At 56.8% G+C, this 56889-nt stretch carries 54 protein-coding genes and 1 tRNA gene (2 of these 55 running past the window's edge); 25 read left to right on the plus strand and 30 right to left on the minus strand.

What is annotated here, in order from left to right; translation table 11 throughout:
• A protein-coding gene (locus HK22_RS01305) for an FGGY-family carbohydrate kinase (protein WP_086648061.1) crosses the window boundary here: on the minus strand, window positions 1-304 show its 5' end (the start). 1316 nt of this gene lie to the left of the window's left edge; the window shows 304 of its 1620 coding nt (coding positions 1-304); the start codon lies at window positions 302-304; the stop codon falls past the left edge of the window.
• Between the two features lie 344 nt (window positions 305-648).
• Between HK22_RS01305 and HK22_RS01310 the strand changes: the two genes are divergently transcribed.
• Window positions 649-2100, plus strand: a complete 1452-nt coding sequence (locus HK22_RS01310) for a phosphomannomutase (RefSeq protein WP_198945458.1) — start codon at window positions 649-651, stop codon at window positions 2098-2100.
• Between the two features lie 47 nt (window positions 2101-2147).
• Here the strand turns inward: HK22_RS01310 and HK22_RS01315 are convergent, their stop codons facing one another.
• From HK22_RS01315 to wbaP, 7 genes are all read right to left on the minus strand, one after another.
• Window positions 2148-3104: a hypothetical protein gene (locus tag HK22_RS01315; protein ID WP_086648063.1), complete on the minus strand. Its 957-nt coding sequence runs from the start codon at window positions 3102-3104 to the stop codon at window positions 2148-2150.
• A gap of 34 nt (window positions 3105-3138) precedes the next feature.
• Complete coding sequence (locus HK22_RS01320; protein WP_062030997.1) at window positions 3139-4014, minus strand: glycosyltransferase family 2 protein; 876 nt, start codon at window positions 4012-4014, stop codon at window positions 3139-3141.
• A 1-nt stretch (window position 4015) separates the two neighbouring features.
• A complete protein-coding gene (locus tag HK22_RS01325) occupies window positions 4016-4933 on the minus strand; it encodes a glycosyltransferase family 2 protein (protein WP_233142323.1) in 918 nt (305 codons plus the stop codon).
• Window positions 4934-5044: 111 nt separating this feature from the next.
• Window positions 5045-5416 (minus strand): hypothetical protein, encoded by a 372-nt coding sequence (locus HK22_RS01330; RefSeq protein WP_062031000.1) that lies wholly within the window; start codon window positions 5414-5416, stop codon window positions 5045-5047.
• Window positions 5410-6492, minus strand: coding sequence for a glycosyltransferase family 1 protein (locus HK22_RS01335; protein ID WP_086648065.1), 1083 nt, complete (start codon window positions 6490-6492; stop codon window positions 5410-5412). The genes HK22_RS01330 and HK22_RS01335 overlap by 7 nt, the downstream gene beginning before the upstream one ends.
• A gap of 14 nt (window positions 6493-6506) precedes the next feature.
• Window positions 6507-8684: a polysaccharide biosynthesis tyrosine autokinase gene (locus HK22_RS01340; protein WP_062031004.1), complete on the minus strand. Its 2178-nt coding sequence runs from the start codon at window positions 8682-8684 to the stop codon at window positions 6507-6509.
• A 16-nt stretch (window positions 8685-8700) separates the two neighbouring features.
• Window positions 8701-10188, minus strand: coding sequence for an undecaprenyl-phosphate galactose phosphotransferase WbaP (gene wbaP / locus HK22_RS01345; protein ID WP_086648066.1), 1488 nt, complete (start codon window positions 10186-10188; stop codon window positions 8701-8703).
• A 201-nt stretch (window positions 10189-10389) separates the two neighbouring features.
• Here wbaP and HK22_RS01350 point away from each other — a divergent pair, with 201 nt between their 5' ends.
• Entirely contained in the window at window positions 10390-11775 is a 1386-nt protein-coding gene (locus HK22_RS01350) for an outer membrane beta-barrel protein (protein ID WP_086648067.1), read from the plus strand.
• Window positions 11776-11788: 13 nt separating this feature from the next.
• Window positions 11789-12379 (plus strand): polysaccharide biosynthesis/export family protein, encoded by a 591-nt coding sequence (locus HK22_RS01355; protein WP_231865381.1) that lies wholly within the window; start codon window positions 11789-11791, stop codon window positions 12377-12379.
• A gap of 51 nt (window positions 12380-12430) precedes the next feature.
• Here HK22_RS01355 and HK22_RS01360 read toward each other — a convergent pair whose 3' ends face one another.
• Window positions 12431-12610: a hypothetical protein gene (locus HK22_RS01360; RefSeq protein ID WP_062031013.1), complete on the minus strand. Its 180-nt coding sequence runs from the start codon at window positions 12608-12610 to the stop codon at window positions 12431-12433.
• Here HK22_RS01360 and HK22_RS01365 point away from each other — a divergent pair.
• The 4 genes from HK22_RS01365 to HK22_RS01380 all read left to right on the plus strand — a co-directional run bounded on the left by HK22_RS01365 (window position 12609) and on the right by HK22_RS01380 (window position 16880).
• A complete protein-coding gene (locus HK22_RS01365) occupies window positions 12609-13757 on the plus strand; it encodes a glycosyltransferase (protein ID WP_086648068.1) in 1149 nt (382 codons plus the stop codon). The genes HK22_RS01360 and HK22_RS01365 overlap by 2 nt on opposite strands.
• A gap of 1 nt (window position 13758) precedes the next feature.
• Window positions 13759-15162 (plus strand): O-antigen ligase family protein, encoded by a 1404-nt coding sequence (locus HK22_RS01370; protein WP_082790752.1) that lies wholly within the window; start codon window positions 13759-13761, stop codon window positions 15160-15162.
• A 70-nt stretch (window positions 15163-15232) separates the two neighbouring features.
• Window positions 15233-15781, plus strand: coding sequence for a phosphatase PAP2 family protein (locus HK22_RS01375; RefSeq protein WP_158093526.1), 549 nt, complete (start codon window positions 15233-15235; stop codon window positions 15779-15781).
• Window positions 15782-15812: 31 nt separating this feature from the next.
• Complete coding sequence (locus HK22_RS01380) at window positions 15813-16880, plus strand: tetratricopeptide repeat protein (protein ID WP_086648070.1); 1068 nt, start codon at window positions 15813-15815, stop codon at window positions 16878-16880.
• Between the two features lie 46 nt (window positions 16881-16926).
• On the opposite strand, the gene HK22_RS01385 is transcribed toward HK22_RS01380, so the two are convergent.
• Complete coding sequence (locus HK22_RS01385) at window positions 16927-18462, minus strand: lipopolysaccharide biosynthesis protein (RefSeq protein ID WP_086648071.1); 1536 nt, start codon at window positions 18460-18462, stop codon at window positions 16927-16929.
• Window positions 18463-18619: 157 nt separating this feature from the next.
• A complete protein-coding gene (locus HK22_RS01390; RefSeq protein WP_086648072.1) occupies window positions 18620-19684 on the minus strand; it encodes a glycosyltransferase family 4 protein in 1065 nt (354 codons plus the stop codon).
• 427 nt (window positions 19685-20111) lie between these two features.
• Between HK22_RS01390 and HK22_RS01395 the strand changes: the two genes are divergently transcribed.
• Together HK22_RS01395 and HK22_RS01400 are read left to right on the plus strand one after the other, a co-directional pair.
• Entirely contained in the window at window positions 20112-21398 is a 1287-nt protein-coding gene (locus tag HK22_RS01395; protein ID WP_086648073.1) for a hypothetical protein, read from the plus strand.
• 119 nt (window positions 21399-21517) lie between these two features.
• Window positions 21518-22663, plus strand: a complete 1146-nt coding sequence (locus HK22_RS01400) for an acyltransferase (protein ID WP_086648074.1) — start codon at window positions 21518-21520, stop codon at window positions 22661-22663.
• Between the two features lie 61 nt (window positions 22664-22724).
• Here the strand turns inward: HK22_RS01400 and ppk2 are convergent, their stop codons facing one another.
• Both ppk2 and HK22_RS01410 read right to left on the minus strand, forming a co-directional pair.
• A complete protein-coding gene (ppk2, locus tag HK22_RS01405) occupies window positions 22725-23642 on the minus strand; it encodes a polyphosphate kinase 2 (RefSeq protein ID WP_062108582.1) in 918 nt (305 codons plus the stop codon).
• Window positions 23643-23743: 101 nt separating this feature from the next.
• On the minus strand, window positions 23744-25201 hold the full coding sequence (locus tag HK22_RS01410; RefSeq protein WP_233142325.1) for a carbohydrate porin: 1458 nt from the start codon (window positions 25199-25201) through the stop codon (window positions 23744-23746).
• A 20-nt stretch (window positions 25202-25221) separates the two neighbouring features.
• Here HK22_RS01410 and HK22_RS15055 point away from each other — a divergent pair, with 20 nt between their 5' ends.
• The gene (locus HK22_RS15055; protein ID WP_158093527.1) at window positions 25222-25389 is read left to right on the plus strand and encodes a hypothetical protein; all 168 of its coding nucleotides are present in this window, start codon (window positions 25222-25224) and stop codon (window positions 25387-25389) included.
• 22 nt (window positions 25390-25411) lie between these two features.
• Here the strand turns inward: HK22_RS15055 and pstS are convergent, their stop codons facing one another.
• Both pstS and HK22_RS01420 read right to left on the minus strand, forming a co-directional pair.
• Complete coding sequence (pstS, locus tag HK22_RS01415) at window positions 25412-26401, minus strand: phosphate ABC transporter substrate-binding protein PstS (protein ID WP_086648075.1); 990 nt, start codon at window positions 26399-26401, stop codon at window positions 25412-25414.
• Between the two features lie 76 nt (window positions 26402-26477).
• A complete protein-coding gene (locus tag HK22_RS01420) occupies window positions 26478-27407 on the minus strand; it encodes a Dyp-type peroxidase (protein WP_086648076.1) in 930 nt (309 codons plus the stop codon).
• Between the two features lie 151 nt (window positions 27408-27558).
• Between HK22_RS01420 and HK22_RS01425 the strand changes: the two genes are divergently transcribed.
• Entirely contained in the window at window positions 27559-27909 is a 351-nt protein-coding gene (locus tag HK22_RS01425; RefSeq protein ID WP_062108574.1) for a zinc ribbon domain-containing protein YjdM, read from the plus strand.
• Here HK22_RS01425 and HK22_RS01430 read toward each other — a convergent pair.
• Entirely contained in the window at window positions 27896-29575 is a 1680-nt protein-coding gene (locus HK22_RS01430; RefSeq protein WP_086648077.1) for a SulP family inorganic anion transporter, read from the minus strand. The genes HK22_RS01425 and HK22_RS01430 overlap by 14 nt on opposite strands.
• Window positions 29576-29710: 135 nt before the next feature.
• Here HK22_RS01430 and HK22_RS01435 point away from each other — a divergent pair, with 135 nt between their 5' ends.
• Both HK22_RS01435 and HK22_RS01440 read left to right on the plus strand, forming a co-directional pair.
• Window positions 29711-30442 carry an SDR family NAD(P)-dependent oxidoreductase gene (locus HK22_RS01435; RefSeq protein WP_086648078.1) on the plus strand — a complete coding sequence of 244 codons (732 nt, stop codon included), beginning with the start codon at window positions 29711-29713 and terminating at the stop codon, window positions 30440-30442.
• Between the two features lie 17 nt (window positions 30443-30459).
• Window positions 30460-30840 carry an ArsC family reductase gene (locus tag HK22_RS01440; RefSeq protein ID WP_086648079.1) on the plus strand — a complete coding sequence of 127 codons (381 nt, stop codon included), beginning with the start codon at window positions 30460-30462 and terminating at the stop codon, window positions 30838-30840.
• On the opposite strand, the gene HK22_RS01445 is transcribed toward HK22_RS01440, so the two are convergent.
• Window positions 30815-31720 carry a helix-turn-helix domain-containing protein gene (locus HK22_RS01445; protein WP_086648080.1) on the minus strand — a complete coding sequence of 302 codons (906 nt, stop codon included), beginning with the start codon at window positions 31718-31720 and terminating at the stop codon, window positions 30815-30817. The genes HK22_RS01440 and HK22_RS01445 overlap by 26 nt on opposite strands.
• Window positions 31721-32149: 429 nt before the next feature.
• Here HK22_RS01445 and HK22_RS01450 point away from each other — a divergent pair, with 429 nt between their 5' ends.
• On the plus strand, window positions 32150-34621 hold the full coding sequence (locus tag HK22_RS01450) for a membrane-bound PQQ-dependent dehydrogenase, glucose/quinate/shikimate family (RefSeq protein ID WP_062108561.1): 2472 nt from the start codon (window positions 32150-32152) through the stop codon (window positions 34619-34621).
• A gap of 78 nt (window positions 34622-34699) precedes the next feature.
• Window positions 34700-35590, plus strand: coding sequence for a transporter (locus tag HK22_RS01455; RefSeq protein ID WP_062031076.1), 891 nt, complete (start codon window positions 34700-34702; stop codon window positions 35588-35590).
• Between the two features lie 2 nt (window positions 35591-35592).
• Here HK22_RS01455 and HK22_RS01460 read toward each other — a convergent pair whose 3' ends face one another.
• Window positions 35593-36339, minus strand: coding sequence for a hypothetical protein (locus tag HK22_RS01460; protein ID WP_143412359.1), 747 nt, complete (start codon window positions 36337-36339; stop codon window positions 35593-35595).
• Window positions 36340-36407: 68 nt separating this feature from the next.
• Window positions 36408-37883: an aminotransferase class V-fold PLP-dependent enzyme gene (locus HK22_RS01465; protein ID WP_086648083.1), complete on the minus strand. Its 1476-nt coding sequence runs from the start codon at window positions 37881-37883 to the stop codon at window positions 36408-36410.
• Between the two features lie 123 nt (window positions 37884-38006).
• Between HK22_RS01465 and HK22_RS01470 the strand changes: the two genes are divergently transcribed.
• Window positions 38007-38468, plus strand: a complete 462-nt coding sequence (locus HK22_RS01470) for an Lrp/AsnC family transcriptional regulator (protein WP_062031049.1) — start codon at window positions 38007-38009, stop codon at window positions 38466-38468.
• Between the two features lie 37 nt (window positions 38469-38505).
• Window positions 38506-39804: an amino acid permease gene (locus tag HK22_RS01475; RefSeq protein WP_062108557.1), complete on the plus strand. Its 1299-nt coding sequence runs from the start codon at window positions 38506-38508 to the stop codon at window positions 39802-39804.
• 4 nt (window positions 39805-39808) lie between these two features.
• Here the strand turns inward: HK22_RS01475 and HK22_RS01480 are convergent, their stop codons facing one another.
• Window positions 39809-40912 (minus strand): linear amide C-N hydrolase, encoded by a 1104-nt coding sequence (locus HK22_RS01480; RefSeq protein ID WP_086648084.1) that lies wholly within the window; start codon window positions 40910-40912, stop codon window positions 39809-39811.
• A 137-nt stretch (window positions 40913-41049) separates the two neighbouring features.
• Window positions 41050-41448 (minus strand): DUF4186 domain-containing protein, encoded by a 399-nt coding sequence (locus tag HK22_RS01485; RefSeq protein ID WP_086648085.1) that lies wholly within the window; start codon window positions 41446-41448, stop codon window positions 41050-41052.
• A gap of 93 nt (window positions 41449-41541) precedes the next feature.
• On the opposite strand from HK22_RS01485, the gene HK22_RS01490 reads away from it, so the two are divergent.
• Entirely contained in the window at window positions 41542-42576 is a 1035-nt protein-coding gene (locus tag HK22_RS01490; protein ID WP_086648086.1) for an exodeoxyribonuclease VII large subunit, read from the plus strand.
• Window positions 42577-42588: 12 nt separating this feature from the next.
• On the opposite strand, the gene HK22_RS01495 is transcribed toward HK22_RS01490, so the two are convergent.
• Together HK22_RS01495 and HK22_RS01500 are read right to left on the minus strand one after the other, a co-directional pair.
• A complete protein-coding gene (locus HK22_RS01495; RefSeq protein WP_086648087.1) occupies window positions 42589-42888 on the minus strand; it encodes a hypothetical protein in 300 nt (99 codons plus the stop codon).
• Between the two features lie 129 nt (window positions 42889-43017).
• Complete coding sequence (locus HK22_RS01500; protein ID WP_231878089.1) at window positions 43018-43551, minus strand: hypothetical protein; 534 nt, start codon at window positions 43549-43551, stop codon at window positions 43018-43020.
• 106 nt (window positions 43552-43657) lie between these two features.
• On the opposite strand from HK22_RS01500, the gene gap reads away from it, so the two are divergent.
• Together gap and HK22_RS01510 are read left to right on the plus strand one after the other, a co-directional pair.
• Window positions 43658-44680: a type I glyceraldehyde-3-phosphate dehydrogenase gene (gene gap, locus HK22_RS01505; protein WP_062108547.1), complete on the plus strand. Its 1023-nt coding sequence runs from the start codon at window positions 43658-43660 to the stop codon at window positions 44678-44680.
• A 3-nt stretch (window positions 44681-44683) separates the two neighbouring features.
• The gene (locus tag HK22_RS01510; protein WP_086648088.1) at window positions 44684-45898 is read left to right on the plus strand and encodes a phosphoglycerate kinase; all 1215 of its coding nucleotides are present in this window, start codon (window positions 44684-44686) and stop codon (window positions 45896-45898) included.
• Between the two features lie 322 nt (window positions 45899-46220).
• Here the strand turns inward: HK22_RS01510 and rpoH are convergent, their stop codons facing one another.
• Window positions 46221-47114, minus strand: a complete 894-nt coding sequence (rpoH, locus tag HK22_RS01515; protein WP_062029416.1) for an RNA polymerase sigma factor RpoH — start codon at window positions 47112-47114, stop codon at window positions 46221-46223.
• A gap of 244 nt (window positions 47115-47358) precedes the next feature.
• Window positions 47359-48327, minus strand: a complete 969-nt coding sequence (locus HK22_RS01520) for an RluA family pseudouridine synthase (RefSeq protein WP_062108543.1) — start codon at window positions 48325-48327, stop codon at window positions 47359-47361.
• On the opposite strand from HK22_RS01520, the gene HK22_RS01525 reads away from it, so the two are divergent.
• Both HK22_RS01525 and HK22_RS01530 read left to right on the plus strand, forming a co-directional pair.
• Window positions 48326-48700, plus strand: coding sequence for a hypothetical protein (locus HK22_RS01525; RefSeq protein WP_077803225.1), 375 nt, complete (start codon window positions 48326-48328; stop codon window positions 48698-48700). The genes HK22_RS01520 and HK22_RS01525 overlap by 2 nt on opposite strands.
• A gap of 64 nt (window positions 48701-48764) precedes the next feature.
• Entirely contained in the window at window positions 48765-49241 is a 477-nt protein-coding gene (locus HK22_RS01530) for a TspO/MBR family protein (protein ID WP_086648089.1), read from the plus strand.
• 8 nt (window positions 49242-49249) lie between these two features.
• Here HK22_RS01530 and HK22_RS01535 read toward each other — a convergent pair whose 3' ends face one another.
• Window positions 49250-49549 carry a helix-turn-helix transcriptional regulator gene (locus HK22_RS01535; protein ID WP_062108539.1) on the minus strand — a complete coding sequence of 100 codons (300 nt, stop codon included), beginning with the start codon at window positions 49547-49549 and terminating at the stop codon, window positions 49250-49252.
• 96 nt (window positions 49550-49645) lie between these two features.
• Between HK22_RS01535 and HK22_RS01540 the strand changes: the two genes are divergently transcribed.
• Window positions 49646-50731 (plus strand): alkene reductase, encoded by a 1086-nt coding sequence (locus tag HK22_RS01540; protein ID WP_086648090.1) that lies wholly within the window; start codon window positions 49646-49648, stop codon window positions 50729-50731.
• A gap of 48 nt (window positions 50732-50779) precedes the next feature.
• Here the strand turns inward: HK22_RS01540 and rlmB are convergent, their stop codons facing one another.
• A complete protein-coding gene (rlmB, locus tag HK22_RS01545; RefSeq protein WP_198945449.1) occupies window positions 50780-51628 on the minus strand; it encodes a 23S rRNA (guanosine(2251)-2'-O)-methyltransferase RlmB in 849 nt (282 codons plus the stop codon).
• A gap of 68 nt (window positions 51629-51696) precedes the next feature.
• On the opposite strand from rlmB, the gene HK22_RS01550 reads away from it, so the two are divergent.
• Window positions 51697-51782, plus strand: a tRNA-Tyr gene (locus tag HK22_RS01550).
• 919 nt (window positions 51783-52701) lie between these two features.
• Complete coding sequence (locus tag HK22_RS14890) at window positions 52702-53943, plus strand: hypothetical protein (RefSeq protein ID WP_143412360.1); 1242 nt, start codon at window positions 52702-52704, stop codon at window positions 53941-53943.
• Window positions 53944-54267: 324 nt separating this feature from the next.
• Here the strand turns inward: HK22_RS14890 and HK22_RS01555 are convergent, their stop codons facing one another.
• The 3 genes from HK22_RS01555 to HK22_RS01565 all read right to left on the minus strand — a co-directional run.
• The gene (locus HK22_RS01555) at window positions 54268-55392 is read right to left on the minus strand and encodes an SMP-30/gluconolactonase/LRE family protein (RefSeq protein ID WP_086648091.1); all 1125 of its coding nucleotides are present in this window, start codon (window positions 55390-55392) and stop codon (window positions 54268-54270) included.
• Between the two features lie 75 nt (window positions 55393-55467).
• On the minus strand, window positions 55468-56667 hold the full coding sequence (locus tag HK22_RS01560) for a DUF2075 domain-containing protein (protein ID WP_086648092.1): 1200 nt from the start codon (window positions 56665-56667) through the stop codon (window positions 55468-55470).
• A 5-nt stretch (window positions 56668-56672) separates the two neighbouring features.
• Window positions 56673-56889, minus strand: the end of a protein-coding gene (locus tag HK22_RS01565) for a YbaK/EbsC family protein (protein ID WP_062109834.1). It continues 263 nt past the right edge of the window; only the last 217 of its 480 coding nucleotides appear in the window; its start codon lies off the right edge, out of view; the stop codon is at window positions 56673-56675.

The raw sequence follows: 56889 nt of genomic DNA on the forward strand, positions 1-56889 counted from the left end.
ACATGATGCCCCGGCCCAGCGGATTTCTTGAGCGGTCAAGTAGAAAAACGCCATCTCCGTGCGCCGTGACACCGACAGAGGCAATGGCATTTCCGTCCAGCTCCGCATCCCTCAGCGCGTCGCGGATGGATCCGATAACGGCCTGCCACGCTTCGTGCATATCGCGCTCGACATGATGCGGGAGCTCCATGTGCTGTGCGACACGGCGTCGCCCTGTTCCGACGATGGCCCCTGTGGACGAAAACACAACGGCTTTGGTCGTGGTGGAACCGCTATCGATTCCGATGATGAAATCCCGGCGCATTTCTGGCCCTCCAGACGGCTTCAGTGTCAGGGACACGCAAATTCGAAGGACAGCCATATCACCGATTACGAGATATAGAACACATATATCTGTGATATTTTAAGATTTAGTGTGACTTATCACGCGGATGCTCCGATGTCGGGCCAGAAATCTAATCTGCTGCGGATAACCTGCATGGTTGTCATCACATCAGTGGTCAGCCATAAAAACAGGAAATGCTTCTTATTGAGTGGATGCAAAAAGAAGCGCGCGTCATACTGCCCGCAATCAGGCACTGATATGTCCATCCATAGCCTGTTTTTCTAACTGTTTGGGACTGATTACATATGAAAATAGCTGACTGGATGGTGGAATCAGGCGTTGCGTTTGGAACGAGCGGCGCGCGTGGGCTTGTGACGTCCATGACGGATGCTGTCTGTTTTGCGTATACCGTCGGCTATCTCAAACATTTACAGACGCTGGGCGAGTTTGCTCCCGGAACATCCGTCGCCATCGCCGGAGACCTTCGGCCGAGTACGCCGCGCATTTTGCGCGCCTGTGCGGCTGCCATTCTCTGGATGGAAGGCCAGCCGGTAAACTGCGGCTTTGTGCCGACGCCTGCTCTGAGCCTCTATGCGTTTGGCAGGGGTATTCCGTCCCTCATGGTGACGGGAAGCCATATTCCGGACGACCGGAACGGCATCAAGTTCAATCGCGCCCGGGGCGAGTTTCTCAAGAGCGACGAAGCTGCCATGCGGCATGAGGACGTCACACTTCCGGAAGGCTGGTTTGATGAGCAGGGCGCCCTGAAAATTGACGTCGCAGTCCCGCCACTGACTGATGTCCTGAGGGAATATGTAGCCAGATATGTCGATTTCTTCGGCCCGACAGCGCTTTCGGGCCTGAAGCTTGGAATTTATCAGCATTCTGCAGTGGGGCGTGACGTTCTGGTGTCCGTCGTCGAAGCCCTTGGGGGTGAAGCCCATCCTCTGGGACGCTCCGACGTGTTCGTTTCGGTCGATACGGAGGCCGTGCGCCCCGAAGATGTCGTCCTTGCGCGGGACTGGGCGCAGACGGGGCAGTTTGATGCGATCCTGACGACAGATGGTGATTCCGATCGCCCTCTTCTGGCGGATCAGAATGGCCGCTGGCTGCGGGGTGATGTGCTGGGTATTCTCGCGGCCCGCAAGCTTGGCGCCGTCTCCGTCACAACGCCCGTCAGCAGCAATACGGCGCTGGAAGCATCCGGCGTTGCGCCCTTCGTTCAAAGAACGCGTATTGGCTCGCCATTCGTCGTGTCAGGCATGACGGATGCTGTGGAAAAGGGAAATGTTCCGTCTGTTGGCTACGAAGCCAATGGGGGCTTTCTGCTTGCCAGCGATATCGAGCATGACGGCCGACGTCTCGTGGCATTACCGACGCGCGATGCCGTCCTGCCCATGCTCTGTGCGCTGGTTTCGGCCAGAAGCGGGCAGAACGGGCTTGCGGAACTTCTTGAAACACTTCCGCCGCGCTTCACCGTGAGCGATCGTCTGAAAGACGTTCCGACAGAGCAGAGCAAGGCCCGGCTGGCCATCCTGCGTGACGACGTTCCGGCTGTGAGCGGGACCCTGGGGTTTGTGGACGCCTGCGGACCTGTTGCAACCGTCGATGAGACGGACGGTATCCGCATGACGTTCGAACGTGGCGATATCATCCACCTGCGGCCATCCGGCAATGCCCCGGAACTGCGGGTGTATGTTGAATCGGCGACGCCCGAACGGGCCGAGGAACTTCTGACACTGGGGCTCGAGGCTGTCCGTCGCTGGATGGCATAGACGACCAGTCTGCGATCAGGCTTGGCTCCTCGGTGAGCTTTGCCTGATCAGTGGGGGTTGAAGGCCGGAAGGGCAGGGCCGTAAACGGCAGCGGGGCCGTTCATGATACCGATTTTTCCGCGGACGCCATAAGTCTGGGCCGGGAACTGGATGGCGCTATAGGAACTGTCGCTCTGCACCCAGTAGTCGCTGCTGGCCTGGCCGCCGGACTGGCTGACGAGAATGATCGAGCCGGTTGTGATGTAAAGAGAGCCCGCCGGTTTGCCGACCAGCGCATGCAGCTGGATTGGAGGAGTGTGCGGAGGGGCAATTTCTATATGCCCGTCAAACGTCCACGGACCCGAAATGAATGCGGTTGTTGCATTGTAATCCAGATGCGACGAGAACCAGTCCAGTTCCATGCCGCCTTGATCGTCCACGCCAAGCGTGTTGTTGAAAACGCCGACGTCGATCAGGGCAATGCGCTCTCCAGCATCCACCGGATTGGGAATGGTATAAATCCCTGTCCCATTGTTATGGATCTGGACATGGGAGAGGCCAAAGCCATAGGAATGGTTTCCGAACGTCAGCCCACGCCGGAAATTTGAAATGGAGATGTTCTCCAGAGTAATTGCGGCCGCACGGATATTGTCGTCGTCTTCATTGTCGAAAACGATCCCGTCCGCCTTGGGCTGGCCGGTCAGGATAAGATGATCAATGCTGTTGGCGGCCGTATCGTAACTTTCAGGCTGCCCTTTACCGTCTGACGAGATGATGATCGCAGGCTTTCCATCGGGGAGACCGGAAGCGTCCAGTGTGCCATTGGTGAGTGTCGTCGTGAGCGGATTGAGGTGCAGGGTTTCCCGAATTTTGTAGACCTTCCCTTTCAGATCGACCCGGCACAGGGTCGGCCATGACGGGCAGGCTGCCAGCATTGCAGCGGGATCGTTCGCATGCGCGGCTGTGGGAAGCGCCAGCGCACTCATGCCGGCAATCGCGAGAACTTTCAGGAGATGACCAGTCATGGAGTGCGTTTTCCCATCTGTGAAAAGCTGTCTGTCAGGACAGAGCTTTTCCCGTGTTGTGTCGGGCGACCTCAGCGGCTTCGCGGCAGAAATAGCCCGAAAGCCGCCCTTGCAGCATCTTGGAATAATAGGCCGCCTTGTTGGATTGCCTGCGCAGAAGGCTCAGACAGACGCCGCCGAAGGGGCGGATAAAGAATGTCAGGACTGTCTTGAGGGTAGCGTGGTTCTTGCGCAGGACATATCCCAGTCCCTTGCCGTAGTCGAAGGCGCGGGCCGTGTTGAGACTGGCTGGCTTGTCCATGTGACGCACCAGCAGCGCACGATCATGATATCCTTGAGCCCCTGCTGCCATCAGACGCAGGGCAAGGTCAGGGCCTTCGGCTGAACCATAGGGGGCTCCGATCCCCAGATCCTCATCGAACCCATGTATTTTTTCAAACATCTTGCGCGGCATGAAAAAGTTGAATTCGATCAGGCCCGTCCAGACGCTGTGCGAGTTCAGGACCTGGCTGCTGGTCAACCAGCGCCCCATGGCTGTCGGTGCACCGTTCAGATTGAGCACGGCACCGGTAATGAAGCCGGTATCGCCCGTTTTGCGGAAATAGTCGTTCACCCGTTGCAGCGTGTCGGGCTCATAGATGCAGTCATCATCCGGAAACGATATGATATCGCCTACCGCGACACTCGCCCCAAAGTTGCGGGCGTAACGCAGTCCGTTGACCTCCGGGCGCAGATGCTTGAAGGGCCATTTGGCGCTGTATCGCGCGACGAGATCGTCATAGATGTCTGATCCGCTCTGGTCGACAAGAATGACCTCGAAATCCTTGAATGTCTGCTTTTCCAGACCCTGCATGAAGGCCTCGACTTCTGCCAGACGGGCTACAGTCGGAACGACGAGTGAAAAGCGCATCTCAGGAAGCCTTTTTCTTGGAATGGAGTGTGGCAGCCCGTTCGGGCGTAATACGGTTTTTCAACAGGTCGCCAAGTCCGATCAGATTTCCGAACAGACGTCCTTTGCGATCTATATAAGGCTCGGGTCTCAGTGATTTCAAAGCGTTGATGACGAGGTGTCGCCCTGCGCTTTTCACAGCGTGAGACCAGGGATAGGTTCCCTTCCGGGCCAGATAGATACAATTGATAATCTGCGAATAACCCAGTCGAAGGCCGGATCCTTTGCCCGTCTTGTTCCCCAGATGCACGCCCTGTGCGCCGTGAGCCTTGACGATTCTGCCGTGAGGCAGAAGAGAGCGGGAAAAATCTATGTCTTCATACCAGGCGTAAAGAGGCAGCCTTTCGTCAAAGCGTGCACCGAGGCGTTTTACGGCGGCACAGCGGAACGCCATGTTGCAGCCATAGGTGTTGGGGGCATCCTCGACTTTCGAAACCGATGACGTGCCAGCATTCGTGTTCAGACGGTCCGCCTCTTCAATTGACAGACCAGGTCCTTTGGCGCCATCGGCCAGAACGTTGCCTGTAACGCCCAGAATATTGGGGTTGTCGTGAAAGGCTTCGATAATCCGGGCGATATAGGTGGGGTGAGGGAAGAAATCATCATCGAAGAACAGGACGATATCTTCGTCATCGAGACGGTCGAGAATGACATTCCGCTGGGCAGGAAGGCCCATATGGCCGGTGACGAATTCGACCGAAGCCATTTCCCGGAGCGTCTGGGGAATAGCTGCAATATCCTCCGGTTTGGCGTAGCTGATGATGATCCTGGTCGGTCTGACCGTTTGATGGGTCAGTTGACGCACGAGTTCGGCGAGAATGGCAGGACGGCCACTGGTAGCAATGCCTACGACAACCTGCATGTCTTTTGTTAAAGGCACAGACTCTCCAGTTTTCGTTAATGTCGGCGGCAGATTTCTGTTTTGCTCAGATGAATTTTCTGGATGGGAGACACCTGCCGAGGGCATCCGGGCTGTATCGGGGGTCATGAATTAGTTCGATCCGACGGTTACAATATGGCTGCCACGCTGTTGTGCGAGGGAAATGAGTGCATCGCGGGTTTTTGTGGCATGTGCCATGTCGGGGTAAATGGCACATGCATGATCGTTGTTGCGGATTGTCAGATTATAGCGGCTGTTGACGATCGTTATGAAACGGCTGTTGGCGTTCCATAGCGCCATGTGACTGAGGTCAGATGTGGGAACCGGGTCGGAAGCAAAAAGACGCTTCGAGCCACCATCAGAGACGGTGCACCACAAAACCAGCTTTCTGGAAGGAAGACCTGTAGTCGCGTCCTGTGCACAGGCAGGCATGACGATGGCTGCGGCAACCATCATCGCTACAAGGCGGGAGGGTGTCAGCATTTGACAAATTCCTCCCGCATGATGTCCAGCAACTGCTTTGCAGCGATGGTCCAGCGGTATTTCTGAACCTGTTCATAGCCTACGCGACGGAGATCAGCGGCACGATCCGGATGATCAAGCAGTTCGATGACGCACGCGGTAAGATCGGAAGGGTCTCGGCCGAAGAGAGCAGCCTGACCGCAGATTTCACGCAGTACGGGAATGTCGCGGGCAACGACCGGACAGCCGGCTTCCATCGCTTCTACAGGCGGGAGGCCGAAACCTTCATAGATGGACGGAAAAACAAAACAGGCGGCTTCACTGTAGAGCGCGTGCAGTTCCGCATCCGTAACCCTGCCGACATAGGTCGCATGCTGCAGGTCAGGGGCGCCTGCGCTGAAAACCCGTCCGTTCATTCCACCACTGATCACGAGCCTGATCCCGCGTTGAGCGAGTGTTGCTGCCAGATGATCGAGCGCTGCAAAATCCTTGTGGGGTGCCTTGTTGCCGACAGCCAGAACGTATTTCCTGCTCTCCAGACCATGGGTCTTTAAAATCGTCCTATCTGCCGCAATGCGCGTGGCATGATCCGCGCCTTCAGTGATAACGCTGATGCGTGCAGGGTCGATCTTCAAGTGACGGGCAATGTCGTTTCTGGAGAAGTCCGAGACCGTCACGATGCGTGTTTTGCCCAAGGCCAGCAGGCGATGCAAAACCTTGTAATACGCACGAAACTGGCGTGAGTACGACTGTGGCGTGGAGAAGACGCCAGCATCATGAATGACAACCAGCTGCCGGCTATGCCGTGATGACAGGTGAAGAGGAGCGGTATTGCCCAGATTGACGAGCAACCCTGACGCTGCCGCTTTGGGGAGATCAATCTGTTCCCAGATCTGTCCCTGAAAGCGGCCACAGGACCGCGCAGTAAAACCCAGGTCGATAGAAACTGCCGGGTCTATCCGGGGTGTCAGGAGTTCGAGGCGTGGCAGATCCGCGGGCCAGATTTCCGAAAGTGCACGCGTAATTTCCGTTGCAAAACGCTGCACGCCACTGAGCGACTGGACGGAAAAGCGTCCGTTAAGGAAAATTTTGCTCATTGGAGAAACAGCCATTACGAGGAAGAGACGAGTTTGCGGTAGTGGGAGTAATCACCCATACGAAGGCTTTCTTCCGGGCGCAGATTTTCGATATCAACGAATGTCAGGACCGCCCCCAGACAGTTTGCGTGGTGTGTCCGCAAAATTCTCTGTGTCTCGATAACAGCACTTGCAGAGGTATGGTGCCATTTTACGGCGATGATGACGCCTTCAGCAAAAGACGCAAGAACGCCTGCTTCGGGAAAGCTCAGAATGGGAGGCGTGTCGATAATGATCTGATCGTATTCGTCACGGTGCTTCGCCAGAAACTCTCCGAGAGCTCCAAAATTCAGGACGCCGGGTTCTCCTGTCTGGCTGGCGACGAAAATATCTAGTCCTGGAAGCGCGTCGTGAACGAAGCCGTCTTCATGCGCCTTGAGGTCCAGAGCCAGCAAAACGCTGGGTCGGTGAGCATCGCAGTCGATCAGGAGCGCGCGTTTGCCGAGCGCTCCGATGCTGGCCGCCAGTGAAATGGCGAGCGTGGTTTTGCCCTCGTTGTTTTCCGCGGAGGTGATGACCGTGATTTTTGTACGGATCGAGGGGTTGCCGAAGGTCAGGATGGCCCGCATGGAATTGAGCATCCGACCATACAGAGAGTCGCCGGATGTCAGCTGTTCCCGCAGAGAGCCCCGGAAACGCGGGAGTGCGCCAAGCCCGAACAGCCGTGTCTGCTGCTCCAGCTCGGCCAGAGTCCGCAGACTGCTGCGGGACCGGTCGCGCAGCAGGGCCGCGCCTGCGCCCAGACCCAGCGAAATCAGAAAGAGAAGCACGCCGTACTGTTTCTTGGGCGGCCCGGCCGGACCCAGAGGCTGGTTCGCCGGTGTGATGAGGCGGGCTTCGGCCTGCTGTATGGTGGTTTCGGCTGAGACCTGTCCAAGACGCGAAAGGTAGTCCCGGTACAGGGTCTGTGCTGCAGTTGCTTCCCCAACGAGCTGCCGTAGCCGGATGTCGGCGTGTTCTTCTTCCGTGACATTCATCTGCAGGGCGTTGGTACGCTCCTTCAGGGCATTGACGCGCTGCTGGGCGGCATCCGCTTCGTAACGCAGATTCTGCAGCAGCTTCTGGCTTTCCGTTGCAATCTGGGCATCAATGCGCGCAGCTTGCGCGCGGGCTGCGACCAGCTCCGGATTTTGCTCGAGCGCCGTGGAAGCAAGCGTCGAAATGCGGGCGTTGATCTGGGTCTGCTGAAGTCTGAGGCTCTGGATGAGCGGAGAGGCTGTGATTGCGGTAATGGTTCCAACGTTGCCGCTGGACGCAGCCTCATTGTAAATGGCCTGCTTGCTTGCCAGATCGGCTTCTGCTTCGCCGAGCTCATGATTCATCTGCGTCAGATGAAGGTCATTGGGCGTTGCGGGCAACGCAATACGGGCTGTCCGCCCGGAATCGCCGCCCGAATCATCGCCCAGCAGATAGAGATTATGCTCCTGCCTGTAACGCGAGAGTTCCTGTTCGGCCTGGATTGACCTCTGCCGCAAAGGAGCAATCTGCTCTTCCAGAAGAACGCTTGCATTTCGTGCGGCCTGAATCTTGGCCTGCTGCTCAAAATCCAGATAGGCTTTGACGTAACCATTGGCGATGGCAGGTGCCAGATCAGGACCTGCGGAACGTGCAGTAATTCCAATGATTGCGGAGCGCCCATCATTGCTGATGTGGACTTTTCCCATAAGCAGATTGGAAACGAGCTCGTTACGCTGTTGCTGCGTGAGGGGAGGACCGTCCTTTTGAAGACCGAACTTCTTTTTAAGTTGTGACACAAAGGATGGGCTCAGAGCCTTTATGTATTCAGGACTGTCCGCGAGGTGCAGTCGCTGCGTCACCATCAGGGCAATGATAGGGCTTTTGAGAATATCAATCTGGGTATTGAGCGCGACCAGATCCAGAGCGCGGTCAGCGTAAGGGCTGAGTTCCGAGGGAGAAATCATACCCCGTGCACCGATCGCAATTTCGGCGTTGGATTCGTAGTAGGGTTTGAGCGTCGTAATGGCGGCCGCTCCAAGAAGGAACGTGCCGCCTGTAACAGCACACATCAGAAGCCGGTGCTGGCGCAGAATGGAGAAAATCCGACCGAAACCGGCAAATTCCTGCTCTGGGGCAGGACCAATGTCCATTGGAGAGAACTGCTGTGGGGGCATTGCACCGGAAATCTGGCTCATGAGTGATGTGTCCTGCTCACCGTGCGCCGCGTCTCAGGAAAACGGCGGGAAGGGTTTTCGCAAGAATTGCGATATCGTGCCACAAAGTCCAGTTGCGCACGTACCACCGATCAAGCTGGACACGTTCCGCATAGCCGGTGTCACTTCTGCCGCTGACCTGCCATAGTCCGGTAATTCCGGGGCGGATGGCCTGATAGTAATCGAAATTTTCACCGTAATGCCGGACTTCCGCCTGGACGATCGGACGGGGCCCGACCAGGCTCATGTCGCCCCGCAGAACGTTGATGAGCTGCGGCAGTTCATCAAGGCTCGTTTTGCGGATGAAGTGGCCGACACGGGTAATTCTGGGGTCGTTGCGGAGTTTCTGGGTCTCCTGCCATTCGGCCGCTGCCAGGGAATCGGTTTCCAGAAGACGTTTTAGCAGTTCATCGGAGTTTTTCGCCATGGAACGGAATTTCAGGCACTTGAACTCACGTCCGTTCTGACCAATGCGCCGATGACCATAGATCGGCTGACCACCGTCAAGGGCAATCATAATATACAGGATGACATAGACTGGCAGGACAAGAAGGAGCAGGAGCAGGGCTGCCAGGAAATCAAAGGTGAATTTAAGCCTGCGCTGGAGTGGATTTTCCAGATTGCTTTTATAGGACAGAATGATGGTGTCGTGGCTGAAATAGGAGGACTGCGTCAGACCGTGCGTGGGCATTCCTGAGATTTGCGGGATCAGCGCGAAAGGAACACGACGACGCGTCAGCCATTCGATGATGTCGCGTGAGCATGTATCGGTCGGGTCGAGGCAAAGCAGGAACTGGAATCTCGAAGATGCGGTCGCGTTTTCAGTGACCAGAAGAGATCCGATTGCTGCCTCGGGGCTGATGGAGCCTATGATTTCGTAGCTGGAGAGTGTTTCACTGGCCAGGACGTGACGCACCTGAGCAGTTTCCGCCGAGCTTCCGATCAGGATTGTAGGAATTTGCCACAGCCGGAGCGCATGGAGGATGTGTCGCCCACACTGCCTCATGAATTCGCCAAGGAAAGGAAAGATGATCCAGGGCAGAAGCAGCGCGGAGCGCGGACCGGAAATCTGAAAGGCAAAGGCCCAGAAACCCGTGGCCAGCAAGGCGCAGAAAGCGGCTGTGATCAGGCGGCCGAATTCACTCCAGAACGGAAACCGGATGCGGTATTCGCCGCTGGCGAACATATAAAGAAGAACGCCGAGGCAGATGGGCATGAGAGAACCCATCGTGTGCGTTGCGTTGGTGCCGGCATCCAGAAACAGGGGGAAACCAGAGGACATGTTGTGCAGAACCGAGGCGACCCAGCTGCCAAGCAGCACGGAGACACACAGAGCAATCACGTCACTCACAAAAAAGACGGAAAAAATTCTTGACGAGCGATCCGACGTCAGCCGGGAACGAACGCCATTGGGCGCAGTTAGCGCTCCGCCGTTCGGGAGGGCTTCGAGAGCGTCTTGCGGAAAAGAAGAAGGAAATAGGCTCATCGGCTCTCTGCATTCCAAAAACGCTACCGGATGCGATAGCAGCGGTGTTCCCAATTGGTCTCCGGACGAACGGGGTACGAAAATAACGATCTTGCGGTAATTAAGGCTTTTTATAGACACAAAACCGCATGTGCGTCTACAATATTAACGGTTAATAAATCGTCATAGCGTATAGAGCCTTCCTCGGTCGCTATTGGTGCAATGGAAGCGTTTCTGGATGGATCTTTTTCTGCTAGAAGAGGTCTTATGTTCGTGTGTCGTGAAAAAACTCGTCTGCGCCTTCTTTTCGCGCTTGAAATAGGGATTGCGTCGCCGCTTTCCCTGTTTCTGGGTGGGGTAGCGCATGCGCAGGTCGTGACACAGAATCTTTCTGCCCTGGGAAGCGCCGAAGATGGGCTCTCTGTTGATGCGTTCCAGTCCGATACGGACCATCGTTATGGCGCACAGGGTCTCAGATATGGACCTTGGGCGATTAATGGGGGAGCGTCCGAAGGGTGGGGTTATACCAACAACGCCGACCAGATGATGGGCGGAGTTCCAAGTGCGGCCAGTATTACCAATGCCAACCTTGAAGGATTACTGACCCAAAATCGGAGGCTCCTGAATATAGGGGCTACGGTTAGCCAGCAGTATTATCCTGAACGGGAACTGCAAAACCAGACAAACTGGACCGCATTTCTGCGTGGGTATGAGAAGATTGGCCGTCATCGCGTCTCATATCGTTTCAGCCATGAGAAAATGACGCAGATGCCCTCCGACCTGGGGGCGTTTGCCGTCAATCGGCCCATTCCATACTTTATGGAAGATCTGAGTCTGGATGACACGATCGAGACCCATGGCAGGCTTTCGGTCATTCCGAGTTTTGATCTGAAGCGTTTCCTTTTCACGGATCTTGGGGGCGATAATATCTATCTGCAGCAGTCCTATCGCAACCGGTTGCTGTTCTCCGAAGGTCTTGGGCTGCGTTACAGTCTCGCAGAGGGGAGCGACCTGCTGATGATCACGCAGGGTGTTGAGATCCGGTATTCCAATAACCGGTTTCATCTTCCTTCGCGGGATTCCAACGGCTTTTCGGCCCTGGTGGGCTATGATTATGAAATGCCGGGCCCTTTCAGTATCCGTGTACTGGGGGGGTATCAGAATCGCTCCTATAATGTTGCCGCTTACAAAACCATTGATACGTTTTATGCAGAGCTTCGCGGCACATGGACCCCCACGCGCATGACACGGGTTTCCCTGACCGTATCGCGCGGAATTGCGGACAGTGCGTTTGAGAGCGTCATTGGTTTTATTTATACAACTGCCGCCCTTGATATCCGTCATGTCTACTCCCGGAATATCGTGTTGCATGCCGGATTTCAGATTCAGCAGGGTGGGGCAGGGCAAACCCCTGCAATTTTCCAGAATACTCCGCTGGATCAGACAATGACATCACAGTTGAACGCCAATTTCAGCGTTGGGGTGAACTGGGCATTGAACCAGCATTTGTCTCTTGAGGCGTCTAATGTCTATCGAAATGCCAATGCTTCGGGAAGCAGCCGATACAGCATCGATATGGCTATGATAAGCGTGAAATATCAATTATGATAAAGTTCTCATCATGACAGAAATCTCCCGGATGCCGCTGTTGCAGAACCTGCGGAAATATATCCTTTTCCCCATATCGGGTCTTGCTCTGGCAGCCTGTAGTCCAGGTGGCGGACTTTCGCCGGTTCCTGTCTACGATCCAGTGCAGTACCGTCTCGGGACCGATGACGAGGTGCGCCTGATAACCTATGGGCAGGATCAGCTGACCTCTGATTTCCGAATCGACAGTGCAGGCAACATTGACATCCCATTACTTGGGAGTGTCCATGCGTCCGGCCTGACGACCGAGCAGCTTGGTCAGCAGGTTACGGAAGATCTGCGGAAAAAAGCCATTCTCCGGGATGCGAAGATCGCGGTTCAGGTTACGGCTTACCGTTTGATTTCGATAATTGGTGAAGTCGAACATCCGGGACAGTATGCCTATCAGCCGGGTATGACGATGCTTTCAGCCGTTGCTGCGGCCGGTGGGTTCACATACAGGTCTTGGGAGAGATACGCGTATACCATCCGCCAGGAGGGTGGATATACGGTCGCTGGGCTGCTTTATCCCCAGAATTTCGTCAAGCCGGGGGATGTCATCAAGGTGTATGAACGGCATTTCTGATGCCGCAGGCCTGATTCTTTTACTGGGCTGTTAGTCTTCAGTGGCAACAGCTCAGGAAAAGAGCCAGTAACCGCCAGCGATCCAGATGAATGTTCCCAGAAACGCCGCAAGTCCAATTCCGCTGCCAGCGATGGGCGATGTATCTTCCACCGACGCGGGTTTCGTTGAATGAGTGCAGGCACCTGTCATTGACTGGCGTTCGATGGCAGCAGAATGAGAAAAAAGAGACATGGAATCCACCCGAGTTGCGATCGTACATGAATGGCTTGAAAACTGGGCCGGCTCCGAGCTTGTCATCGAGCAATTAATTAAGTGTTACCCGGATGCAAAAATCTTCGCCGTGGTGGATTTTTTGTCTCCAAAAGACCGTGCGCGGCTCGGTGGCCGTGAAATCCAGACGTCATTCATTCAGAAACTGCCCTTCGCACGCAGACTTTTCAGGCATTATCTTGGTTTGATGCCGCTTGCCGTGGAGCAGTGGGATCTCAGTGGATTCGATATCGTCATCTCCAGTCATCATGCGGTGGCAAAGGGCGTCATTACGGGCCCCGATCAGTTGCACGTGTCCTATGTACATTCCCCGATGCGCTATGCGTGGGATTTCCAGAACACCTATCTGCGCCAGAGCGGGCTGCATCGCGGCTTGCGTGGGCTCTACATTCGCTGGCTTTTCCATCGTCTGAGGAACTGGGACGTCCGGGCTGCGGCTGGAGTGGACGCGTTCATCGCCAATTCCAACTACATTGCCCGCCGGATCCGCAAAACATGGCGGCGGGAGGCAGCGGTTATTGCACCCCCCGTCAATCTGGAGCGCTTTTCCGTGACGCAGGCGAAGAAGGACCATTACGTCGTGGTTTCGCGACTGGTGCCCTATAAACGGATTGATCTGGTGGTCGAAGCATTTCGGAAAATGCCTGACAGAAAGCTGATTGTCATTGGAGGTGGAACGGATCTGGAGCTTGTTCGGGAAAAAGCCGGAGGGGCTCCGAATATTGCGATCAAGGGGCATGTCTCTGATGCCGAACTCCAGTCCACGCTCGGTACGGCCAGAGCTTTTGTCTATGCGGGTGAGGAGGATTTCGGCATCTCGCTGGTTGAGGCCCAAGCCGCGGGAACGCCGCTCATCGCTTATGGGCGCGGCGGGGCGTGTGATATTGTCCAGCCAGGGGTGACGGGTCTTCTTTTTGACACTCAGAGCGCGGAAAGCATTATTGCGGCTGTGCAGGAATTCGAGGAGCATGAAAAGGATATGACGCCCGAGCTGTGCCATCAGAATGCGCTGCGCTTTTCGGAAGACCTGTTCCGTTCGCGCTTTACGTCTTTTGTCGCGCAGCAATGGCGGGAGTTCATGCCATCCCGGTCGAACGACAGGGTCTGACATGCCTCTGACCGCGATGGGGCTGATTTTCTGGCCCCTCAGCTTCCTTTTCTTTTTCAGGAAGGATCCGCAGCGCCTGCTGGAGCTGACCCTCATAGGGGGCGTTCTTCAGGCGGCGGCGGTTCTGGTAATGGGGGGGCTTGGTCTACAGCCGGCCATGGCTCCCGGCATGTTGTTTATTGCGTTCATGGGCCTTCAGCTGATGCTGGGGGTCAAGTTTCCGGCGGCTGGCCGGGTTCTCAAATTTTGTACACCGCTGCTGATCGCGTTCTCCTGGGCGCTGGTCGGCTCTATTATCCTGCCCCGACTGTTTGAAGGGGTTGTGCTGGTCTGGCCGCAGAAGCTTGACGACGTGGCAACCCGGGTTCCGCTTGCGCCAACGCGTGGAAACATGACCCAGGATTGCTATCTCGTTCTCGACCTCGTCATGTTTGTCATGACCATTTTTTTCCTGACCCGGCGCGAAGCTGATCCGCGGCGGCTTTACAATGCCTATCTGGTGGGCGCGGCTCTGGCATGTGTGGTCGGTTTCTGGGAGATGGCGCACCGTCTGGTTGGGAGCATTCCATTTCCCAAAGAGCTTTTGTATTCCAATCCTGGATGGGCCGTTCTGGATACGCAGATGAGCGGCCCGGTGCCCCGCATCAATGCAACCTTTACCGAGCCTTCGGCCTGCGCGACTTTTCTGATCGGGACGCTGTATTCAACGGTGTGGTGCGCCCTTCGGGGATATGGAAACTGGGCGACGCGGGTAATGATTTTCCTGTGTACCCTGTGTCTGCTGATGACGACCTCGACAACCGGCTATGTCGCCATGATAATCGGGCTGGCGTTGCTGATTGTTTACGCCATCTTAAGTCGTGAGAGGCGATTGTTCCGACGTCTGATGATGTTCATCGCGGGCGGGGTACTGTGCATGGGCGTGACAACGCTGGCTTTGGCGGCTTTTGCTCCTGACGTCATCAAGGCGGCGGCGGAGGTTATGCTGGAGACGCAGGACAAGAAACAGTCGGCGTCTTACGAAGAACGTACCCAGAAAGACGCTGACTCGTATCAGCTTGCGTTTGACACTTATGGTCTTGGGACCGGGTGGGGAAGTGACCGTTCTTCAAGTCTTCTTCCGGGCTTTCTGGCGACAATAGGCGTCGTGGGCGTTCTGATGCTCGTGGTCTGGAACGGAAGCCTGTTTCTGAAGATATATCGCACGATCAAGGGGGCGGCGGGGGAACGCTCACTCGATGCCTGGATGATCGAAGCGACATTCACTGCATTGCTCGGGCGAACGGTAGCAACCCTCATTTCAGGACCTGTTCTGGGGACGATGGATTTTTATGTGCTGCTGGCCATGCTGGTGTCGGCATTGATCCGTCTCCAGACCCGAGCGGGAAAACAGGTGCGTGCCTGACGGCCTCATGAGTCTCATCGGGTTTTTCAGCGACTTCGGAGACGAAAACATCCTCTGGCCTGTGATGGCTTTGAGCGGCGTTCTGCTGATCGTGCAGGCACGACGAAAGATGTTACTTCAATGGCTGGCGCTTGTGGTTCTGGTGTTTGGCGGAATGTTATTGCTTAAACTGCGGTTTGAGGCATGCGGCCGGATTCCGGGCCAGAGTCTTTACAGTCCGAGCGGTCATACGGCAGGGACAACATTCGTGTATGGCAGCATGGCTGTGCTGTTTGGCCGGCTGCCGATCGCGGGCTTTATGGCGGCTCTGGGGATTGGGCTGTTTGCCGGCGCTGCACGTGTCTGGCTGCATGTACATTCCGTTGCCGAGGTGTGTGTGGGAGGTGCGTGGGGACTGCTGGGGGTTCTGCTTCTAACGCTTGCACGATATCGGGAAATGCAGACGTTCTCAAAAAAGTATCAGCCCGACTGGTCGGTTGCATTGATGCTTGTGGCGGCTCTGATTGTGGCATTGTCACTGCACGGTTTACGTTCTCCGGCAGAAGCATGGCTCGAATATTTTTCGCACCGCTTTGTTGCGCCATTCAGGCACTGTCCTGTAACACTTTCTGCAACCTGATCCTGTTATTATTGAAATCTGGAAAAGTATCATGAGTAAACTCGGCTTTCCGTTATTTCTCCGGCCCGAGGCAAGACTGCAAGGCGCAAAAAAACTTCTGGAGAACGGAAAGGTCAGGCAGGGGCTCAGGCAACTCCATACTTTGGGGACGTCAGGAAACGCAGAGGGCCAGTTCGCTCTGGGAGAGCTTTATCTGGCGGATAAAGACGTTCCCATCAATCCCGGAGAAGCCCTGCGCTGGTTTCAGAAGTCTGCAGAACAGGGTTATGCACCAGCGTGTCAGAGACTGGCCCAGTTGTGTTACATGGGACTGGGTCCAGCCTCGGAAAACCGTATGACGGTCTTTGATAGCATGCTTGAACAGGGAGAGCCGGACTATGACGGCGCACTGTACTGGGCGCAAAAGTCCGTTGATGGCGGAGATGCCGACGGTATGGCGATGATGGCTCATCTTCTGATGCAGGGGCCGGACAATCTGCGTGATCCTGAAAGAGGGCGGGAGCTTTATCGCAGGGCAGCCGAGGCTGGCAGCGTGCAGGGGCTGTATGGGTATGGGCTCGATCTTCTCGGAGCCGCGAAAAATCCTACGGAACGCGAACGGGGGCTATCCTATATCCGCAAGGCCGCGCAGGGTGGCCTCGCGGATGCCGAGCTGACCCTTGGGACTGTTCTGGAGTATGAAGGCGGAAAGGATGTGCAGGCTTTCGGGCATTTCATGAAAGCTGCTGAAGACGGTCGTCCTGCCGCGCAGATGAAGGTTGGGATTGCCTATTATCAGGGGCGTGGCGTGGAGCGCGATGTTTCCAAAGCCGAGACATGGTTGCGCAAGGCCGCGCAGGGTGGGGAGGTTGAAGCGACTGCATTGGTCGGGGATATCAACCTTCAGGGCGACGGGACTACGCCCAATTTTCTTGAAGCCCATTCCTGGTATCGTAGGGCTGCACAATCCGGACATACAGGGGCTGCGGTAACGCTCGCCCAGTTGGTCTATAATGGAATGGGATGTGCCGCTGATCCGGCGGAAGCAAAGAAGCTTCTGGAATTTGCGGCATCGGGTGGGAATGCTGCGGCGAAAAAACTGCTGCAAAGTCTCACGTAGGAAAAACCGAAAGTTCCCGATATCTGTCGGGCAGACGGCGCGCCCGTTAAAGCGCGACGCGGCTTCTCCTCAGTTTCGACATGCATATTCCGACAACCCTTGCTTCTACGGACCCAGGTTTTTTGCCGGTCAGAGACCAGAGCGCGAGCAGTGCGAGGACATAAGCCATGAGTCCAGCGCTGCCGAGAATAAAGAGCTTTACAATACCCGGCCATGAAGGCGGCAGCAGGTACCATTTGATGCTTTCTATACTGAGCCACGACAGGAAACCGGACAGACAGGTCCGCCAGTTTTGAAAAAAGACTTGGCCGTAGGAGACCTTGATCAGGCTCTTGGTGGTTGAGAGATAGACAAGCATCATGAGGAACGCGATACAGATGCGTCCCCAGCACGCACCAAGCGCTCCGAAGAAATAGGCGGCGCCTGTGACGATCGGGATCTTGAACGCGAATTCCAGCGAGTTCAGACGCATGTAAAGGTGGTTTTTCTTGAAAGCCATGACCAGGGCTGAAATGCCCTCTGCCAGTCCCGCCAGAATTGGTGGAATGGCGAGCAGGGAAATATAGGTGATGGACTTCTCCCACTTTGGTCCCAGAATCGTGTGGACGATTTCGGTCGAGAGGGCCGACATCTCAATAAAGATGGGAAGAATGATCATGAACACCGTAGCGTTCGACAACTGGTAGAGATTTCTGAAATGATCCAGATTGTCCCGGCGGGCCACAAGAGCTGAAAGCAGGGGGCGGCTGAGGGGCGCGATGATGGCCTGCGATGGAATTCCCACCAGATCACTCGCGATCGAAAATGCACCCAGCGTCTGCGGAGGGACGAGACGTCCCAGAATGAGCCGATCATACTGCCAGTTGATGGCACTGACGATCTGGGCTCCGCTGCTCCACCCAAGAAAGTTTCTGAAATCGCTCCATCGCGATAGCGTAAAATGCGGTTTGTATGGGGAGATCACATACGAAACGATCATTCCAAAAGCGGTACTTGTGATTGTCGCGGCGGCAACGGCCCAGTAGGAGCGGGTTGTGACCGCTACACAGACGGCAACGATCAGAGCGCCGAATTTTCCAAGGAAGTCGATGATACATTCACGCGAAAAATCGAGACGTTTTGCATAGAGTGCCAGACCCGGACTCTGCATTCCGCGAAGCGCGGGCGCCAGACTAAGCGCCATCAGCAGCGGGAACAGGCGGGAATCGTGGTATAAAATTGAAAACGGCAGGGAAATGGCGAAGACAAGAACGCAGATGATGGACCCGCGCAGAAAGCTCAGGGTAAATGCCGTGTCCAGATGGTCTCTGTCTATGGTTTCCAGAACGACGAGCGCCTGAGACAGGGGAAGTTCGAAAATGGCTTCTGTCAGATAAATGACGGACATGGCCAGAGAGACCACGCCAAAATCGGCTGGCAGCAGGAGATGTGTCAGAACAACAAGTGACACAAAATCCAGAAACCGGCCCATCAGCTTGGCGCCGACCAGAAACGCCGCTCCGCGTGCGGCTTTTGCGCCGACATTGGTAAAGGTGTCCTGCTCCGGGATCAGGGCATTTTCCGGTTCGAGGCTATTAGTCACGAAAGTACGTCAACCCTTCAGTGCAGTCACTCCGGCTATGAGTGACACAAGTCCAGAACATGTTCAGGTTTATTTCTTTCAGGGCATTTGTTCCATGCCCTGAAGCGTAAAACTCTCAGTGCCCGGCTTTGTGTCAGGCAGGGCTGTCTGAGCAGAATTATCTGCGTTTTTTCATGACCTCCCGGTAGACATCCATCGTCTGGTCACAGACGCGGCTGATGTCGAAGAATTCTATGTCGCGGAGCGAGGCTGCTTTCTGCTGCGCGAGGAGTTCGGGATTATCAAGAAGTGACAGTACGGCTGCGGCAAGAGCCGGTGCGTCTTCCGGAGGCACAAGCAGGCCAGCGTTTCCAACGCTGCAGACCTCGGGTACGCCGTCCACATCCGTTGCCACGATGGCGCAGCCCGCCTCGCGTGCTTCGCAGATCACCAGTCCAAAAGGTTCGCGCAGGGATGGGAGGACAAAGATATCCGATGCGTTCAGCCACGATCCCGTATCCGGTAAGGCGCCACGGAACATGATGTTGGCGCCTCCTTCAAGAGCGGCGGCCTGCTTTTCGTACTGTTCCCTGAAAGGGCCTTCGCCCAGGATATTCAATGTGGCTTCAGGATGACTGCGCCATATGATCTCAAATGCGTCCAGCAGGGTGGAGATTCCCTTGCGCGGGTGCAGTCCGCCTACCGAAATCAGATTGGGTCGTGGAAGATCAAGGTTCTGATTCGGCCATTCCTGACGGCGTACGGCATTGCGCGTGCCGTTCAGTACGGTCCGGACACGGGATCTGGGAACGTGACGGCGGATCATCTCTTCTGACACAGCACGACTGACCCCAATGACCCGATCTCCAAGCCCCATGAGGATGGCATGTCGGTCAAAGGAGTTGTGAACCGTGGTGACAAGCGGAATCCCGAAAAGACATGTCCAGGGTTTGGCGAGCACCGCACCGGTCATCATGTGGGCGTGAATTACATCCGGCCGGAAGTCGCGGATGACCTTCCATAAAGAGAAGAACGTTCTGATTCCCTTCGGAACGGTCATTGCTTCCTGTGGCACATCAATCAGAACAACTCCGTTTTTCTGAAGGAGAGGCTCGAAGTACCCACCAGAACTGCCGAACGCGACAGTATGCCCTTTGGCAGCCTGTTCGCAGGCAAGGTCAACGGCGGCATGGACGTTGCCATTGGCAAAACGGCAGTGATTGGAAAGGTGAAGGATGCGCATATGGGTTCTAATAAATGATAATGTTCCACCCATTTATCACATAATTTTTCATTGGCGTTTAAAGATTTAACAATAATCGAACACAAAATAAAATTAACCACATTTTAACGTTCGAGTATGAGTGTCAAAAATGACTGAAGTCTTGCATCCAAGAATCTGCGCTGGATTTTTTCGCGATGTTTTTTGCTGCCCCTTTTCCTGAGGGAGGGCTGTTTGCAGTGCGGATGTGCGCGGCTTGTTCTGGCTTCGATCGCGAGGCTGATAAATAAAAAAATGCTTTAACGTCTTATTAATGAGCAAAGATTTTTCGTATGTGCGAGTGAGTGCACATTATTCGATTCAAAAGTGCGCTAACTCAATAGTTCGGTGCCCTTGGATTGATTTGGAATGTGTTGGGACTACTCCCAATAGTATAGGGTAATTTGACATGGCTTCGACTTATTGGACTGGCGGCACCAGCGGCGATTTTTATAATGTCAAGAACTGGTCGACGGGTGCGTCCCCGACCACATATCATGATGTCAATATTTCCGGTACAAGTTCCACCGCGACGGCTGAAGCCGTGGCGAGCACGGCAAGCTCCACGGCCGTACCAAGCCTGACCATCGGTGACTACGGCACGCTCGACATTACGGCGTCTTCCTGCCAGTCCAGCGAAACCTCTCCCGTCTTTTCGACCAGTTCTTTCCAGGTCGGGCAGTACGGTTCCATCGTGATTGATACGGCTTCTGCAGTTCAGCTTGGCGACATCAACGTCATGAACGGCACGCTGACCATCGAAAACAACCGCAGCAATGTTTTCATGGGGGCAGGGGATCGTCTGAACGGCGAGGGTACGCTCAATCTGGTCAATTCGACGTTTGGCAGCCAGACGGACGGCGTCAACATTGCCAATTCGATGCACATTACGCTTTCCGGCACCAGCTCCGTTTACACGGGTTTCCTGGCAACGGGCGTGTCTGTTGCATTTGACTCCAAGTCGAGCGAGCAGTTCTTCCTCAACGGTACGGATACAACGGTTGATACCAGCTTCTCTGGTGTTTCCGCCAAGACCCAGTTCGGTATCACGGCCAACACTGGCGAGACGCCGCTTTCGGCATCGTACGTCAAGAACACGGACGGCAGCTACAGCCTCGTCGTGCAGGAAAGCGACAATCACACGCTGACCCTGAGCAACGTCACGATGGCTTCCGGCTATACACCCGGAACGCTTGCGATCACACAGGACAAGAGCGGCAACTACCTGATTTCCGATACGTCCGCGAACAGCAGCAACTCGGGTGGCAGCAACTGTGGCGGTCATGGCGGTCACTGGGGTCATCATGACGGTAACTCGAGCGGCAACAGCGGTCACTCTGGTTGGAGCGGTCATGACGGACATAACTCCTCCGGTTGTGGCGATCACGGATCCAACTGGGGCTGGGGCTGGGGCTGGGGTTCTGGTTCGGGTGGTTGCGACTACTCCTCTTCCCTGAAGCAGATCATCTCTGCCTGGAACAATGCTTTCTCTTCCTGCAAGGGCTGGCAGTCGAGCAGCTGTGGCAGCAGCAACTGGTTCGGTGGCAACTCCTACCAGTCCGGCAGCGCCTGGAACTGCTCTTCCAGCTGGGGTCAGCAGAGCAGCGGTTCGCGTGGCTGCTTCTCGTCGTCGGGACAGTCTTCGTCTCACACCCAGGTGTCTGTGACGCATAACACGTCGCACTGGGGCTGCTGATCGCTCCGGTGAACGGCATGTTTCGGGACTGAAAAAGAAGCACCCAGGAATGGGTGCTTCTTTTTTGTTTCTAATGGCTTAATATCGGAGATAAAATCGTTTCAGGAGAAGCAAAAAGAATGTCTGACAGGACGTCCGAAACCGCCCGTTTGAGCAGACCTTCCGGCGATCATATTCCCTCCCTGCAATCGCTGCGGGGAATCGCTTCCATGATCGTATTGTTGCGCCATTACATTATCTGCTTTCCCGTGGGCGGATCCATCGGACTTGCGTATGAGGATATTTTTCTCAATTCGCATGCTGCCGTTGTCGTGTTTTTCGTCCTCAGCGGTTTCGTGCTGTCGCCATCATTTTTCAGCAGAGCCATAAGTCTGAGCGAACTGCTCGGCTTCTATGTGCGGCGGTTTTTCCGCATTGTTCCGCTGCTTGCTGTCGTGACGGCCCTGTCGCTTCTTTATGTGAAATCGACGCTTTCGACCTGGAAAGTGCCATTCACCAGTCCCTGGTTCGACGGGTTGCTGCCGCATGACGTGCCGCTATCCGCATCCATTCTGGCGAAGTGTTTTGTTGGCATGAACAGTGCTCTCGTTCCCCAGAACTGGACCATCGCCTGCGAATTGCTGGTGGCGTTGATACTGCCATTCCTTGTCAAAGCCTGCACAAAGCGTCTGTGGCCTGCACTCCTGACTTTCATCGTCGCTGCGGTCCTGTCGTTTCTCGCCGCCGATGGTGGTGGAAAGACCCTGCCGCTTTTGTATACGGTGGATTTTGTTGTGGGAATTCTGACCTTCAGAATTTTGCAGTCTTACGCCAGTCGTTATTCCGATCTTTTCTTTTATGTCATGGTGATCGGGCTCGTATGCACGCGGGTAATTCTGGAAGTGGTGACCGGCCGGGCAGACCTTTCATTTCATGATCCGCTTTGCAGCCTGATCGAAGCAGTGTTTTCTGCCTTCATCATTTATGGTCTTGCGACGCAGAACCACATGTCCCGACTGCTTTCAGCGCGCTGGCTGGTCTGGATTGGAGATATTTCCTTTGGGATCTATCTCGTTCATTTTCTGGTTATTGTCGTGACTGCGCGGTTGATGTCGTCTTTCCTGCTGCCTTATGCGCTTCCGGTACAGATGGTCCTGATGCTGGTTCCGGTTCTCGCCATTTCCTTGGGAGCGTCTTATTTTTCCTATCGGTTTGTTGAAATTCCTTTCAATGACCTTGGAAAAAAGCTCCAGCGCCATGTCAGGACTGCTTTGTCGCGCGGATGAATGAAGCAAGGCAGGGGATGTCTCTTCCCGTGTTGCTGCACGGGAAGAGCGCAGGTGTGTTTTAGTACCGCTCGGGGACGAGCATGGTTTCAGGCGTGGGTTCGCGTTCGTAATCCGGATGGAATACACGCTCCGGCAGGACAATTTCTGTGCGGCTGACGGGTTCGTAAGGCACGAGAGACAGGAAGTGGGCGATACAGTTCAGTCGCGCGCGTTTCTTGTCCACGGCGGGAACGACCCACCACGGGGCTTCGGGGATGCTGGAACGCTCCAGCATGATTTCCTTGGCCAGAGTGTAATTCTCCCAGCGGCGACGGCTTTCAAGATCCATCGGGCTAAGCTTCCACTGCTTCAGCGGATCTTCGATCCGGGCGCGGAAGCGTGATTCCTGCTCTTCGTCCGTGATTGAGAACCAGAACTTGATGACCCGGACACCACTGCGGACCAGCATGCGTTCGAATTCGGGAACAGAGCGGAAGAATTCTTCATATTCTTCGTCCGTGCAGAACCCCATGACGCGTTCAACGCCGGCCCGGTTGTACCAGCTGCGATCAAAGAGAACGATTTCACCAGCGGCCGGAAGATGCGCCACATAGCGCTGGAAGTACCACTGCGTGCGCTCGCGATCATTTGGGGCTGGCAGGGCGGCGACGCGGCAGATCCGGGGGTTCAGACGCTGGGTGATGCGTTTGATCGCACCGCCCTTGCCAGCGGCGTCCCGGCCTTCAAAGAGTACGACAATCCGCTCGCCACTGGCTTTGACCCAGTCCTGCAGTTTGATGAGTTCGCCCTGCAGGCGGATCAGTTCGCGGAAATAGAGGCGACGAAAGGCACGCTCCGCAGGATCGAGGCTCTTGCCTTCGTTTTCTTCAAGAGAAAGCTCGAATTCTTCATCCAGGTCATCGATGATTTCGTAGCGCATGCGCTCCCGAGCCTGTTCGTCTGGCGAGAGACCGCCGAAATCCTTGTCCTGCGTCATGAATTGGTTCCTTTGTCACCGGCTTTACAGGCCGTGAAGAGAACCTTACCGGGCAAAGCGGAACCGAAGTTTGAAACTTAATTGAAATCATAAAACCGGTTTTAGAAGGACGTGGTCATGTTCAGACCCAGAACTGCTCCCCGCGATACGGATGCGGCGCCTTTTACAGGTTCCTGGCCACCCAGATTCCAGAAATACTGGAAATCCGGCTGGAGGGTGAGGTAATCGCGGACCGGAACCTGCCATGTCAGTTCGATATGGTTTTCCGGCACCAGAAGTCTGGCCGAGCTGTCTGAAAGACAGATGACATCCCGTGCGTTTTCTTTGGCGCGATGGCTGAAAAATCCTGTTCCCCAGCCAATTCCGATTACATCATTGGGGCGCGAAGGGACAAAGCCCTGAAAGGTCAGACCGGCTTCCACCTCGGCGGTAAGACGGTTTCGGGTGCCGCTGGCCATTGTGGCGCGTATGAAAGTGTTGATGGCCTTGACCGGATCGCCGACTGTTCGCCAGAGCGCCTGATCGAGCACGACATATCCCAGCCAGGTGCCGGAGTGGTATAAAGGTGTGCCGGTACTGTCCGGACTGCCCAGGAGGCCGCCCTGACTGTCGAAACGCGGGTCCGGAAAGCGGCCTGTATCGTACAGCCCACCAATTTTCCATGTTCCCGGAAGGGCAGGGGCGTCTTTTCCCGAAAGGCTCTGTGCCGCATCGACCCAGAGCTGGGCTTCTCCCATGAAAAGCGTGCCGCCTTTGGTGGAAAAGGTTGTTCCCGACGGGTCGATCCGTGTTGGACTGAGGGTACTGTAGAAGGGACCTCGGGTCGGATTGTCGTCCGTGATGGCAAGCATGAGCACGAGCGGGTAGGCGGGGGACCATTTGATCCGTGTTCCGACGGCGGAAAACGGCCAGGAAGGACCGCCCGAATAGAGATTGCTGGATGTCGAGAGCGGCCAGCCGAAACTGGCATTCAGGAACAGGGACGCGTTCTGGCTGACCAGAAATTCGGTATCCAGATCAATCGTTCCGACGCGGATATCCAGCCGGTTTCCGAAAAACCCCTGCCCGTACCAGAGTTCGAACAGGCGGGTCGTCCGGCCGGCATCATAACCACTGACCGGGTTGAGGGAGCCAAGACGTTCTCCGGCCAGAGACCGTCCCCGGACCTGAATGGCGCTGATATTGAACAGCCCGTCATGCCATCCGAAGGCCCGGCGTGTTTCCAGCAGAAGTGTTGCGGCCGTCATGCCGTCATAGGTCGGACCGGGGTGCAGGCCGCCGGAAGCGAGGCCCCAGACTTCCTCGACATCCTGAAGATTGAACCGGACTCCTTTCCGGCCCAGCCAGGATCGTGCGCCGCCGATATCTCCGAGAAGTTCGGTGCCCGTATCTTCAGGGGGCAAAACGAACCCCGGTGCCGGGGAGGGCAGGGGGACGCCTGATGGCAGGACATCGGTGACAAGCGGCGCTGTTGCCGCCCGTGCGGTTCCGATCAGGAAAACCAGCGCAAAACATCGGCCCGTCGGCCGCAGGAGCGAAGGAGAACATCCTTCGGACATGCCGGTATCCCGTCAGATGAATGCGGACAGGCGCAGCGCCGGGACAACCGGATGAAGCGCTCCAGCAGGGCTGGAGACATGCGGCGATCGGCAATGATCCGGAACACGGTCTGGCAAGACGGCTTCCCTTCCCTGAGGGTATGGACTGTCCGGACCATTCACAGGACGGGGCGGGGGATGTGAAGTGAAGTTATTATGACTTTGAGGGGTTCAGGGCCAGCCGGACAGGATCCGGTCTTTCACGCTCAGGGGCAGCGGCACGTAATCCAGATCCCGCGCCACGTCGTCGCCCTGTTTCAGGCCATATCTGAAAAATATTTTTGTGACGGCGGCTGCCGTTTTGTCTGTCGGATGGGCAGGTACGAGAACGAAGGTTGCGCTCATGATCGGCCAGGCCTGTGGCGCCGGGGCCTGGAGAAGATTCACGGCGTAATGGTCAGCGTGCGACCAGTCCGCGCTGGTGGCGGCACGGGTGAATGACGTTCTGTCGGGCATGACGAACTGCCCTGCATGGTTTTTCAGCCGGACGGTATTGAGCCTGTTCTGGCGCGCGAACGCATATTCCACAAAGCCGATGCCCCCGATGGACTGGCGCACGCTGGCCGCGACCCCGTCATTGCCCCGCGCTTCGGGTCCGTCAGCCCACATCCCGGCTTTCCAGTCGGGCGCGACATTATGCAGATAATCCGCGAAAACATGGCTGGTGCCCGAGGCTTCCTCGCGGTGGATGGGGAGCACATCCAGATCCGGCAGGCGCAGGCCGGGGTTCAGGGCCCGGAGACGTGGATCGGCCCACGTTGTGATCGTGCCGTCAAACAGCGCGGCGAGCGTTGGGCCGTCCAGTTTCATCTGGTTGGAAGCAACGCCGGGGACGTTGATAATCACCACGATCGCCCCCAGTGCGGTCGGGAACTGATAGAGGCTGTTTGAGTCCAGCCAGGTGTCCGCGAGAGGGAGATCCGAGGCTCCGAAATCCACGCCCGCAGCCATAACGAGCTTTTGTCCCACACCGGAGCCGACGCTTTGATAGGTGAGGGACAGGCCGGTCTGGTGATGAAAACCCCCGCCCCAGCCCCGGTAAAGCGGAGCGGCAAAGCTGGACCCGCCGCCGGTGAGATCAGCGGAATAGGCCGTCCCGCAGAAAAGGACTCCAAGAACGCCCATTACGCAGCGCGCGATCCGCTTGCCCCAGTGATACATGCTCAACCACGCTCCGCTTTATGGCCCGGTTTGTCTATCATTACGGGCGAGCGTGTGACCACGCTTCTTTGCACGATCAGGCGTCGATATCGTCCAGATAATCGGCCGACGGAACAAAGAACAGTGAGCCCGTGACGGGACGGCTGTAATCCAGCAGACGGTCGTAATTTCCTGCGGGTTTGCCGACGAACATGTTGTGCAGCATTTCCTCCGTGACGGACGGGGAGCGGGCATAGCCGATGAAATAGGTGCCGAATTCGCCCTTGCCAGCCTCACCGAACGGCATGTTGTCGCGCAGGATATCGACCTGTTTGCCGTTGCGCGTCACGACATTCAGGGCGTTATGGGCATAGGCGGGTTTTGTTTTGTCATCGAGTTCAACATTGGACAGCTTTTTGCGGCCGATGATCTTTTCCTGCATCTCGACGGGCAGGGTGTTCCAGGCGTCGAGATCGTGGAAATATTTCTGCGTGATGACGTAGCTTCCGCCTTTGAACGCCGCATCTTCGTCGCCGATGATGGCGGCCTCGCAGGCTGCGGCATTTTCAGGGTTTTCCGTGCCGTCCACGAAACCGATCAGGTCCCGGTCGTCGAAATATTTGAAGCCGTGGACTTCATCTACAACCGTGCAGACGGCACGCAGGCGCTCCATGACCAGCCTGGCCATTTCGAAGCACATGTCCATGCGGGTGGCGCGGATATGGAACAGCATGTCGCCAGGTGTGGAGACGGCGTGATGGACGCCTTTGATTTCCTGAAACGGATGCAGTTCCTGTGGACGCGGGCCGGGAAAAAGACGGTCCCATGCGGCCGATCCGAACCCCAGAACGCAGGAAAGCTGCCCGTTCAGATCCCGGAAGCCGACTGTGCGGCGCAGGCCGGAAAGATCCGCACAAAGGCTGCGGATGGTCTTTTCCGCTTCCGTGCCGGGATTGATGTTCAGGACAAGGAAAATGGCGGCGCGCGTCAGGGGGGCGGCAACGGGCTGGGGCGTAGCGTCGGACATTGGAACAGTCTTTCCATCAGCGTGGCAATATATGTCTGGCTGTTGATAGCGCGCGTCCTGTCAAACGAACAGGTTATGAAAACGGCCAATCCCCGTTTTGAAATACGGACTGCGTGCAGTAGGGTCCGGCCATAAACGAAAAAAGGTCATCATGGACAGCAATCTGAAATGCCCGGTCTGCGGGTGCGAACATGTTTATCCGGACGGCGCGCTGTGGATGTGCCCGGAATGTGCGCATGAGTGGAACCCGGCCGAGACGGCAGCGGAAAGCGGCGAGGCTTCCGGCGAGATCCGTGATGCCAACGGCAATGTTCTGGCGGATGGCGACACAGTAACGGTCATCAAGGATCTCAAGATCAAGGGCTCGTCCATGGTCGTCAAAGGCGGGACCAAGGTGAAGAACATCCGCCTGTCGGACGGCGGAGACGGGCACGATATCGCGTGCAAGATCGCCGGGATCGGGGCGATGAACCTGAAATCCGAGTTCGTCAGGAAAGCCTGACGGACGGCGCAGGGCCTCCCAGAATATCGTGGGCGGCTTTCAGCGCTGTATGCAGTTCCGGGTAGATATTATCGGCTCCGAGGGCGGGAGTGATGTGATGGCGGTCCATGTCTGAGCGCAGATAGACGCTCACCCGCCCGAACATCAGTGTAATCCCGCGCTGCTGGAGCTGCGCGATCAGGTCCCGCAGGTCGGCGGCGGCGGAATAGTCGATGTCCGTGACGGGACTTGCGTCAAGGACGACACAGCGGACCGGGTGCGGGGCGTGGTCCACCAGAGCCAGAAGGTCCTGACGAAAGCGCGTCGAGTTAGCGTAGAACAGATCCGCGCAGAACCGGAAGACGATGAGGCCCGGAACCGTTTCCAGCCCGTTCTTCGCAGGCAGGGCTTCCAGAATTCCTGTGCCTGCGGCCTGTTGCAGGACCACCGTATGGGGCTCGTAGCTGTGTCGGACATGGCGAAACAGCGAGAGCGCTATGGCGAGGAAAATGCCTTCCTCAACACCAATCCCTACCACAACGGCGGCGGTCGTCATGGCCAGCCAGAACTCGCCCGGACTTTCCTGCCGGATCGCGCGCAGGCTTTTCAGGTCGATCATCCCAATGGCGACAGTAAAAACGATCCCGGCCAGAACGCAGCGGGGCAGGGCCTCCAGCGGGCGTGTCAGAAACAGCAGCACCATGAGCGTCACGCAGGCAAACGTCACCTGCGCGATCTGACTGCGTGCACCGGAACGCACAGCCATGGCGGTCTGGGTGGGGCTGCCATTGACGGTGAAGGTACCGCTCAGACCGGCAGCGATATTTGCGGCGGACAGCCCCAGAAGGTCACGGTTTTCATCGACGGTTTCATGAAACCGCTCTCCGAAGACCCGGGACGTGGCGGCACTCTGTGCGATGATGACGAACACGCACGACGCGGCCACGGGCAGGAGGCCGAGAAGTTCGTTCCATGAGACGCCAGGCAGGCCGAAATGCGGCAACCCGCCTGCGACATGGCCGAGTGTGGGAACGCCGTGATGCGGCAGGTTCAGCCCCATGCTCAGGGCGATGCTCCCGATGACGACACAAAGCCCGGCTGGCAGATGCGGGGCGAGACGCTGTCCGGTCATGAGAACCCCGACCGTAAAAGCGGAAAGCCCGGCGACCACAAGGCTTGCCTGCGGAAGCTGACGAAGCGTGTCATACGCCTGAAGCAGCGGGTTATGCGCGCTGACGGACACGCCCAGCATGTCGTGAAGCATGGCGATGCAGACCTGTACGCCCACACCCGCCAGAAACCCGGTGAGAACGGTGCGGGACAGGAAATCCGCCAGAAATCCCAGCCGAAAGACCCGCGCCACAAGCAGGAGAGCCGCGCAGAGCAGCGCTGTCATGCTGACGAGCGCCATGTAATGTGGACTTCCCGCCGGTGCCATTTTGCCGATGGCGCTTGAGAAAATGGCCGCCGTTGCGGAATCGGCCGCCACTACCAGATGCCGGGAGGACCCAAAGGCTGCGAACGCCACAAGCGGCAGCAGGACCGTATAAAGGCCCGTCACCGCCGGCATGGCCGCGATGCGCGTATAACCCAGAACCTGCGGAATATTCACCGAAGCAAGGGAAAGACCTGCGACAATATCCGGCCAACCGCGATGGGTTCTGGTGGGGTTCTTCTGTTCCGACATGACGTGTGTTTTAGGCGCTTGATGAAGGGATGTCTTCACAATGTCAGGGAGGTGGTTGGGTCCGGCTCGAAAATGCCGCATGATCCGGCCGCTAGAGACGGATCTTTCGTCAGCGCATTCAGAAGGAACAGGATCATGACCCAGAGAGTGGCTCTCGTTACAGGTGGATCACGCGGTATCGGTGCCGCCATTGCGCTGAAACTGGCGCAGGATGGCTTCGATATTGCTCTTACCTATGCCCGCAATGAAAAGGCTGCTCAGAAAGTTGTCGCCGAGGTCGAAGCACTGGGGCGTCGTGCGGTTGCGGTGCAGGCTGATGGTGGCAGTACAGACGGCAATATCGCAGCGATCACGAAGACGCATGAAGCGTTCGGGCGTCTGGATACACTCGTGTGCAATGCGGGCATCTATCCCTACGGCCCGATTGCCCAGATGAGTGTGTCGCAGATCGAGGATGTTCTGAACCTCAACCTGCGTGCGGCAATGATCGAGACGGTCGAAGCTCTTAAATACATGAAGGCGGGCGGGCGCCTGATCTATATCGGTTCGGCTTTTGGCGAGCGCACACCGTTTCAGGGGATTTCGCTTTACGCCGCGACGAAGGCCGGTCTGATCGGGTTCGCAAAGGGCGTGGCGCGGGATCTCGGACCGCAGGGGATTACGGCGAATGTCGTCGAGCCAGGCCCGATCGCAACGGATCTCAACCCCGAAGATGGCGAGGGTGCCGCCGTTATCCGCAGCTTCACGGCTACGGAATCCTACGGCAAGGTCAATGACATTGCCCGCACGGTATCCTTCCTCGCCAGCCCCGATGCCTCCTACATCACGGGCGCATCCATTCTGGTGGATGGCGGCCTCGTCGCCTGAGACCGGAGACAGACCTCATGCCCCTATCCGTCACGATTTACGGAATTTCCAACTGCGATACGATGCGCAAGGCCCGGTCATGGCTGGCCGGGCACGGTGTTGCGGCCAGTTTCCATGACTATCGCAAAGACGGTGTTCCGCAGGCGCGGCTGGAGGGCTGGGTTGCGAAACTGGGTTGGGAAAAGCTTCTGAACCGTTCGGGAACGACGTTTCGCAAACTTCCGCCCGAACTTCGGGAGTCTCTGGATACGGAACGGGCTCTAGCCCTTATGCTGGAACATCCCGCGATGATCCGGCGTCCCGTGCTGGAAGGGCCGGATGTGCTGCTGGTCGGGTTCCGTCCCGACGATTACGCGGCAGCCCTGTCTGGCCCTAGTGATCCAGGCCAAGCGCCCTGATCTTGCGGTGTAGTGTGGCGCGGCTCACGCCTAAAAGACGTGCGGCCGCGCTCACATTGCCACCCACCGTCCCGAGGGCGGAGCGGATGACCTGAGCTTCTGCCCGCCGGAAATTCGGCTCTTCCTGACTGTCGAGCAGCGGCAGGAGTGCGGGCAGGCCGGCCAGTTCGCCTTCCGGCCAGTTCATGTGCCGACGGCTGGCATGGGTGGCGCCCCGGATATGGCCGTCCCGATCCAGCGCAACCAGCATGGCCGAGGACGATGTCGATGGCCCCAGGGTCAGGATCATGTCCTTCCGGAAGCGGTCGTGAAACAGTTTTTCCTCCACGCGCCGGGCTGTCGTCTGGAGCGCATCCATCAGGAGTGCCGCCGCGGGCAGGACGTTCTCGGCCACGAATGAGCTGATGTCGATGGCCCCTGCAAGTTCCCCGATGGAATTGTAAACCGGCACGGCCATGCCGGTCAGCTTGCGGAAGCACAAACGCCAGTGCTGGTCGTGAACGACCATGACCGGGCGTTCTTCGCGCAGGCAGGTCCCGATCGCGTTGGTCCCGGCATTGGCTTCATTCCAGACCGCACCCGCCTGAAAACGCCACCGCCGACACCCGCTCAGATTGCTGCGCTGGGTGTGACGCGAGAGGACGATGCCGGTCGGGTCGGCCAGCATGACCGTGAAGTCCAGCGGGTCCACCAGCGTATGCAGGCGCTGCATTTCCGGAAGGGCGCTCTGGATCAGCCGCTGCGTGCGGCCGCTGACAAAGCGCAGTTCAGGCTGGCTGAGCACCTGCGTTTCCCAGCGTTCGGACGGGTCCAGATTATAGTTCGTGGAGCATCTCGTCCAGGAATCCGACAGGCATGTCCGGGCGGTGGCAGTGGTCATTGTGCCCCCCTTGCGGCGGGATAAGGCACCCGGTGCCTAAAACCTGTCGCAGATCTGCGACAGGTGCGCCGCAGACAGTCACAATCGGGTGAGGGTGCAACCATACGGGATAGCCTGCGGCGAAGACATTCGGGAATGACGGGTTCTGGAAAAGGCGAAGCGTTGCGTATCGGGTGTGTTTCTTCGCAGGCCATCGGTAACGCAACACTCCTTTCTTTTCCGGTTCAGTGCTGTGGGTCGGAAGGGACACAGGCATGAAAGCCGGGGCTTTTGCAAGCGCCGGTCACTGCCGCTCCTGATGCACAAACAGAGCTGTCCCGTCCGTCACAGCCATGACGGAGCGCCAACGGTATCGCGTTCCGCCGATGATCAGGAAAGACAAATCATTTCAGAGAGAATGGTTTTCGTTTTTCGCAAGAACGAGGTGTCATGTCTGCTTCACTCCAGAGGGTAATGTCTCCATTAACCTCTATCCTGCTCGCAGTTGTCGGGCTTTTCCTGCTGGGAGGGGGGGGATATCTCCTCGTTCTCGGTGGTTCGTGGTTCTATGCCCTTCTGGGCCTTGTGATGCTTGCGGCTGCGGGTGTCAGCTTCAGGAACCCCCTGCTGGCTGCGCGTCTTTATGCCGCGCTCCTGCTGGTGGCGACCATCTGGTCCGTTCTTGAAGTCGGGTTCGACATCTGGGGACTGGAAGTCCGTCTCTTCACGCTCGTCGGCATCGCGGCTTGGATGCTGCTGCCGTGGGTGTGGCGGACCGGTCAGAACTGGGTTTCGGACAAGCGCGAGCTTCTCGGCTCGGCCGTCATCGCGATGGTTGCGATTATCGCAAGCTGCTTCACGTCCTACTCCATCAACGGCACGCTTCCCGCAGACCGTATGGCCGCAACCAACCAGTCCGACCTGACGGCCAAGGACACGCCCGACGCCGACTGGCCGGCTTATGGCCGTACTGTGGGTGGGGACCGCTACAGCCCGCTGGGCCAGATTACGCCTGCGAATGTCAGCAACCTCAAGCGCGCCTGGGTGACCCGTACGGGTGACGTCCAGAAGGCGGATGAAGGCGTTGTTGCAGGTCCCGATCAGGGCCACGAGTTCAACCTTGAAGTCACCCCGATCAAGGTCGATGACACGCTCTATCTCTGCACGCCGCATAACTGGGTCATGGCGCTCGATGCCAAGACGGGCAAGGTGAAGTGGAAGTTCGATCCCAAGCCTGCTGCCGAGGATCTGGCTGCGAACGTCTATCTGGCCTGCCGTGGTGTCTCTTTCTACAAGGCGCCGGACGACTACACGGCTCCGGATGGCTCAAAGGCCTGCCAGAAGCGCATTTTCTCCCCGGTCGGCGACGTACGCCTTCTGGCGGTTGATGCTGAAACCGGCAAGCCCTGCGAAGATTTCGGCGAGCACGGCTTCATTTCCCTGCGCCAGTATCTCGGTCATGTGCCGCATGGCTTCCACTTCGTGACGTCTCCGCCGCTGGTGGTGAAGGATCGCGTGGTTCTGGGTGGCTGGATTTTTGACAACCAGGCGAATTTCGAGCCCTCCGGTGCAATCCGTGCGTTCAACCCGATCAACGGCGAGATCGAATGGGCCTGGGATGCCGGTCATAATCCGGAAAACTGGAAGCCCGGCCCGAACGATGAGCTGACACGTGACACCCCGAACGCATGGGGCGTTTACACGGCTGATCCGGATCTGGGTCTTCTGTACCTGCCGATGGGCAACTCGCCGCCGGACAACTGGGGTGGCTCGCGCCGTCCGTTCGACGACGCGACTTCCAGCGCCACGATTGCTCTCGATGTCGAGACGGGTGAGCGCCGCTGGACCTTCCAGACCGTGCATCACGATCTGTGGGACATGGATCTGGCCATCGGACCGTCCATGGTCGATCTGCCCGGCCCGAATGGCGAGAACATTCCGGCTCTGATCCAGAGCACGAAGCGCGGTGAGTTCTTCGTTCTGGACCGTCGTACCGGCAAACCGGTTCCGGGTTACCCGGTCGAGGAACGTCCGGTTCCGACCGCGGGTGTTGCAGCGGATGACCATGTCTCCCCGACGCAGCCCTTCGCTGTCGGTCTGCCGTCCCTGACGCCGCCGGACCTTAAGGAAAGCGACATGTGGGGTGCGACGCTGCTGGATCAGATGATCTGCCGCATCCAGTTCCGTCAGTCCGCTTACGAAGGTCAGTTCACGCCGCCGCATGTTGGCAAGACGACGATCGTCTATCCGGCATTCTATGGTGTGGTTGACTGGCAGGGTGCTTCCATTGATCCGCAGCGCAAACTGCTGATCGCCAATGCGAGCTACCTGCCGTTCCGGATCCGTCTGGAAAAACGTCAGAAGGCCGAAAATTCCGGCATTCTGCCGAAGTGGAACGGTCAGGGCGACAAGCCTGAAGCCAAGGGCGATGCGCTGAGCGTTTCCCCGGACTACGGCACGCCCTACATCGCCTATACCAGCCCGTGGCTGAACCCGCTTCAGATCCCCTGCAAGGGACCGGTCTGGGGCAAGATCACGGCCATTGATCTGGTGACGAAGAAGATCGTCTGGCAGCACCCCGTCGGCACCACACGCGACACGGGTCCTTTCCGGACGCATAACAACCTCCCGCTTCCGACCGGGATGTACAACATCGGTGGCAGCGTCCTGACGAAGGGCGGCGTGTCCTTCATGGGGGCGACGGCCGACGATTACCTGCGTGGTTTCGACATGTCGAACGGCAAGGTCATCTGGCAGGACCGTCTGCCTGCAGGCGGACAGGCAACACCGATGTCCTATCAAATTGATGGGAAGCAGTATGTTGTGATCGCCGCCGGTGGTCATGGGGGCCTTGGCACCCGCAGCGGTGATTATATCATCGCCTACAGCCTGAACGGAGACCAGGGCGCCGCCGCGCACTGAGCATCCGCTTATGGACGGAGCGTGTCCCCCTGAGGACACGCTCCACACTCCCGCTCAATCTCTATGGAAATTCACGTCATGCGTCGCAAATTCACGCTCGGAGTGCGCCTTGGTGCCCTGACAGCCTGGTTGCCTGCTGTTGCTCTCGTTCCGGGCGTTGCCGCTCATGCCGCGGATATTCCCCTGGCCATTATCGGCCCGCACGAATACGACCTGCCGGTGGACTTCAAGCCGTTCAACGTGGTCGTACAGTACGGTGATGGAAACGCCGCCGGATCGGTCTATGACAGTGGCGGCCAGCGCCGGGCGCGGGGTGGCAGTCACACCTGGAGCGGCATGACGAAATACGTGCATTTCCGCAGCTTCGACGCGATCCCGCATGTCAGCTTTGCTTTCGAACTGATCCAGTCCGAGGCCTATACTCTGGCCAACGGGCAGAACTGGGGTGGTCTGGGGACGACGATTGTGGGGCCGGCAGCCTGGTTCAAGCCCAACAAACACAGCACACTCGGCATCCAGACCTTCATGGAGACCCCGTCAGGCACGCGGGATTCCATGGCAATGCATTACTGGGCCAACCTGTCGAGCATCATTTTCGACTATGAATGGAAGCATTTCAGCTTCGATGGCGATCTGGGCAGTGTCGTGAGTTCGACCAAACACCGCAACGGCGAGCACAGCTATTCACCCGGCAACGTGTTCTACACGAACCTGCGTTTCAGCTGGAAAGCCACATCACGCTTCGAGCCGTTCTTTTCGCTCGACTGGCAGAACAGCGGCGGTATGCACGACAATACATCCAACCTCTGGGTCGCGAATTCGAGCAGTCGCGAAACAGCACTTGGCGTCGGTGCGATGTTCTACATCACCAAACGCCTGTCGTTCACGCCACGTTATTCTCATTCCGTCGAGGGACGGAACGTGCCGGAGACGAACGCCTATTACATGAAGATCGCCTATCTGTTCTGAGATCAGGGTGCTGGAATAAGAAAACTTTCCGGGCAGGGCGCGCTCGTGGGCGGTTCATCCGCGAGCGAGGATGCTGCAGGAAAAAGCGCCAGCCGCCGGGCACGGATGCCGATATAGACCCGGTCGAACACGGCCTTTCCGGATGTCTGATCTGTCGCGCACCGTAGACGGATCGCCTCACTCCGACGGCTCCCCAGAGACGCGGCAAGATCACGGATCAGCGCGTCACGACGGACCGTCTTTCCGGCATTTCCCCTCAGAATGGCTGCAGCTGGACTGTTGCTGAAAGCAGTATAGGTTCGCGCCGCTTCCTCAAAGAAATCCTCCTCCGCAAAGCCCAGACACGCCGCACGGACCTGATAGTCCCAGCTCAGCAATTTGTCCGTTTCCTCAGGCGTCAGGGCGAGGATGTCTTTTCTCAGGGCAGGCGAGAGGACAACCGGCGGGAAGTGAACCGGACCGTAGGACCGGCACCCCCGATCACGCCAGTCATCGGCTGACTCGCCAGTTTTCTGAAGATCCTGCGGAATGGAGCCCCTGAAAGCCCATAGATAAAGGGTCTGGGCCGGAACCGTCAGAGTATCGGTGTGGTTCGTATTGCCGATCCGGTGCAGGCTGGGTGTCCAGCCGATTTCGAGCGTATAAGCCGAAAACTGGCGCCCGGTCGCCGGGTGCAGGGGCCCTTCAGCCGCGCACCCGCCCAACGCGAGGAAAAGCCCTGCGGCCCACACACCCATCCACCGTCTCATCGCAGGCGTCCCATAACGTTTATGCAATGAAGACGTTGACCTGCGACGGGACGGATTTCAAGCCTGTTTCAGGCTGCAACCTTCGGACGAAAACGCGCCGTGGTGATGTCGCAGTCATACTGGGCGGCGGTTTCGCAGGGGTTGCTGGCGAGTTCATTGACCGCGTTGAGGATACGCTCGACCTTGCCGTCATCCATCAGCACGCTGAAATTCAGGCGCGTCCAGCCGGGCTTCTCGATTTCCTGCCCGGACAGGATGGCGCTGCGGATCTGATCGGACTCATCTTCGTCAATTTCCAGCAGACGGTGCGCGTAAGGGCCTGCACACGCACAGCCGCCACGAACCTGAATGCCGTAACGGTCCGACAGCATGCGTGTGAAAAGCTGCTGATGGATGAACACGTTGTTCTGCACATCGCGGATCCGGAATGAAAAGATCGGAAGCGCGGCAGCGGTCGGATGCCCCAGAATTTCGATGGCGGGATTGCCGCTCCAGGCTTTTACGGCCCGGGCGCGCAGTTCCGCATTGCGCTGCGCCATGTAGGCGTCGCCAATAACGTCCTTGACGATAAAGGCCAGCGCGGCGCGGATGTCCCCGATCACGTTCGGCGTCCCGCTTTCCTCACGGGACGCGAGATTGGCAGAGTAATCGTGGTTCCACGGGGAGACGAACCGTACGGTGCCTCCGCCCGGAAGAACGGGAAGTGTGCGCGAGATCGCGGCGTTGCGCACGATCAGAATGCCCGAAGCCGCAGGGCCACCGATGAATTTGTGGCAGGAAACCACGACAGCATCTTTCTCGAACGGCGTTCCGGGCTGCATGTCGATCGGGCAGTACGGTCCGGCTCCGGCATAGTCCCAGATCGACAGGGCACCATTTCGCCTGAGCAGTGCCGTGACGGCGTTCACATCCGTCAGGATGCCCGTGACGTTGGAAGCTGCTGAGAACGAGCCGATTTTCAGACTATCTGCCGGGCAGGATTTCAGGGCCTGTTCCAGAACATTCAGGTCCGGCCCACCTTCCGCCGCCTCAGGAATTTCGACGATCTCCGCACCGCTCTCGCGCCAGGGCAGGATGTTGGAATGATGCTCGTAGGGACCAATAAAGACGATCGGCCGCTTGCCAGCCTCACACAGAGCCGGGATTTCCAGCAGGTGCACCAGACGGTTCAGTCCTGCCGTCGCGCCATTGCCCATGAAGATCGTCGTGAAATCGGGAGAGGGGGCGTGGCACAGCTGCGCGATGGTTGCGCGGGCGCTGTTGCGCAGGCGCGTCATGTAGGCGCCGCAGAAGGAGGCTTCGGTGTGGCTGTTGGCATAGAACGGCAGGATTTCGTCCATGATGAACGTCTCGATCTGCTTCAGCGCACGGCCTGAGGCGACATAATCGGCGTAAAGCAGGGACTGCGTACCGAACGGCGTCGAAAATTTCGCACCATCGCCGATCACGCCCTTGGCAAGCGCGGCCAGCCCGTTACTACGCAGGGACTGCTCGAACTGTTCAAGAATGGCGGTGCTGTTGTCGAGATTGCCGATCGTTTCCATGGCGCGATGTTTTCCCCGTCCGTGATGGCCCTGCGTGATGAAGAAACGATAGACCGATGGAATGAGTAAAAACCGCTTCTTTTTTGAGGATGAAAAATCCTTTTTGTGGTCATATGATGCGATATGGCCAGAAAACTCGATCAAACGGATAGAGCGATCCTGAGAATCCTGCAAAAGCAGGGCACGCCCTCGCAGCGTGAACTCGCCGAAAAGGTCGGGCTGTCGCAGAATGCCTGCTGGCGACGGCTGAATGCCCTGCGTGAGGATGGCGTGATCGCCCACGATACGGTCCGTCTCAATGCGACCGCGCTGGGCCTGACCCTGACGGTCTTCGTGCTGATGCGCACGCGCCATCATTCGCGGGAATGGTTCGAGACATTCCGCAAGGTTGTCGGTTCGATACCGAACATAGTTGATTTTTATCGGATCGCGGGCGAATACGATTATCTTCTGAAGGTGGTGGCCTGCGACATGAACGATTTCGATCGTGTGTATCAGCAGATCATCAGCAAGGTGGAACTCGATGCCATCACGTCATACATGACCATGGAAACCCTGGCGGACAACAGGGACCTTCCGGTCTGAAACGCCCATCCCGTCCACAGCAGGAAGTCTTTTGTCCATGAGCCAGCCCGACCAGCTTGCCCACAGTCTGCGTACGCGCCATGTCGTCATGATCGCCCTCGGGGGGGTGATCGGGGCAGGATATTTTATCGGGGCGTCCGCGGCACTCTCGCTGGGTGGCCCTGCGGTCCTGCTCTCTTATGCGCTGGCCGGAACGCTGGTGTTTCTGGTCAATCTGATGATGCGCGATCTGGCGCTAAAAGTGCCGGGACGGGCCTCATTTCTGGGGCAGATCCAGTATGCGCTCGGAGCACGGGCGGCTTTTGTCGCGGGCTGGGCGTACTGGCTGACATGGATCATTGCAATTGCAGTGGAGGTCATTGCGGTCGCGACAATGCTCGCCCCCTATATTCCGCTGCCTTATGCCGTTATTGAGGTGCTTATCATGGCCCTGATGACGGGCGTGAACCTCATGTCCGTCAAAGGGTACGGGGAATTCGAATACTGGTTCTCGGCCATCAAGGTTCTGGCGATCGTCTGCTTCATCGGAATCGGTGTCTGGGCGCTGCTGAGCCGCCCTGTTCCAGTGCATGAAAACCTGTTCGCGCATGGCGGCCTGCTGCCGCATGGCTGGCTGGCACTGCTGGCGGTCATCCCGACCATTCTGTTTTCCATGGGCGGCAGCGAGATTTCCACCGTTGCAGCCGTTGAATCCGACAATACGGAACAGAACATCGTCCGCGCCACGCGCTCCATCGCGCTGCGGATCGGTGGGTTCTACATCGTTTCGATCGCGCTGGTCCTCTGTCTGGTACCGTGGAGTGATGTCGTACCGGGCTATTCGCCGTTTCTGCTGGTGCTGCACCGCCTGCACGTGCCGTTTGCGGACGTAGCCCTTGCGGTCGTGGTCATGACGGCAGCGCTGTCCAGCCTCAATTCCGGGATCTATGTGACGTCGCGTATTCTGTATGAACTGGCGGAATCTGGGTCTGCGCCAGGGCTGTTCCTGACGGTGGATACATCCACGAAACTTCCCCGCCGGGCCATTCTGGTGAGTGCGCTGGCCTCCGTTCTCGTCGCGGCTGTGGCTGTACTGTCGCCAACCCTGATCTTCGGACTGCTCGTCAGTCTGACGGGCGGGTTCATGGTGTTCAACAACACCATGATTGTGGCTGGACGTCTGAAACTGGTGCGGGAGTCGTCCTGGAAGGCCTATGCGGCGCTGGTGCTGATCGCATGTACGCTGATCGCCATGCTGATCCAGCCCGAAACGCGCTCACAGATCATTCTCGGCGCCGGCGCGCTGCTGCTGATCTTCGCCGCAGAACGCTTTGTTCCACGGCGCCGACTGGACTGATGACTTAGTAAGGCACCCCCAGATCCCGGTCGTTGATTTTTTCAAAGACCGGTTTTGGTGTGTCATGAAACGTCTGAAGTGAAAATTTCCTGTAACTGATATCCTTGTATCCCCGAACGAACATCGCCCCGTCGCTGAGGTCAGAGAGTGCCGTCCAGACAGTATATTCGGAAACGGTTTTACCGGACGCCTTCTGTGTCTCGCCGCCCAGTGTATCGGTGGTAATGTTTTTCATGCGGTCGAACCGGTTCATGATGTGCGCCAGAATATTGATCGCATCCCCCGATGACTGGGCCACGGGTGCATAGCTGGTGTAGTAAACGCCACGAATGAAGCGCCCTACAGAAGTGTCGGAGGAGGGCAGATCCGAAGCCGCAATTCCGCTATCCGGCTGGACGACCTTGATGCTTCCCAGAATGGCCGATGATCTGTCCTGATTGGTCAGTTGTGTATAATTGTTCAGGTTTTGCAGATGCCACGGGAAATCCGGTCCGTTTGTCATGACCTTGGTGGGGTTGTCATAAACATGGAATTTTCCATTGAGCGCCTCTACGACGATGCTTCCGCCGTTCTTGTCGTAAAACGCAAAATGGAAAGGCGATTTCACACCTCCCAGTCTGACCAGGACGGGGGACCAGAAATGCCCTTGATCAACGGCCTTTCGGACCTCATCCACGGTGGCGAAATTGGCCAGTGCCCATTCCCCCAGCGATGTCACGGGGATCGACTCCCGGTAGTCTGACTCCGCAAGCGGAGTAAGCGTGGCGTCCGACACCATATTGGCGCTGAAAGACAGGCCCGCCCCGTTCATCCCTTCAAGCATGTTATGGTCGTCGCCATCCTCATAGATGGGCGTTGTAATCGCCAGGATGGGATAGAGAGACTTGTAATGTGCTCCGGCACTGCCGTTGGGTGATTTTTTCTGAAATGCCGTCTGCGCCGGGTAAAAAGTCAGCCATGACGGCAGGTCTTCGGGCAATTCCAGCGTGCGTCCATGAAAGACATGGCCTTTGTTATCTGTAATCGCCAGACTTGAGCAGGCCTGCCCGATGGTAGGGAGCAGCAAGGCGGAGGAAAGGATAATATTGGAAAGAGAAATTATTTTCATGATTCTGTCCTGAAAAGCACGTTTCGCAATTATTTTGTGGATAATCCGAAATAATTATCTTCAATAAGAGCCTGTTATTTATCGGAATATCTCTTAATTCCGAGTAAAGTTATATTCCGGATCCGGAAACGACACTTCTATAACAGCACACCCTGCGCCGGGTTTCCGGGAACGGCTTGTCCGAAGTCCCGCTCGATCCAGCTTCGGAGAGTCAGCAGGATCTGTTCCTGCTGCTCGGGCGTCAGGGGTTTTCCCGGCTCCATGCCGTGCCATTTGGACAGACAGCTTCTGCAACAGGCCCCCGTGGCATGCTGGGCGATGAACACCGGATGACCGCGCATGGGCGTCTGTTTGCCATCGCGCTGCGGGTGTGCGGGTGCGAGGCGTTCGGCGACGAAAGTCGCTCCATGATCCATAACGGCGTCGAGGCCCCGGTTTTCCAGATAGAGTCGGGCCTGATCGTCCAGATGAAAGCGTGAGCGGAAGCGGGATCGGGCGAGACGTTCGAAGAGATCCTGGGGGTTGAAACGGCTCACTAATCCACAACCTTCTGAAAAACAGGCAAAAAATCGCGTGAGAGCCTGCAAGCCCCCTGTAAGAACATTTGTTCTTTCTCCATATGGTGACGGATGGACGCTTTTCCGAGACGCTCCCGCTCATCTTCCGGGGCAGGAGACACGACAACACTGACGGTTCTTTCTCCGCTACAGGTACAGGACCTGTTCTCTGTGCGGCTGGAAGAAATCTGTGCTGCTTTCGACGACTGGGGCTTCCCGCTGATCGTGGCCGGGCAGCTTGGCGATGCCGCGCCCAATTCCTATCCCAAATATTACCAGCTTCCGCTGACTGACCCGCAGTTCGGCACCGCCCTGTCGCTGGAAGTGCAGAAATCTGTTTTGGCGCGGGCGGGTGTCGGGCCCGGCGATCATGTCCATGTGACCGGCATGCTGCGGGCGCGGCAATACCGGGGGCAGATTGTACTGCGTTTCGAGGCAGTGGCTGTTGAGCTTCATGATCCGGCACGGCAGAAGGTCGAACGCGTCGAGCGATCCCTGCTGGATGTTCTACGGGGGCTGCCCTGCGCCTCGCATCCCTATCCTGCCCGACCGGAAGCGCGCCTTCTGCTGATCCATTCAGCGGCCTCAAGCGCATTGGTGGCGGAAGACTTCCTTCAGGCGCTCGGGGGAGCCTGGCGCCCGGAACGTGTGAGAAGCCTGCCCACGGCCATGAACGATCCCGGCCGTCTGGCAGAAGCGATTGGCACCTGCAGGGAGGAGATTATTGTCCTGATCCGCGGGGGCGGGGATGCCTCGGATTTCGTGGTGTTTGAAAATCCGCAGGTGATGGAAGCGCTGGCCGTCTGTTCGGCGCACCGCGTTCTGGGGCTGGGTCATACGGCCAACCGTACGCTCGCCGAGCGCGTTGTAGATCATGCCGCGACAACGCCCGCCGATGCCGGACACTACATCCGTCGTATGAGTGGCCGGGTCTGGCAGGAACAGGAAGAAGCCCGTGCGCAGCAGGAAGAAATGGCTGCGCTCCGGGACAGTGTGGCGTTGGATGTCGTGCCGGAACGGGCATCGGTCGGAACACGCCTGCGCAACGGGCTGATCCTGCTTGCGACTGGCGCAGCCATCGGCCTGCTGCTTACCCGACTGCTGTAAGGAATGAGAGTCTCAGGGGGTGGACGTTTCGCGGAGTGCTCCGGTCATCCGCAAAACGGCGATGGCCATGGCTCCAAGAAACAGGCACAGACCCAGGCGACCATACCCATGGCCCTCTAACAGTACGGTGTTCAGAGCGAGAATATAGGTCAAGAGGGTCAGTTGGCCCCGAACGCCCCGTTGACCGAGGCGGAGTATGAAACCTGCATACAGAATGCCCAGCGCCAGTTCGGCAGCAGTCATATGTCCCATGTAACCGCTGATGACACCGGAAATTCCTGTCAGGGCAAGCAGAGCGTCTGTTCTTGACATGGCCTCGGACCTCTTTTCCTGAGCAACCTTAAAATCCGTAGCAGCCGGAGCAATCGTGGTCAATTTGGAACCAAACCACCTGATGCAGTGCCCGCCGGATTGAAAGGAGTGCTCGCATACAGCGGAAGCTCAGCGCACGTCCACGCGGACGAAGGGTTTTGTGGCCGACGGATCAGTCATCGCATGCATTTCGATCTGGATGGACTGGGCGCCCGCCTTTTCGATATGGGCGGCAACGCCCGCTGCCAGATGGTCGGTCACGTCCGTCAGCGCCTGTGCCTGCGTATCCGGGCTGGGCTGGGGCGGCGCGAAGGCCTGCACGATGAACAGGACATTTGCCTTGCGCGACAGGGCGGCTTTCGCGGCGCGTTCGACAATGGGGCCGTACTCGGATTCCGGGGTGCCGTCCGGAATGGACAGGAACGGAGCGTGCGGCGGCGGTCCCGGAGGCGCGGGCGGGATAAAGGGGTGAGGGGGCTTGCCTGCGTCCGGATTGAACGTGCGCTGGTCCAGCAGCTTGCACCCTGACAGCAGGGGGGTTGCCAGAAGCAGCCCACCCATCAGGAGTGCTGAGTGCGGGACAAAGCCCCGCTGCGAACGGAAATGTCGGACGAATGGTGCCATATCGCGCGGAACCGTCGCAGGAACGGAGGGTTTGAGCAAGATTATAGAGTCAACTTAATGAAAAACTGTTGATGCCCCCTGTCGCTCTGCTGTGGCGGTGCTATGGAGGATGCCCGAGTTTTCAAGAAACGGAGTAGGGCAGGTCATGGCTGTAAAAATCGCGATCAACGGTTTCGGACGGATCGGACGGCTGGTGCTGCGTGGCATCATCGAGAGCGGTCGCACGGATGTCGAGGTTGTCGCCATCAACGATCTGGGTTCCGTCGAGGCCAACGCGCATCTTCTGGCTTATGACAGCACGCATGGCCGCCTTCCTGGAACCGTTCGCGCCGAGGGCAACAGCCTGATCATCGAAGCCAATGGCCGCACCTATGGTCCGATCACGGTATCCGCCGAGCGCAACCCGGCACAGGTCCCGTTCCAGGGCGTCGATGTGGCGATGGAATGCACGGGCCTCTTCACGTCCCGCGAAAAGGCTTCGGCACTGCTGGAAGCCGGTGCCAAGCGCGTCGTCATTTCCGCTCCCGCGACAGACGTTGATGCGACGATCGTGTTCGGTGTGAACAATGATGTCCTGACGCCGGACATGAAGATCATTTCCAACGCGTCCTGCACCACGAACTGCCTGGCGCCCGTGGCCTCCGTTCTGGACAAGGCCTTCGGGATCGAATGTGGCTACATGGTCACGATCCATTCTTACACGGGCGACCAGCGCACGGTGGATACCCTGCACAAGGACCCGCGCCGCGCCCGGGCCGCCGCGCTGAACATGATCCCGACGTCCACGGGAGCTGCCAAGGCCGTCGGTCTGGTTCTGCCGCATCTGAAGGGCAAGCTGGACGGAACCTCCATCCGCGTTCCAACCCCAAATGTCTCGGTCGTTTCTCTGGATTTCGTCCCGACGCGCGCTCCGGCTTCCGCCGAAGCCGTCAACGAAGCCATCCGTGCCGCTTCGCTCGAAGGGTCCCTGAAGGGTATTCTCGAGTACAACACGGCGCCGCTCGTCAGCTCCGACTTCAACCATGACAAGGCGTCGTCGATCTTCGATGCGACGCAGACGGTCCTCGTCGATGGCGGCAAGATGGTGCGCGTCTGCTCCTGGTACGACAACGAGTGGGGCTTCTCCAACCGTATGGCCGATACGGCAGCCCTGTTCGGGAGCCTCTGAGTGATGGCCTTCCGCACCCTTGATGGTGTGGACGCACGCGGCAAGCGCGTGCTGGTCCGCGCCGACCTCAACGTCCCGATGCATGACGGCGTCATCACCGATGATACCCGCCTGCAACGGGTCGCGCCCACGATCCGCGAACTGGCCGACAAAGGTGCGCGCGTCGTGGTGTTCAGCCATTTCGACCGCCCCAAGGGGCAGGTCGTCCCGGCTCTGTCACTACGTCCGATCGCGCTGAAGCTCGGTCAGATCCTCGGCCAGCCGGTCGGTTTCGTGGCCGAATGTGTTGGTCCGACCGTGGAAGCCGCCGTGGGTGCGATGGCGGACGGGGACATCATCGTTCTCGAAAACACGCGCTTTCATGCGGGTGAAGAGGCAAATGACCCGGCGTTCGCCAAGGCTCTGGCACAGAATGGCGACATTTTCGTCAACGACGCGTTCTCGGCCGCACACCGTGCCCATGCCTCGACCGAAGGCGTGGCACGGGATCTGCCGTCCTTTGCCGGGCGTCTGATGCAGGCGGAACTGAGTGCGCTGTCGGCTGCTCTGGAGAACCCGGAGCGCCCGGTCGGTGCGATCATTGGCGGTTCCAAGATCTCGACGAAGCTCGACCTGATCGGGAATGTCATCGAGAAGGTGGACACGCTGTTCATCACAGGGGCGATGGCCAACACGTTCCTCGCGGCTGAAGGCATGAATGTGGGTAAGTCCCTGCAGGAAGCCGACATGCACGAGACGGCGCGCAAGATTGCCCATCTTGCGCAGGAAAAAGGCTGCGAGATCATCCTGCCCGTCGATGCGGTCGTGGCACGTGAGTTCAAGGCTAATGTCCCGACCGAGACCTGTCTGATCGGCGAAGTCCCGGACGATGCCATGATCCTCGATGCCGGTCCGCGCACGGTCGCGCTGATCCGCGAGCGTCTGGATACGCTCAAGACGCTGGTCTGGAATGGGCCGCTGGGTGCGTTCGAGATTGCGCCTTTCGACAAGGCAACGGTCGAGGTTGCGCAGTATGCCGCGCAGCTGACGGAAGAAGGCAAGCTCAAGACGATCGCCGGTGGTGGCGATACGGTCTCGGCCCTGCGTCATGCAGGCGTTGTAGACAAGATGACCTATGTCTCCACCGCTGGCGGGGCTTTCCTCGAATGGCTGGAAGGCAAGATTCTTCCGGGGATCGAGGTTCTTCGTTCCGCGGGCCACGATCTGGGGCTCACCTGAAAAAAAGCCGGGAGGGGAAACCTTCCCGGCCTTTTTTATGGAGAAGTGGCGATGTGGAAAAGAGTGCTCTCCGCCTGCCTTCTATTATGTGGTCTTGCGGGCTGTCAGGCTTACGACCAGCCGCCGACAGCGCCGGCACCACCATCTACGGGAGAATCCATTCGCAGCGGGCGTCCAGCGGGGATGCTTCTGTCACCCTCAAAGCCTGACCAGACGCCCTATTTCTGAAATGTTAGATGATGCAGGACAGGTATGGTTCAGTTAGCCTGTCACAAAAACGCCCGCCGGGATATCCCGACGGGCGTTTTTGTGATGTGTCGCTTCAGGCCTGAAGCCCGTTTTCGCGGCGGCGATGTTCGACTTCAGCCGCCATGGCTTTCTGGAGCTTCTCCATGGCGCGGGCTTCGATCTGACGGATACGTTCGCGCGAGACGTTATAGTGATGGGAAAGGTCTTCCAGCGTGGAAGGCTCTTCCTTCAGGCGACGTTCGCTCAGGATATGACGCTCACGCTCATTCAGCGTCATCATGGCCTGATCCAGAAGCGCCTTGCGGCCTGTGAACTCCTCGGATGCAGCGTAGGTCTGTTCCTGGTTCTCGTGGTCGTCCACGAGCCAGTCCTGCCACTCGCCCTCGCCATCAATACGCAGGGGCGCGTTCAGGCTGTGGTCCGGCGCGGCCAGACGCTGGTTCATGGACATGACGTCCTGTTCCGGCACGCCAAGGGTGGTCGCAATCGAGTTGACCTGCTCCGGCTTCAGATCGCCATCATCAATGGCCTGCATCTGCCCTTTCAGACGACGCAGGTTGAAGAACAGCTTCTTCTGCGAAGCAGTCGTACCGATCTTCACCAGCGACCAGCTGTGCAGGATGTATTCCTGCATGGCGGCACGGATCCACCACATGGCATAGGTGGCAAGGCGGAAGCCGCGCTCCGGATCGAAGCGGCGGACGGCCTGCATCATGCCGATATTGCCCTCGCTGATGAGTTCGTTCACCGGCAGGCCGTAGCCGCGATAGCCCATGGCGATCTTGGCTACGAGGCGCAGATGGGACGTGACGAGGCGGTGTGCCGCGCTCGTATCCTCGTTTTTGCGCCACTGGCGGGAGAGATCGAGCTCTTCCTGCGGGGTCAGCAGGGGGAATTTGCGGATTTCCTGAAGGTAGCGGGTGAGATTGTTCTCGGGACCCACTGAAATGACGGCTGGGGATGCCATGGTCTTCGACTCCTTTCGCCCGGGGCTTAACCCGCATCCGGATGAGATGGAGACTCATACGGACCGGCGACGGGATAGTTCCGTCTGACCCAGGTGACGCATTGGGAAGGACTTTCACGTCCCCGACCGTCAGCCCCCGGACTGGGCGACCTCTGGTGGTACGATCCGTTCCGGCGGCGCGTCAGCTCGTCGGATGGGTGGTTTATGACAGGCTCAGCCAAAAAAGTCAATGGCCTTTTAAGGTTTAGCCGATCAGTCGCTTTTTCAAGGCCTGGAAGTCTTCAGGGGGGGCAGTTTCGAACGAAAGCTGTTTTTTCGTCCGCGGGTGGATAAATCCGAGTCGGGTTGCATGAAGCGCCTGACGGGGAAAATCGAGCGCCGCTTCCTTCGCATCCTGTGACAGACCGCGCGCCGCTGCGGGAATCCGGCGCAGATAGACCGGATCACCGAGCAGGGGATGGCCTGCATTCGAAAGGTGAACACGGATCTGATGGGTCCGTCCAGTGGCGAGGCGACATTCGATCAGGGACACGGCCGCCTGATAGGGTTCGATCAGCCTAAAACGTGTCAGGGCGACCTTGCCGCCATTGCCCACGACCGCCATGCGTTTGCGGTCCCGCTTGTCGCGGCCGATGTTGCCGTCGAACTCGCCTTCCAGCGGCAGCAGCCCCCAGGCGAGGGCCAGATAGGCGCGGTCGATGTCACGGGCGGCAAAGGCTTCGGACAGGGCATTATGGACCATGGCCGTCTTGGCCACGACCATCAGACCGGACGTGTCCTTGTCCAGACGATGCACGATTCCCGGACGCTTCTCGCCGCCAATCCCCTCGAATCCTTCGCCGCAATGGCCCAGCAGGGCGTTGACCAGTGTGCCGGTCTCGTTTCCGGGCGCCGGATGCGTGACGAGCCCGGCCTGCTTGTCGAGCACGATCAGGTCGTCGTCTTCATAAAGGATGTTGAGCGGGATCTGCTCGGCGATAGGGCGGGCAGGGGTGGGCGCCGGGAATGTCAGCAGCAGTTCCATGCCGTCACGCAGCGTTTCCGCCGGTTCGCAGACCGTCTTTCCATTGACGGAAAGATTGCTGCTTTCAATCAGGGCCTTGACCCGGGAGCGGGAAACCGTGCCGATGGCGTCCGCCAGCGCGCGGTCGGCCCTCTGGCCAGCCGTGGACGCATCGACAACAAGACGGAATGGGGAAACAGGATCAGACATGACACAGGGTGTAGCCGAGGAAATGGCGAACAGCGAGTCGCACACACCAAAAGCGCTTCTGGCCGCTGTAATTTTGATGGGCGTGCTGATTATCGCGGCCGTTTTCGGGCTGATCGGCGTGATTGCCTACCGCTTCCTGCATCCACGCCCGAGCGTCACGGCAACTGTGCCGCTGGTTGAGGGAGGCTTCTCGCGTCTGGCTCTTCCGCTCGGGGCGGGTGAGCACATTACGGCGGTTACAGCGCGCCCTGACGGTCTGATGGCCGTAACGCTCAGCGGTACCGGAAGCGACCGGGTGCTGTTGTGGAACCCGGAGGCCGGAAAAATCGCCGCCGAGCTGGATTTCGGAACGCCTGCGCCGTCTTCGCCCTGACCGGTCTGAACCTGCCGCCGTGTTTCCGCGTTAAGGCGGCAGGATTCAGAAAGGATACCGGATAATGGGACGTCTGATTGATGCGGCCTTGGCCGTCGGCACGGTTTTTGGGGTGCAGTACGCCTCGCGTGAAATCAGCCCGGCGGATGATGCGTCTACCCGCCGGTGGTACGAGCGGCTGAACAAGCCGCATTTCAATCCGCCCGGTCCGGTCTATGGCATCGTCTGGACGATTCTGGACGGGCTTCTGGCCTGGTCGGGCTATCGACTCCTGCGGGCCGAGAAGTCCTGTTGCAGGACGGCAGCGCTGATCCTCTGGGCCCTGTGTGTTACCGGTGTGGCAGGCTTTCCGTTCTTCGTGTTCCGCAAACGACAGCTGGGAACGGGTCTGGCCATCTGTGTTGGCCTGATCATGACGTCCGGGGCTTCGATCTGTGCGGCGCACAAGGTGGACTGCAAGGCTGCCTCAATGCAGGTGCCGTTTTTCGTCTGGCTGATTTTTGCTACCTGCATTCACGAAGAAATCTGGCGCACGAACTGAAGCCGTCCTCAGGCTGCGTTCAGAATGGCCGTCATCAGTCCGGGAAACCGTGCGTCAAGCTCGGCAAGCCGCAGGGAATTGCGGTGCTGCACGCCTTCGATGCGCGTTCGCAGGACGCCGCTTTCACGCAGGACCTGAAAATGGTGCGACATGCTGGATTTGGGCCGCGTCCCGATCAGCGTGGCGCAGTTGGCCTCTCCCACCCGGCCCAGATGCCGCACGATGTCCAGACGCGCAGGATCAGCCAGCGCGCGCAGCACAAGAATCAGTTCGAATGTCGCGGGGTCGGGATGGTCGTAGGCAGCCATGAGGTCTTATCCCTTTCCTGAAGTTTTATCGCAACACTTGCTTTGTTCGAATTTTATCGAACAATATGGTGATCAGTCCATTGAAGGAAAAACAGGATGCCAACGCTGTTCGATTCGATTGATTTCGGTCCCATTCATGCAAAGAACCGGATTCTGATGTCTCCGCTGACGCGTGCGCGCGCCGACAGAAACGCCGTTCCGACGCCGATCATGGCGGAATACTACGCCCAGCGCAGCAGTGCTGGACTGATCATCACCGAAGCCACGGGTATTTCCCGCGAGGGGCTGGGCTGGCCGTTTGCCCCGGGCATCTGGTCGGATGAGCAGGTCGAGGCCTGGAAGCCGATCGTGGCCGCGGTTCACGCCAAAGGCGGCAAGATCGTCTGTCAGCTCTGGCATATGGGGCGGATGGTCCATTCTTCCGTCACGGGGACGCAGCCCGTTTCGGCTTCCGCGACCACCGCTCCGGGTGAGGTTCATACCTATGAAGGCAAAAAGCCCTACGAACAGGCGCGTGCCATTGATGCCGCCGATATCAGCCGCATCCTGAACGATTACGAGACTGCTGCACACAACGCCATCCGTGCGGGTTTCGACGGTGTGCAGATCCATGCGGCCAATGGCTACCTCATTGACGAATTCCTGAGGGACGGGACGAATCTTCGCACCGATGACTATGGGGGTTCGCCGGAAAACCGCATCCGGCTCCTGCGTGAAGTGACCGAACGTGTGATTGGTGCGATCGGCGCGGAACGCACAGGTGTTCGCCTGTCACCGAATGGCGATACGCAGGGCTGCATCGACAGCGCACCGGAGACGGTTTTTGTGCCGGCCGCCAGACTGCTTCAGGATCTGGGCGTCGCCTGGCTCGAACTGCGCGAACCGGGTCCGGACGGAACTTTCGGCAAGACGGATCAGCCCAAACTGTCTCCACAGATCCGCAAGGTCTTTACCCGCCCGCTGGTCCTCAATCAGGACTATACGTTCGAGACGGCGCAGGAAGCTCTGATACAAGGCTATGCTGACGCGATTGCCTTTGGTCGGAAGTTCATCTCGAATCCCGACCTGCCGGAGCGTTTTGCGCGCGGCATCGCCCTTGATCCAGACAATATGAAGACCTGGTACAGCCAGGGGGCAGAAGGATACATCGATTATCCGTCCGCTACATCGGGCCCTAACTGAATCCTTGAAGCAGTCCGGGAGCCGTCGTGGTGGCTCCCGGACTGCCAGTCAGACTGGCCGTACGAGTTCGTACAGCGCAACGGCCGCAGCGTTGGAGACGTTGAGGCTTTCCATTTCGCCGGGCATGTAGACGCTGGCGATTTCGTCACAGGTTTCGCGCGTCAGACGGCGCAGTCCGGCTCCTTCAGCTCCGAGAACCAGTGCCACACGACGTCCGGCGAACCCCTTTCCGTCGAGCCGTGTGCCCCCGGCATCCAGACCAACAACCCAGAAATTCTCAGCCTGAAGTGCCTGAAGCGCGCGGGAGAGGTTGACCTCACGCAGGATGGGAACGACGTCGAGGGCGCCTGAGGCTGCTTTCGCCATGGCGCCACTTTCCTGGGGGGCATTGCGATCCTGAACGAGGAGGGCAGCCGCCCCGAAAGCCGCAGCAGATCTGAGAATGGCGCCGATATTGCGCGGATCCGTCACCTGATCCAGCACCAGAACCGGTCCTGTCCGTTCAACGATATCGGGAATGGCAAGCGTTTCCAGAGGCTCAACCCTCAGGCAGACACCCTGATGCACGGCATCGCGCTCACAGAGCTTGTCGAGGCGCTCACGGTCCACGATCTGCGGCTTGTGTGAGGCACCTTCAAAAGATGTCGCAGCTTCGCGCGTCGCCAGAAAATCATGGATGACCCGCTCAGGATTGGCAAGAGCCGCCTGTACGGCATGATGCCCATAAATCCAGTAGCCGGAACCGGAATTGCCGGCATGGCCACGACCGGATCGGCCACCGCGGCCGCCAGAGCGCTCACTGGATGAGCGAGACGGCTGCTCAGCGTGTGCGGAAGGAGGGGAGGAGCGATCCGTGGAACGGTCGGGGGCGGAACGGGAGGGAGATCTTCTGGCCATAAAAAGCATATAATCGACAACAGGCGATTGACATAGCCGTCAATCCGCCATATCTGAACCGCCGACCCGGAGAGGTGCCCGAGTGGCTAAAGGGGGCGGACTGTAAATCCGCTGGCGTACGCCTACGTTGGTTCGAATCCAACTCTCTCCACCAGGTCTCTTCAATCTAATTTAATGATTTTTCCCCTTAGGGGGCTGAGTCTAGTCATAATGACATTGGCGGCTCTATAATTTTCTCGTACGGCTCCACCGAAATAATTCCCGGGCCGATGGCCGACTTTGGAAAAGAATACCCAGCAATAAGGGCCGATTTCAAACAAGAGCGTGTCTTGCGGAAAATCGAAAATGAGACGCGTGATATGCGATCTTTTTTGCGATGTCGCCTCTCAAGCTACTGGGAGCGAGAAGCGTCTCCGGTTTCGGCAATTGCGTCACGCAGGAAAGTCCTGCATGCCCCTTGCAGCAGATCTGTATTAGTTATTTTTATATCACAAACAAAAATAGAAATAACTTAAATAACTATAGAATTTCAATAATTATATAATTACTTGCCCAAAAGTATATCTATAGTTCTAGGTAATTTATTAAAAATAGACTCTAAGACCTACACGTTATCTGATTGGTCAAAACAATAGCGGTTTAAGAGTGAAGAAAGTTTGTCAGTAGTTGAAACTAAATTGTATTTATTATAATATAATTTCTATTATTTAAGTGTTTATAACATACACAATTAGTGCACAGTATCTTATGCAGCCAAAAAAATCGAGCATTCATGTTCGATTCGTAACTGATAGCATGTGATTTAGGAGTTTAATGAGGTTATTTTCCATCAGCACGGATTTAAATAAAAATATTTTCATGGACTAGTTTTAAGGAACTCGATTGCCTTACGATCGTTTCTAAATCTAGAAAGATTCAGATATAAATATAATCAAAAGAAATAATGCATTTTGTGGAATGCGCCGGTTATTCATAAATCTTTACATAAAATGTATAAATAAATTTCTAATTATATCATGGTTAATGATTATTTATATAATAATATAAATATTTATTTTATAAATGGAGAAAATATGATTTTCCATAATGATTTTATGTCAATAAATTTTTCTCCTTCAAAAGGAAATTTAACGGCAAAAAGTATAAAAGATACAATTATCATATCAATAAGCGGTATAGGCCATGAAGATGAAGCTGATAAATATATTCTATTAGAGGATAGTTTTGAAGATTTCAATATTTTGGGAATAACTAATAAAAAAAGAGATTTCTTCATAAATAACTCTACTGAATCTGCGCTTGATTTTCTAAAAAGCTTTCTAAGCAATTTTTCTCGCATAATAATAATTAGTCATTCTATGGGAGGATTTTTTGCATTTTATATTTCAACATATATAGAAGTGGACTTGTGTATTGTATGTAGCCCATATTTATCTTTATCAGAAAGCGAAATGAATTTAAATGATAGTGAAGAGAGGCTACTGTTTGATAAATTAAACAGTAGCTACATAGAAAATTACTGCCTTAAAAACGTTAAAATATCACATCTTTCGCCAAAGAAACAAGATAAATTTATAGTAATACTTGATTTATCGATTAAAGATGACGTCAAGACATTTTATTTAATAGATAAATATTTAAATAAAATAAATACAATAATTCTCCCGGGTATAGGACATTTATCATTATATTATCTTGAAAAAAGAAAAATCATAAGTTCTGTGATTCGTGGTGAATTGGGGGAGGGAAGTCTATTGTCTACAAAAAAAATACTTGAGAATATACTTAACTATTATCTTGAATTTACTATTTCTGAAAAATCAAAAATATGTATTAAAAATCAGATCTATTTTAATGATAAAGATATATATAAAAATTACTATTCTTTTGTTTATAATTTTATTCCATATAAAGAAAGTAAGGATTTATTTCTTATTCTCAATAAGCATGGTTACATGATGAGTTTTTTTTATTCGATTTCGGGTTTTTTCTGGTCAGAGACACCATTTGAAGATAGTAGATTTTCTCCTGTTGTTGTAAATATTGAACAAAGGAAATGTTTTTGTTTTTATGACTGTGATTATATAGAGGTCGATTACGAAATAATTGGTGCGGAAATTAACAAAATTGGGAAAAATTATATAAAAATTCCTTTTTCGGAAGATTTTTTTATAAATTATTTTGGGAAATTGAGTTTCAATGACAAAATAAATATTTTTTCGGCTATAAATTTAAATAAAAAACATCAGAAAAGTAATCATGCTTTATCTTTTGGCAGAAAAATCAGAAAAATATTTAGGATTAAGGATGTTTGATTAACATATATATTTACTAACTGAATACTATATTGTAATGATTATATGGTTTTAATTTTTGGCGCCTTAAGAATACTCTATGGTAAAATGATTTTGTCGGTATGAGCAGGTGTCTCTGTGTTTTCTATTCCGGGTTGGTTTTGGATTTTCAGTCGATAAAGGTATGCGATTTACGAATACAGAGCGGTAAAAATTCTGGAAGAGAACTTTGGCCTCTCTGAAATTGCTCTTTCATGCATTCCCCGGCTGGATCGGGAAGGATTGCAGAAGTTATTGAATGGCAGTGCCGGAGGGCTGGGGAGCGCCTCCGGTGGGAATGTGGTTTCAGTCAAGAGGCGCGATCTTCACGACAATATATGGCATGACTTCGAGGTCTTTACCGTCATGAAATACCGGCAGACGCGCCCACTGCCCAACTGTGCCGTAGAACGCGCCATTGGCGTAGGTTAGGCCATCGGGTTCAGTCAGGCGCGGATCATGGGCAACGACCGAGATCTGACCGTCAGGACGATGTCTCAGGATTGCGTGACGTTCGTTATCCGTGATGTAGAGCGATCCATCCGGGCCGGTGGCTATGCCATCGCTCATCCCGGTTTCGCCTTCATCCTTTACGGCCCGCTCCAGATCGGTTTCGCTGATTTTTGGATCGGACAGGACGGCGGTGGGCGCGGAATAGAGGCGGCGGCTGCTCAGCGGCTGCCAGTAAAGCGTCTGCTGATCGGGACTGATGGCAATGCCGTTCACCCCGCCCTGAGGGACGATGGCATGTGCTGGATCATAGCGCCCTGTCACGCCATCCATCATGGCCACAAAGCCCTGGACGGGCATGACTGAGACCGTGTCCGCGAGAATGCGACGCTGATGTCCTGTAGCCAGATCGACGACAATCAGTGCGGGATGCACATCGACGGAAGTGTCCGAAATGAACGCGCTGCCCGCTTTGCCATGGGTCAGGTCAATGCGGACGTCATTGAGGTGGCTGTCTGGCAGAAGTGCCGGAGCGCCAAGCGGGATAACCTGCGCGATTTTCCCGTTGGCGGGGTCTATCCGGAACAGCTTCTGTGCACCCGCCACGGTTCCCGTGCCAGCCACCATGCCTTCATCCAGCACCCAGAGCTGTCCGTTGGCATCCACCGTCATGCCAAGCGGAGAGACGAACTGCTCCTGTGAGGCGGCATCGGGGAAGGGGGTCAGCTTGCCTTTCGCATACAGCGCAAGTCTGGGCCCCGAATGTTCATGGGCGCTGCGGGGGAAGCCGAGCACCATGCGCCCATCAGGCAGAACGGCAATGCCGGAGGGCTGGGCGTTGGAAAACCGTCCGATGACCTGCACATTGCCGGATGAAAGCGTGCCTTTGTCCACGGTTTCTGCGGCGAGAAGAGGGGACGCGGTGGTGAGAGCTGAAATACCGACGCTGAAAGCGAAAGCCAGAAATGTCTGACGAGCCATGGTTAAGTCTCCTTTACCGGTAAAGGAACAGAATGGCTGCGCCATGACAACCCACGCCCACGTGAATACGGAAGATCAGCGTTGCAGGAGCCGGTTTCGCAGGGCAGGATCATGGGCATACAGGAACAGCCCATGAATGCCGCGCGTGAGGATGACGTTCAGGGCGTTGAGAATAACGCGCTTTTTTGCTTCTTCGGGTGCAGTGATCCCCTTTCGCCCTTGAAAGGCCGCGGTGTCTTCATACCGCTCTGGCCGTACGCCGATCTGGTCGTGTTCTGCGTCGTAAAAGAGTGAAGGCCCAAGGATGACGCCGGCATAATTCAGGTCGAACCCCTGAATGGTATAGACAGACCCCACCTCGTCAATCGTATCGGGGCGCTCGGCCCAGGGCAGTTTTTCGCTTGGCAGGGAGCGGTCCCAGCGCAGATGGAAAGCACCTTCGGTGATGAAATGGTCTTCACCATTGAGCGTGTAGGGATAGTCATAGGTCGAGAGCAGACGACAGAGGCCGTGTTTTGCGTTGCAGTCACGCAGATCCGCGTAAAGCTTCGCACAGTCGTCATAGATCCGCAGATCGAAGCCCGGATCTTGCGGGCGTGGCAGGATCCTGCCCTGTCCCAGAGCATCAATCCACGACCACGTGGCCTGACTGGCCGCAACACGGAACTGGGTTTCGAGATGGAAGGTTTCGGAGGGACGGCCTTTGCGGAAGCTCTCAAGAAGATCGGTAGACCAGTGGCTCTTGAATTTCAGTACCTGTAACGGATCAAACACGACCACCACGATCCGTGCCCAGCGCAGGAGTTCCTCCAGATGGTTCTGCTGGGAAAAATGATTGTACCGGTCTGGTCGCGTCAAGAGCAGGTGCGCTTCGTCCACCAGAACGATATCTGCGTGTTTTCCGGTCTTTGCGGATTCATTGATGAACGTTGTCGGGCGCTCGTAATCGCTTTTGCGCAGGTTTGGCATCGTGGCCGCGATGTTGCGATAGAGCTTGAGCATTTCCGGATGGTTGACGATCAGCATGTTCCGCAGATCCTTCAGTGGATCGGCAGGTGAGCCGCTCCGCGCCCGGGTCTGAAGCGTATTGAAGATCGCATTCAGGACGACGCTTTTTCCTGTGCCTGCCACGCCTGCAATAATGAAAAGGGCGCTGTCGTCCTTTCGGTGGCATTCGCAGAATGAAACCACGCGATGCAGCAGATCCATCTGTGGTCCGGACAGTGCAAGCTCGGGAGAGAGCTTGCGCGTTGCAGCATTGTCGGAAACGCTCATGGGGCTCAGTCTGCGGCGATATCGGCAACCGTGGCATCCGTGGCGCGCTGCGCATCCGCGGGCGTGATCCGCACGACCAGCCCCTGACCGCCCGCATTGATGTAGACATGCGCACGCGGCATTGCGTCCTGTGACAGGACGACCGGGATCGGCGTTTTCGATCCGAACGGGCTGGTTCCACCGGACTCGAAGCCGGTTAGATCATGCGCCTTTTCAGGGCTC

The organism is Gluconobacter sp. DsW_056, from assembly GCF_002153595.1.
GTDB classification, from domain to species: domain Bacteria; phylum Pseudomonadota; class Alphaproteobacteria; order Acetobacterales; family Acetobacteraceae; genus Gluconobacter; species Gluconobacter albidus.

Bases quoted from the DNA above. Each gene is read 5' to 3' on its own strand.
- HK22_RS01310 (WP_198945458.1), top strand. From the start codon at position 649: ATGGTGGAATCAGGCGTTGCGTTTGGAACGAGCGGCGCGCGTGGGCTT.
- HK22_RS01315 (WP_086648063.1), bottom strand. From the start codon at position 3,104: ATGACTGGTCATCTCCTGAAAGTTCTCGCGATTGCCGGCATGAGTGCG.
- HK22_RS01320 (WP_062030997.1), bottom strand. From the start codon at position 4,014: ATGCGCTTTTCACTCGTCGTTCCGACTGTAGCCCGTCTGGCAGAAGTC.
- HK22_RS01330 (WP_062031000.1), bottom strand. From the start codon at position 5,416: ATGCTGACACCCTCCCGCCTTGTAGCGATGATGGTTGCCGCAGCCATC.
- HK22_RS01335 (WP_086648065.1), bottom strand. From the start codon at position 6,492: ATGAGCAAAATTTTCCTTAACGGACGCTTTTCCGTCCAGTCGCTCAGT.
- HK22_RS01340 (WP_062031004.1), bottom strand. From the start codon at position 8,684: ATGAGCCAGATTTCCGGTGCAATGCCCCCACAGCAGTTCTCTCCAATG.
- wbaP (WP_086648066.1), bottom strand. From the start codon at position 10,188: ATGAGCCTATTTCCTTCTTCTTTTCCGCAAGACGCTCTCGAAGCCCTC.
- HK22_RS01350 (WP_086648067.1), top strand. From the start codon at position 10,390: ATGGAAGCGTTTCTGGATGGATCTTTTTCTGCTAGAAGAGGTCTTATG.
- HK22_RS01355 (WP_231865381.1), top strand. From the start codon at position 11,789: ATGACAGAAATCTCCCGGATGCCGCTGTTGCAGAACCTGCGGAAATAT.
- HK22_RS01365 (WP_086648068.1), top strand. From the start codon at position 12,609: ATGGAATCCACCCGAGTTGCGATCGTACATGAATGGCTTGAAAACTGG.
- HK22_RS01360 (WP_062031013.1), bottom strand. From the start codon at position 12,610: ATGTCTCTTTTTTCTCATTCTGCTGCCATCGAACGCCAGTCAATGACA.
- HK22_RS01370 (WP_082790752.1), top strand. From the start codon at position 13,759: ATGCCTCTGACCGCGATGGGGCTGATTTTCTGGCCCCTCAGCTTCCTT.
- HK22_RS01380 (WP_086648070.1), top strand. From the start codon at position 15,813: ATGAGTAAACTCGGCTTTCCGTTATTTCTCCGGCCCGAGGCAAGACTG.
- HK22_RS01390 (WP_086648072.1), bottom strand. From the start codon at position 19,684: ATGCGCATCCTTCACCTTTCCAATCACTGCCGTTTTGCCAATGGCAAC.
- HK22_RS01395 (WP_086648073.1), top strand. From the start codon at position 20,112: ATGGCTTCGACTTATTGGACTGGCGGCACCAGCGGCGATTTTTATAAT.
- HK22_RS01400 (WP_086648074.1), top strand. From the start codon at position 21,518: ATGTCTGACAGGACGTCCGAAACCGCCCGTTTGAGCAGACCTTCCGGC.
- ppk2 (WP_062108582.1), bottom strand. From the start codon at position 23,642: ATGACGCAGGACAAGGATTTCGGCGGTCTCTCGCCAGACGAACAGGCT.
- HK22_RS01410 (WP_233142325.1), bottom strand. From the start codon at position 25,201: ATGTCCGAAGGATGTTCTCCTTCGCTCCTGCGGCCGACGGGCCGATGT.
- HK22_RS15055 (WP_158093527.1), top strand. From the start codon at position 25,222: ATGCGGACAGGCGCAGCGCCGGGACAACCGGATGAAGCGCTCCAGCAG.
- pstS (WP_086648075.1), bottom strand. From the start codon at position 26,401: ATGTATCACTGGGGCAAGCGGATCGCGCGCTGCGTAATGGGCGTTCTT.
- HK22_RS01420 (WP_086648076.1), bottom strand. From the start codon at position 27,407: ATGTCCGACGCTACGCCCCAGCCCGTTGCCGCCCCCCTGACGCGCGCC.
- HK22_RS01425 (WP_062108574.1), top strand. From the start codon at position 27,559: ATGGACAGCAATCTGAAATGCCCGGTCTGCGGGTGCGAACATGTTTAT.
- HK22_RS01430 (WP_086648077.1), bottom strand. From the start codon at position 29,575: ATGTCGGAACAGAAGAACCCCACCAGAACCCATCGCGGTTGGCCGGAT.
- HK22_RS01435 (WP_086648078.1), top strand. From the start codon at position 29,711: ATGACCCAGAGAGTGGCTCTCGTTACAGGTGGATCACGCGGTATCGGT.
- HK22_RS01440 (WP_086648079.1), top strand. From the start codon at position 30,460: ATGCCCCTATCCGTCACGATTTACGGAATTTCCAACTGCGATACGATG.
- HK22_RS01445 (WP_086648080.1), bottom strand. From the start codon at position 31,720: ATGACCACTGCCACCGCCCGGACATGCCTGTCGGATTCCTGGACGAGA.
- HK22_RS01450 (WP_062108561.1), top strand. From the start codon at position 32,150: ATGTCTGCTTCACTCCAGAGGGTAATGTCTCCATTAACCTCTATCCTG.
- HK22_RS01455 (WP_062031076.1), top strand. From the start codon at position 34,700: ATGCGTCGCAAATTCACGCTCGGAGTGCGCCTTGGTGCCCTGACAGCC.
- HK22_RS01460 (WP_143412359.1), bottom strand. From the start codon at position 36,339: ATGAGACGGTGGATGGGTGTGTGGGCCGCAGGGCTTTTCCTCGCGTTG.
- HK22_RS01465 (WP_086648083.1), bottom strand. From the start codon at position 37,883: ATGGAAACGATCGGCAATCTCGACAACAGCACCGCCATTCTTGAACAG.
- HK22_RS01470 (WP_062031049.1), top strand. From the start codon at position 38,007: ATGGCCAGAAAACTCGATCAAACGGATAGAGCGATCCTGAGAATCCTG.
- HK22_RS01475 (WP_062108557.1), top strand. From the start codon at position 38,506: ATGAGCCAGCCCGACCAGCTTGCCCACAGTCTGCGTACGCGCCATGTC.
- HK22_RS01480 (WP_086648084.1), bottom strand. From the start codon at position 40,912: ATGAAAATAATTTCTCTTTCCAATATTATCCTTTCCTCCGCCTTGCTG.
- HK22_RS01490 (WP_086648086.1), top strand. From the start codon at position 41,542: ATGGACGCTTTTCCGAGACGCTCCCGCTCATCTTCCGGGGCAGGAGAC.
- HK22_RS01495 (WP_086648087.1), bottom strand. From the start codon at position 42,888: ATGTCAAGAACAGACGCTCTGCTTGCCCTGACAGGAATTTCCGGTGTC.
- gap (WP_062108547.1), top strand. From the start codon at position 43,658: ATGGCTGTAAAAATCGCGATCAACGGTTTCGGACGGATCGGACGGCTG.
- HK22_RS01510 (WP_086648088.1), top strand. From the start codon at position 44,684: ATGGCCTTCCGCACCCTTGATGGTGTGGACGCACGCGGCAAGCGCGTG.
- rpoH (WP_062029416.1), bottom strand. From the start codon at position 47,114: ATGGCATCCCCAGCCGTCATTTCAGTGGGTCCCGAGAACAATCTCACC.
- HK22_RS01525 (WP_077803225.1), top strand. From the start codon at position 48,326: ATGACACAGGGTGTAGCCGAGGAAATGGCGAACAGCGAGTCGCACACA.
- HK22_RS01520 (WP_062108543.1), bottom strand. From the start codon at position 48,327: ATGTCTGATCCTGTTTCCCCATTCCGTCTTGTTGTCGATGCGTCCACG.
- HK22_RS01530 (WP_086648089.1), top strand. From the start codon at position 48,765: ATGGGACGTCTGATTGATGCGGCCTTGGCCGTCGGCACGGTTTTTGGG.
- HK22_RS01535 (WP_062108539.1), bottom strand. From the start codon at position 49,549: ATGGCTGCCTACGACCATCCCGACCCCGCGACATTCGAACTGATTCTT.
- HK22_RS01540 (WP_086648090.1), top strand. From the start codon at position 49,646: ATGCCAACGCTGTTCGATTCGATTGATTTCGGTCCCATTCATGCAAAG.
- rlmB (WP_198945449.1), bottom strand. From the start codon at position 51,628: ATGGCCAGAAGATCTCCCTCCCGTTCCGCCCCCGACCGTTCCACGGAT.
- HK22_RS14890 (WP_143412360.1), top strand. From the start codon at position 52,702: ATGATTTTCCATAATGATTTTATGTCAATAAATTTTTCTCCTTCAAAA.
- HK22_RS01555 (WP_086648091.1), bottom strand. From the start codon at position 55,392: ATGGCTCGTCAGACATTTCTGGCTTTCGCTTTCAGCGTCGGTATTTCA.
- HK22_RS01560 (WP_086648092.1), bottom strand. From the start codon at position 56,667: ATGAGCGTTTCCGACAATGCTGCAACGCGCAAGCTCTCTCCCGAGCTT.